The 57496-nt window shown below is 56.9% G+C and carries 52 protein-coding genes (1 of these 52 cut by a window edge); 41 read left to right on the top strand and 11 right to left on the bottom strand.

Annotated elements, in window-relative coordinates; all coding sequences use genetic code 11:
* The 5 genes in view from ACFSE1_RS05580 to ACFSE1_RS05560 are tightly spaced (at most 22 nt apart) and all read left to right on the top strand, a layout consistent with a single transcriptional unit that may run on beyond the window.
* Positions 1–203 carry the 3' portion of a carboxyl transferase domain-containing protein gene (locus ACFSE1_RS05580; RefSeq protein ID WP_377397605.1) on the top strand. It extends 1402 nt beyond the left edge of the window, so the window shows 203 of its 1605 coding nt (coding positions 1403–1605); its start codon lies beyond the left edge, outside the window; the stop codon is at positions 201–203.
* 22 nt (positions 204–225) lie between these two features.
* Positions 226–2178: an acetyl/propionyl/methylcrotonyl-CoA carboxylase subunit alpha gene (locus tag ACFSE1_RS05575; protein WP_377397602.1), complete on the top strand. Its 1953-nt coding sequence runs from the start codon at positions 226–228 to the stop codon at positions 2176–2178.
* Positions 2171–3028: a hydroxymethylglutaryl-CoA lyase gene (locus ACFSE1_RS05570; protein WP_377397599.1), complete on the top strand. Its 858-nt coding sequence runs from the start codon at positions 2171–2173 to the stop codon at positions 3026–3028. The genes ACFSE1_RS05575 and ACFSE1_RS05570 overlap by 8 nt, the downstream gene beginning before the upstream one ends.
* Positions 3025–3819 (top strand): crotonase/enoyl-CoA hydratase family protein, encoded by a 795-nt coding sequence (locus ACFSE1_RS05565; RefSeq protein ID WP_377397596.1) that lies wholly within the window; start codon positions 3025–3027, stop codon positions 3817–3819. The genes ACFSE1_RS05570 and ACFSE1_RS05565 overlap by 4 nt, the downstream gene beginning before the upstream one ends.
* 13 nt (positions 3820–3832) lie before the next feature.
* Positions 3833–4861: an enoyl-CoA hydratase/isomerase family protein gene (locus ACFSE1_RS05560; RefSeq protein ID WP_377397593.1), complete on the top strand. Its 1029-nt coding sequence runs from the start codon at positions 3833–3835 to the stop codon at positions 4859–4861.
* Between the two features lie 31 nt (positions 4862–4892).
* Here the strand turns inward: ACFSE1_RS05560 and ACFSE1_RS05555 are convergent, their stop codons facing one another.
* On the bottom strand, positions 4893–5861 hold the full coding sequence (locus tag ACFSE1_RS05555; RefSeq protein WP_377397590.1) for a GntR family transcriptional regulator: 969 nt from the start codon (positions 5859–5861) through the stop codon (positions 4893–4895).
* Between the two features lie 112 nt (positions 5862–5973).
* On the opposite strand from ACFSE1_RS05555, the gene ACFSE1_RS05550 reads away from it, so the two are divergent.
* The 8 genes from ACFSE1_RS05550 to ACFSE1_RS05515 all read left to right on the top strand — a co-directional run bounded on the left by ACFSE1_RS05550 (position 5974) and on the right by ACFSE1_RS05515 (position 14649).
* A complete protein-coding gene (locus ACFSE1_RS05550) occupies positions 5974–7074 on the top strand; it encodes an Ldh family oxidoreductase (RefSeq protein WP_377397587.1) in 1101 nt (366 codons plus the stop codon).
* Between the two features lie 95 nt (positions 7075–7169).
* On the top strand, positions 7170–7883 hold the full coding sequence (locus ACFSE1_RS05545) for a FadR/GntR family transcriptional regulator (RefSeq protein ID WP_377397584.1): 714 nt from the start codon (positions 7170–7172) through the stop codon (positions 7881–7883).
* A 58-nt stretch (positions 7884–7941) separates the two neighbouring features.
* On the top strand, positions 7942–8916 hold the full coding sequence (locus ACFSE1_RS05540; RefSeq protein ID WP_377397580.1) for a sialic acid TRAP transporter substrate-binding protein SiaP: 975 nt from the start codon (positions 7942–7944) through the stop codon (positions 8914–8916).
* A 64-nt stretch (positions 8917–8980) separates the two neighbouring features.
* Complete coding sequence (locus tag ACFSE1_RS05535) at positions 8981–9556, top strand: TRAP transporter small permease (protein ID WP_377397577.1); 576 nt, start codon at positions 8981–8983, stop codon at positions 9554–9556.
* Between the two features lie 2 nt (positions 9557–9558).
* Entirely contained in the window at positions 9559–10965 is a 1407-nt protein-coding gene (locus ACFSE1_RS05530) for a TRAP transporter large permease (protein WP_377397574.1), read from the top strand.
* Positions 10966–10978: 13 nt separating this feature from the next.
* Positions 10979–12022 carry an L-idonate 5-dehydrogenase gene (locus ACFSE1_RS05525; RefSeq protein WP_377397571.1) on the top strand — a complete coding sequence of 348 codons (1044 nt, stop codon included), beginning with the start codon at positions 10979–10981 and terminating at the stop codon, positions 12020–12022.
* 22 nt (positions 12023–12044) lie between these two features.
* Positions 12045–13244, top strand: coding sequence for a mannonate dehydratase (gene uxuA / locus ACFSE1_RS05520; RefSeq protein ID WP_377397568.1), 1200 nt, complete (start codon positions 12045–12047; stop codon positions 13242–13244).
* 1 nt (position 13245) lies between these two features.
* Positions 13246–14649, top strand: coding sequence for a mannitol dehydrogenase family protein (locus ACFSE1_RS05515; RefSeq protein ID WP_377397565.1), 1404 nt, complete (start codon positions 13246–13248; stop codon positions 14647–14649).
* 2 nt (positions 14650–14651) lie between these two features.
* Here ACFSE1_RS05515 and ACFSE1_RS05510 read toward each other — a convergent pair whose 3' ends face one another.
* Complete coding sequence (locus ACFSE1_RS05510) at positions 14652–15590, bottom strand: LysR family transcriptional regulator (RefSeq protein WP_377397562.1); 939 nt, start codon at positions 15588–15590, stop codon at positions 14652–14654.
* 180 nt (positions 15591–15770) lie between these two features.
* On the opposite strand from ACFSE1_RS05510, the gene ACFSE1_RS05505 reads away from it, so the two are divergent.
* From ACFSE1_RS05505 to mmsB, 7 genes are read left to right on the top strand one after another with little or no spacing between them, the layout of a single operon-like run.
* Complete coding sequence (locus ACFSE1_RS05505; RefSeq protein WP_377397559.1) at positions 15771–16976, top strand: ABC transporter substrate-binding protein; 1206 nt, start codon at positions 15771–15773, stop codon at positions 16974–16976.
* 12 nt (positions 16977–16988) lie between these two features.
* Entirely contained in the window at positions 16989–17765 is a 777-nt protein-coding gene (locus tag ACFSE1_RS05500) for an ABC transporter ATP-binding protein (RefSeq protein ID WP_377397556.1), read from the top strand.
* A gap of 1 nt (position 17766) precedes the next feature.
* Positions 17767–18468: an ABC transporter ATP-binding protein gene (locus ACFSE1_RS05495; RefSeq protein WP_377397554.1), complete on the top strand. Its 702-nt coding sequence runs from the start codon at positions 17767–17769 to the stop codon at positions 18466–18468.
* A gap of 3 nt (positions 18469–18471) precedes the next feature.
* Entirely contained in the window at positions 18472–19356 is an 885-nt protein-coding gene (locus tag ACFSE1_RS05490; protein ID WP_377397551.1) for a branched-chain amino acid ABC transporter permease, read from the top strand.
* A gap of 58 nt (positions 19357–19414) precedes the next feature.
* Entirely contained in the window at positions 19415–20371 is a 957-nt protein-coding gene (locus ACFSE1_RS05485; protein WP_377397875.1) for a branched-chain amino acid ABC transporter permease, read from the top strand.
* A 31-nt stretch (positions 20372–20402) separates the two neighbouring features.
* Complete coding sequence (locus tag ACFSE1_RS05480) at positions 20403–21998, top strand: GMC family oxidoreductase (protein WP_377397548.1); 1596 nt, start codon at positions 20403–20405, stop codon at positions 21996–21998.
* Between the two features lie 26 nt (positions 21999–22024).
* Positions 22025–22903, top strand: a complete 879-nt coding sequence (gene mmsB, locus ACFSE1_RS05475; protein WP_377397545.1) for a 3-hydroxyisobutyrate dehydrogenase — start codon at positions 22025–22027, stop codon at positions 22901–22903.
* A 1-nt stretch (position 22904) separates the two neighbouring features.
* On the opposite strand, the gene ACFSE1_RS05470 is transcribed toward mmsB, so the two are convergent.
* The 4 genes from ACFSE1_RS05470 to ACFSE1_RS05455 form a co-directional block, all read right to left on the bottom strand.
* Positions 22905–24161 (bottom strand): arsenic transporter, encoded by a 1257-nt coding sequence (locus ACFSE1_RS05470; RefSeq protein WP_377397542.1) that lies wholly within the window; start codon positions 24159–24161, stop codon positions 22905–22907.
* A 27-nt stretch (positions 24162–24188) separates the two neighbouring features.
* A complete protein-coding gene (locus ACFSE1_RS05465; RefSeq protein ID WP_377397539.1) occupies positions 24189–24824 on the bottom strand; it encodes a nucleoside/nucleotide kinase family protein in 636 nt (211 codons plus the stop codon).
* A gap of 275 nt (positions 24825–25099) precedes the next feature.
* Positions 25100–25633 carry a DUF992 domain-containing protein gene (locus ACFSE1_RS05460; protein ID WP_377397536.1) on the bottom strand — a complete coding sequence of 178 codons (534 nt, stop codon included), beginning with the start codon at positions 25631–25633 and terminating at the stop codon, positions 25100–25102.
* A 190-nt stretch (positions 25634–25823) separates the two neighbouring features.
* Positions 25824–26735, bottom strand: coding sequence for a helix-turn-helix domain-containing protein (locus tag ACFSE1_RS05455; RefSeq protein ID WP_377397533.1), 912 nt, complete (start codon positions 26733–26735; stop codon positions 25824–25826).
* A gap of 155 nt (positions 26736–26890) precedes the next feature.
* On the opposite strand from ACFSE1_RS05455, the gene ACFSE1_RS05450 reads away from it, so the two are divergent.
* The 12 genes from ACFSE1_RS05450 to ACFSE1_RS05395 all read left to right on the top strand — a co-directional run bounded on the left by ACFSE1_RS05450 (position 26891) and on the right by ACFSE1_RS05395 (position 42235).
* Complete coding sequence (locus ACFSE1_RS05450; protein WP_377397530.1) at positions 26891–28120, top strand: ABC transporter substrate-binding protein; 1230 nt, start codon at positions 26891–26893, stop codon at positions 28118–28120.
* A gap of 179 nt (positions 28121–28299) precedes the next feature.
* Complete coding sequence (locus tag ACFSE1_RS05445) at positions 28300–29118, top strand: carbohydrate ABC transporter permease (RefSeq protein WP_465269758.1); 819 nt, start codon at positions 28300–28302, stop codon at positions 29116–29118.
* The gene (locus ACFSE1_RS05440; RefSeq protein WP_377397524.1) at positions 29118–29969 is read left to right on the top strand and encodes a carbohydrate ABC transporter permease; all 852 of its coding nucleotides are present in this window, start codon (positions 29118–29120) and stop codon (positions 29967–29969) included. The genes ACFSE1_RS05445 and ACFSE1_RS05440 overlap by 1 nt, the downstream gene beginning before the upstream one ends.
* Positions 29966–32071, top strand: a complete 2106-nt coding sequence (locus ACFSE1_RS05435) for an alpha-galactosidase (RefSeq protein WP_377397521.1) — start codon at positions 29966–29968, stop codon at positions 32069–32071. The genes ACFSE1_RS05440 and ACFSE1_RS05435 overlap by 4 nt, the downstream gene beginning before the upstream one ends.
* Positions 32064–33158, top strand: coding sequence for an ABC transporter ATP-binding protein (locus ACFSE1_RS05430; protein ID WP_377397517.1), 1095 nt, complete (start codon positions 32064–32066; stop codon positions 33156–33158). Before ACFSE1_RS05435 ends, ACFSE1_RS05430 begins: the two co-directional genes overlap by 8 nt.
* Complete coding sequence (locus tag ACFSE1_RS05425) at positions 33158–35092, top strand: beta-galactosidase (protein WP_377397514.1); 1935 nt, start codon at positions 33158–33160, stop codon at positions 35090–35092. The genes ACFSE1_RS05430 and ACFSE1_RS05425 overlap by 1 nt, the downstream gene beginning before the upstream one ends.
* Positions 35093–35542: 450 nt before the next feature.
* Positions 35543–37138 (top strand): ABC transporter substrate-binding protein, encoded by a 1596-nt coding sequence (locus tag ACFSE1_RS05420; RefSeq protein WP_377397511.1) that lies wholly within the window; start codon positions 35543–35545, stop codon positions 37136–37138.
* 158 nt (positions 37139–37296) lie between these two features.
* On the top strand, positions 37297–38301 hold the full coding sequence (locus ACFSE1_RS05415; RefSeq protein WP_377397508.1) for an ABC transporter permease subunit: 1005 nt from the start codon (positions 37297–37299) through the stop codon (positions 38299–38301).
* A gap of 15 nt (positions 38302–38316) precedes the next feature.
* Entirely contained in the window at positions 38317–39225 is a 909-nt protein-coding gene (locus ACFSE1_RS05410) for an ABC transporter permease subunit (protein WP_377397505.1), read from the top strand.
* Positions 39226–39227: 2 nt separating this feature from the next.
* On the top strand, positions 39228–40079 hold the full coding sequence (locus tag ACFSE1_RS05405; RefSeq protein ID WP_377397502.1) for an ABC transporter ATP-binding protein: 852 nt from the start codon (positions 39228–39230) through the stop codon (positions 40077–40079).
* The gene (locus ACFSE1_RS05400; RefSeq protein WP_377397499.1) at positions 40076–40927 is read left to right on the top strand and encodes a dipeptide ABC transporter ATP-binding protein; all 852 of its coding nucleotides are present in this window, start codon (positions 40076–40078) and stop codon (positions 40925–40927) included. Before ACFSE1_RS05405 ends, ACFSE1_RS05400 begins: the two co-directional genes overlap by 4 nt.
* A gap of 207 nt (positions 40928–41134) precedes the next feature.
* Positions 41135–42235, top strand: coding sequence for an ROK family transcriptional regulator (locus ACFSE1_RS05395; RefSeq protein ID WP_377397496.1), 1101 nt, complete (start codon positions 41135–41137; stop codon positions 42233–42235).
* 217 nt (positions 42236–42452) lie between these two features.
* Here the strand turns inward: ACFSE1_RS05395 and hutX are convergent, their stop codons facing one another.
* Together hutX and hmuQ are read right to left on the bottom strand one after the other, a co-directional pair.
* Entirely contained in the window at positions 42453–42992 is a 540-nt protein-coding gene (gene hutX / locus ACFSE1_RS05390) for a heme utilization cystosolic carrier protein HutX (RefSeq protein WP_377397493.1), read from the bottom strand.
* Entirely contained in the window at positions 42989–43333 is a 345-nt protein-coding gene (hmuQ, locus tag ACFSE1_RS05385) for a heme-degrading protein HmuQ (RefSeq protein ID WP_377397490.1), read from the bottom strand. The genes hutX and hmuQ overlap by 4 nt, the downstream gene beginning before the upstream one ends.
* Before the next feature lie 137 nt (positions 43334–43470).
* Here hmuQ and ACFSE1_RS05380 point away from each other — a divergent pair, with 137 nt between their 5' ends.
* The 3 genes from ACFSE1_RS05380 to ACFSE1_RS05370 are packed head-to-tail and all read left to right on the top strand — an operon-like array spanning position 43471 to position 46228.
* A complete protein-coding gene (locus ACFSE1_RS05380) occupies positions 43471–44355 on the top strand; it encodes a heme/hemin ABC transporter substrate-binding protein (RefSeq protein WP_377397487.1) in 885 nt (294 codons plus the stop codon).
* 2 nt (positions 44356–44357) lie between these two features.
* On the top strand, positions 44358–45449 hold the full coding sequence (locus ACFSE1_RS05375) for a FecCD family ABC transporter permease (protein WP_377397484.1): 1092 nt from the start codon (positions 44358–44360) through the stop codon (positions 45447–45449).
* A complete protein-coding gene (locus ACFSE1_RS05370) occupies positions 45446–46228 on the top strand; it encodes a heme ABC transporter ATP-binding protein (RefSeq protein WP_377397481.1) in 783 nt (260 codons plus the stop codon). Before ACFSE1_RS05375 ends, ACFSE1_RS05370 begins: the two co-directional genes overlap by 4 nt.
* A 94-nt stretch (positions 46229–46322) precedes the next feature.
* On the opposite strand, the gene ACFSE1_RS05365 is transcribed toward ACFSE1_RS05370, so the two are convergent.
* From ACFSE1_RS05365 to denD, 3 genes are all read right to left on the bottom strand, one after another.
* Entirely contained in the window at positions 46323–48569 is a 2247-nt protein-coding gene (locus tag ACFSE1_RS05365; protein ID WP_377397478.1) for a TonB-dependent hemoglobin/transferrin/lactoferrin family receptor, read from the bottom strand.
* Between the two features lie 352 nt (positions 48570–48921).
* Positions 48922–49824, bottom strand: coding sequence for an NAD(P)-dependent oxidoreductase (locus ACFSE1_RS05360; protein ID WP_377397475.1), 903 nt, complete (start codon positions 49822–49824; stop codon positions 48922–48924).
* Positions 49821–50804 carry a D-erythronate dehydrogenase gene (gene denD / locus ACFSE1_RS05355; RefSeq protein WP_377397472.1) on the bottom strand — a complete coding sequence of 328 codons (984 nt, stop codon included), beginning with the start codon at positions 50802–50804 and terminating at the stop codon, positions 49821–49823. Before denD ends, ACFSE1_RS05360 begins: the two co-directional genes overlap by 4 nt.
* Before the next feature lie 157 nt (positions 50805–50961).
* Here denD and ACFSE1_RS05350 point away from each other — a divergent pair, with 157 nt between their 5' ends.
* The 6 genes from ACFSE1_RS05350 to ACFSE1_RS05325 all read left to right on the top strand — a co-directional run bounded on the left by ACFSE1_RS05350 (position 50962) and on the right by ACFSE1_RS05325 (position 57398).
* Positions 50962–52419, top strand: a complete 1458-nt coding sequence (locus tag ACFSE1_RS05350) for an FAD-binding oxidoreductase (RefSeq protein WP_377397469.1) — start codon at positions 50962–50964, stop codon at positions 52417–52419.
* Between the two features lie 39 nt (positions 52420–52458).
* Positions 52459–53181 carry a FadR/GntR family transcriptional regulator gene (locus tag ACFSE1_RS05345; RefSeq protein ID WP_377397466.1) on the top strand — a complete coding sequence of 241 codons (723 nt, stop codon included), beginning with the start codon at positions 52459–52461 and terminating at the stop codon, positions 53179–53181.
* A gap of 180 nt (positions 53182–53361) precedes the next feature.
* Positions 53362–54531 (top strand): fumarylacetoacetate hydrolase family protein, encoded by a 1170-nt coding sequence (locus ACFSE1_RS05340; RefSeq protein ID WP_377397463.1) that lies wholly within the window; start codon positions 53362–53364, stop codon positions 54529–54531.
* Between the two features lie 4 nt (positions 54532–54535).
* Positions 54536–55069 carry a TRAP transporter small permease gene (locus ACFSE1_RS05335; protein ID WP_377397460.1) on the top strand — a complete coding sequence of 178 codons (534 nt, stop codon included), beginning with the start codon at positions 54536–54538 and terminating at the stop codon, positions 55067–55069.
* Entirely contained in the window at positions 55069–56346 is a 1278-nt protein-coding gene (locus ACFSE1_RS05330) for a TRAP transporter large permease (RefSeq protein WP_377397457.1), read from the top strand. The genes ACFSE1_RS05335 and ACFSE1_RS05330 overlap by 1 nt, the downstream gene beginning before the upstream one ends.
* Before the next feature lie 47 nt (positions 56347–56393).
* Positions 56394–57398 carry a TRAP transporter substrate-binding protein gene (locus tag ACFSE1_RS05325; protein ID WP_377397454.1) on the top strand — a complete coding sequence of 335 codons (1005 nt, stop codon included), beginning with the start codon at positions 56394–56396 and terminating at the stop codon, positions 57396–57398.
* Positions 57399–57496 lie beyond the last annotated feature (98 nt).

Raw genomic sequence — 57496 nt, 5'->3', positions numbered from 1 at the left:
GGACTGCCGATGAGGAGGCGGCGTTCAAGAAGCCGACACTCGACATGTTCGAGGAGCAAAGCCATCCGCTCTATGCCTCTGCCCGGCTCTGGGATGACGGCATTATCGATCCACGTCGCACGCGTGACGTGCTGGCGCTTTCCCTTTCCGCCAGCCTGAACGCGCCGATTGAAGAGACGCGTTTCGGCCTTTTCAGAATGTAACGCGCGTGCGGGAGAGCTTCAGATGTTTCGCAAGATCCTGATTGCCAATCGCGGTGAAATTGCCTGCCGCATCATCAAGACGGCGCGTCACTTGGGCGTGGCAACTGTTGCCGTCTATTCGGATGCCGACCGAGATGCGATGCACGTTGCAGCGGCGGATGAGGCGGTTCATATCGGTGGTTCGGCTCCGAAGGACAGCTACCTCAATGTCCAGACCATCATTGACGCCGCATTGAAAACCGGGGCAGAGGCTATTCATCCAGGTTACGGCTTCCTCTCGGAAAATCCAGATTTCGTTGACGCTCTGACCGCGGCAGGCCTCATTTTCATCGGTCCATCTGCCTCGGCAATTCGCGCCATGGGGCTTAAGGATGCGGCCAAGGCATTGATGGAACAGGCGGGTGTGCCTGTCGTTCCCGGCTATCATGGCGAGCGTCAGGATGCAGATTTCCTGCACATGCGGGCGGAAAGTATAGGCTATCCGGTTTTGATCAAGGCAGTAGCGGGCGGCGGCGGCAAAGGCATGCGCCGCGTGGATGCGCCTTCCACATTCATGGAGGGGCTGCGTGCAGCGAAGGCCGAAGCGGCGAATGCCTTTGGCAATGATGCCGTGCTGATTGAGAAATATGTCGCGTCACCGCGACACATCGAGGTTCAAGTCTTCGGTGATGGGACGGATGCCGTCCATCTCTTCGAGCGCGATTGTTCGCTGCAACGACGCCACCAAAAGGTCATTGAGGAAGCGCCAGCTCCCGGCATGACAGCTGAAATGCGCGAAGCGATGGGGTCTGCTGCTGTCCGTGCGGCCAAGACCATCGGCTACTCTGGCGCCGGAACTGTCGAATTCATTGTCGATGGTTCGGAAGGGCTGCGGCCAGACCGCTTCTGGTTCATGGAAATGAACACGCGCCTGCAGGTGGAGCACCCGGTGACCGAAGCCATTACCGGCCTCGATCTTGTGGAATGGCAGTTACGTGTGGCCAGCGGCGAGCCTTTACCCCTGAAGCAGGAGCAGATTGAACTTAGAGGTCATGCTTTTGAAGCACGTCTTTATGCTGAAGATGTTCCAGCGGGCTTTCTGCCAGCAACTGGCACTCTTGCGCATTTGCAGTTCCCATCGAACTGCCGGGCAGATACAGGCGTGAGCACAGGCGATATGATCTCCCCTTGGTACGATCCGATGATCGCGAAGATCATCACCCATGGCCCGACGCGGGATATTGCACTGGCAAAGCTCACTCGCGCTTTGGAGGAAACTGAGGTCGCGGGCACCGTCACGAACCTTACCTTCCTCACGGCACTGTCGCGCCATAGCGGCTTTCGTGCAGGCGAGGTCGATACCGGACTTATTCCAAGAGATCTCGCTTCACTTCTGGCCGACAGCTCACACAATGGGTTGGAGCACGCCATGATCGCCAGGGCGGCGCTTCATGCGGCGAGATTGCCAAAAGATCCGCTGGCAGGCTTTTCTCTCTGGCAGCCGCTGAGGCAGACCGTCATGCTGGAAAAGGATGGGGACGTCGTAACGGTCGCTTTCGCTTTCCGAGGGGCAAACCAATGCCGTATCGACATTAGCGAGCACAGTTATACGGCGACACAAACTGGAGGTTGTTGGCGGATCGAAGGGCAGCCTGAGATGCGCGTGGTTGAAGCCAACGGCATACATGTTTTCGCGGCTGGTCGCAGCATTACGCTTCGCCTGCATGACCTTTTGCAGAGGGAGACAGCCGGTGGACAGGGCAGCGATGTGACCCTTGCTCCTATGCCGGGGCTGGTGCGGGCCATGCTGGTTCAGGCAGGGCAAGACGTAGAACTTGGCGAGCCGCTCTGCATATTGGAGGCGATGAAAATGGAGCATACGTTGCGCGCATCGCGTGACGGTAGGGTCGCGGAAGTTTTCGCCCACGAAGGTGCGCAGATTTCAGCAGGCGATCCACTCGTTCGGCTGGAAGCGGGAAATGTTGCGCATGGCTGAAAGGGTTGAGGTCTACGAGGTTGGCCCTCGCGACGGGCTGCAAAATGAGCCGGGGCAGATTGCGACAGACGTTAAGCTCGAGCTGATCCGAAAACTGGCAGAATGCGGTTTCCGTCGGATCGAGGCGACAAGCTTCGTTAGCCCGAAATGGGTGCCGCAAATGGGAGATGCGGCGCAGGTCATGGCGGGTGTGCCGCGTCGCGAGGGTTTGACCTACGCAGTTCTTGCACCGAACATCAAGGGATATCAGGCCGCCAAATTGGCCAGAGCAGATGAGATTGCCATTTTCGTATCAGCGTCTGAAGGCTTCAGCCGTGCCAATCTCAATGCCACGATTGCTGAGAGCCTGGACAGGTTGAAACCGGTGGCTGAAGCCGCCATCGCCGATGGCATCAAGCTGCGCGGCTATGTATCTGTCGTCGTGGATTGCCCCTTCGATGGCCCTGTTTCGCCGCAGCAAGTTGCAGGGGTGGTCGAACAACTCCTTGCTCTAGGCTGTCATGAAATCTCGCTTGGTGAGACCTTGGGACGCGCAAAGCCGGAGGCGGTGAAAGCGATGCTGGAGGCCGTTCTTGGTTCCGCACCGCCGCATCTGCTGGCCGGTCATTTTCACGATACAGGCGGCATGGCTCTGGCAAACATGGATGTCGCGCTTGATGCGGGTCTTCGGGTGTTTGATGCTTCCATCGGTGGGCTGGGCGGATGTCCCTATGCTCCGGGTGCCGCCGGTAATGTGGCAACAGAAGCCGTGGCGCGGCATTTGCAATCCCTGGGGTTTGAGACGGGACTGGATCTCGACCTTTTGGATGATGCCGCTCGCTATGCACAGAGCCTGCGGAGGACGCCATGACGAACACCATTAAGGTTGAGGTCGATGCCCGTGGCATCGTATCGCTCGTTCTCAATCGTCCTGAGAAGCGCAACGCGCTTTCCGCCGAAATGATTGCTGAACTTTCAGAGTTTGCGGCCCGGGCCAGAGAAGAGCGGGATTGGCGGGCCATCATTCTCTCTGGTGCGGGCGAGGTGTTCTGCGCCGGTGGTGATCTGGAGTGGATGCGCCAGCAGATGAATGCGGATCGCCAGACGCGCATGGTGGAGGCGCGAAAGCTGGCAACCATGTTGAACCTGTTGAACAGCCTGCCGCTGCCTTTGATCGGGGGCATCCATGGCAGCGCATTTGGCGGCGGGGTGGGCATGGCGTCAGTTTGTGACGTGGCATTTGCCACGCCGGAGTGCCTTTTCGGCTTGACCGAGACCCGGCTGGGCATCATTCCCGCAACCATTGGCCCCTATGTGATCGCCCGTATGGGTGAAGGACGCGCCCGCCGCATCTTCATGTCGGCAAGACGGTTTGACAGTGCTGAGGCGGTCGATCTGGGGCTCGTGTCGCAGGTCGTCGAGAGGTCAGCCCTTATGGAAGCTGCAACGCAGGAGGCGGAGCGCTATCTCGCAACGGCACCGGGGGCCGTGGCTTCGGCCAAGGCGCTGGCACGCTCGCTTTCCCGCTCTCTTGATCCGGAACGAATCGAGGAAAGCATCACTGCTCTCGCGGATATATGGGAACAACCGGAAGCGCAGGAAGGTATTGCAGCTTTCTTCGAAAAGCGGAAACCGGCCTGGGATCGAACAGGCAAGTCATGATGAGGACGTGGAAATGAGCAATTCCGATCTGACAGTGCGCGTCGAGGGACGCGTCGGCTACATCACGCTGACCCGCGCAAAGGTGCTGAATGCGGTCAACCACACCATCGTCTCCGTGATGACGGAAGCTCTGGCGCGCTGGGCAAACGACCCGCAGATCGCCATGGTTCTGGTCGATTCCGATAGTGAGCGTGCCTTTTCAGCGGGTGGCGATCTGAGTGCCATGTACCACTACGGCAAAACGGGTGAGTATGAGGCGGGGAATGCTTTCTGGCGGGAAGAGTATCGCCTCAATGCCATGATCTCTCGCTATCCAAAGCCCTATGTCGCTTTCATGGATGGCATCGTCATGGGCGGTGGTGTGGGCCTTTCCGCCCATGGCTCGCACCGCATCGTAACTGAACATTCCGTGGTTGCCATGCCGGAGGCGAGCATTGGTCTCATCACAGATGTGGGCGGAACATACCTCTTACATCAGGCTCCCGGCCATCTCGGTGAATATCTTGGCCTCACCGCAACCCGTATGAACGGCGCGGATGCAATTTACGCCCGTATGGCCGATTATCTCGTGCCACGGGAGCGGTTGGGCGAACTCAAGGCACAACTGATTGCCACAGGCGATGTGCGGGAGATCGAGAAGGTTACAGCGACGGATATTGTCTCACCGCTGGCAGCGCTTCAGCCGCAGGTGGATGCATGCTTTTCTGCGCCGAGCATTCAAGATATTCGCAGCCGCCTAAGCGGCATTGCGGAAGAATGGGCTCACAAGGCGGAGGAGGCCATAAGCAGGGCCTCTCCCATTTCCTTGCTTGCCATTCTGGCCGCCGTGCGCAAGGCCAACACACTGGAAGCAGCCCTTCGGCACGAATATCGGTTTGTCTCACGTGTATTGGAGCATGGGGATTTCGTCGAAGGCATCCGGGCGGTCATCATCGATAAGGATAAAAACCCGCAGTGGCGCTACAAGCGCGTCGAGGATGTTCCGCAAAGCCTCCTTGAACTATTCGCCAGGGAGGCCGAGGGCGGCGATCCGGCCTTTTGATGGCCAAGGGGCGTCTTTGCCAACCGCCTGTTCAAAGTCTCTCCAGATAGGGCAGGGGCTGGAGGTCGATTGTTGCGGCAACGGCCTCGATCCGCTGCATGGCACGTTGCCGGGACACCTGAAGATGATTGACCAGATGTGCCTGGGCCGTTTCGATGCTGCCGGATTGCAATGCATCCAGCACAAGGAGATGCTCGGGCAGAAAGGGCTCGCTGGCAAAGAGATCGGATGTTTGGCGATAAAGGAAATGATGCGCAACGAGCAGAGCCTGAGGGAGGCGGATCGCTCTCAAGAGTGCTCCATTCCGGCAATGATCCAGCAGCTCTACGTGAAGTTCCTGTTCAAGAAGGTCCAGCCTGTCGCTGGATAAAACCTTTGCCTGCATTGCGGCTTCCAGATTGCCGCGCATCTTGGCCAGCAGCCCTTCCGGCAGGTTGGATGCAGCTTTTTCCAGGGCGACAGGTTCTAGAAGCCAGCGCAGCTCATAAAGCTCATCAATATGTTTGCGAGTCAGTGCCGGGGCATACCAGCGCCCGCTGGCATCCTTGCTGATAATACCGCGCTCCTGTAGCCGTGCAACAACTTCTCTGGCAACAGTGCGGCTGACGCCATAGTGGCGGGCAAGAACCGCTTCGTTGAGGCGCCAAGCCGCCAAGGTTGTTCGGGAAACGACCTCCAGTTCGATCTGAGGATAGATGACCTGCCAACTGTATGCGGTGCGAATATCCGCTCCGCCTGACACCCCCGCGGAAGCTTGAAGCGGATGGGTGGTTCCGATGACATCAAAGCCACGCCCGGATGATCTGGCCAGCAGACCCAATTGTTCCAGTTCGCCCAGAGCCTGTCGCGCGGGGGCGCGGCTTATGCGAAATCGGGCCGCCACACCAGACTCCGAAAGGCGTGTTCCGGCGCGCAACATTCCGGTTTCAATCTCATGCATCAACACGTCCCGCACTCTAATATAGAGCTTGGGCGCGAGAGGCGGAGATTGTGGAGACATCAGAACGGAGTCCGCAAGTGGTGTTTACGCCTCTCATTAGCGATTGCGCATCGATTCCGCAATGTCTAGTGTATGCATTGGACATTCGGGAAATGTGCTGTGGGAGGCGCAGTTGGAGCAAGGCGGAGAGAGTCTGAGATATGCACTGGCGGAACTCGAACGGTTTTCGCGCGATGCGTTCCTCGCCTGCGGCGCAGACCAGCCGACCGCCGATTGTGCAACGCGATCGATGATGCATGGCACCCGGCATGGGGTGGATAGCCATGGGATTCGCTTGCTGCCACATTACATCCAGGCCCTCGAAGGCGGGCGCATCAACAAAAATCCCAAGTTGAGTGTTGCGCGCAGTTTTGGCGCGGTTGAAACGCTGGATGGCGACCATGCTCAGGGAGCCTTGGCGACCTACACGGCGATGGATCATGCAATCTCGCTTGCCGATCATTTCGGCATCGGTGCTGTGGCCATCCGCAACAGTTCTCATTTCGGGCCTGCGGGCGCCTATTCCTATGCGGCGGCAAGACGAGGGTTCATTGGTGTGACCTTTGCCAATTCCGATAGCTTCGTACGTCTGCACGACGGGGCGGAACGGTTTCATGGCACCAACCCCATATCCGTTGGCGTGCCTACCTATCGTGAAAATCCCTGGCTTCTGGATATGGCAACGAGCGCCGTACCCTATAACCGCGTGCTTCTTTATCGCAGCCTCGGGCTTGCGCTGCCGGAAGCGGTCGCATCCGACAAGGATGGCAGGGATACCACCCACCCAGATGAGGTGGAAATGCTGGCGCCGCTTGGTGCCGTTTTTGGCTTCAAGGGCGCTGCGTTGGCGGGTGTTGCCGAGATCTTTAGCGCGGTTCTCACCGGAATGCGGCTTTCATTCGATATCGCGCCCATGGGAGGGCCGGATTTTGAAAAGCCACGGGAGTTGGGTGCCTTTGTCATCGCTCTCAAGCCTGAGGCCTTCCTCGAGCGACATCAATTTATCGACGGAATGGATCGCTATCTCGGCCAATTGCGTAACTCGCGGCCGCGGCAAGGCGGTTCCGTGATGGCGCCGGGGGATCGGGAATGGGCTGTGGCACGTCAGCGGGAATGCGAAGGTGTTTCACTCGATCCGGCGACCGCGCATGCCTTCGCTGCCCTTTCGACCCGCTATCGGATAATGCCTCCGTCTGCGTCCGCCACTGCAGGTGAGGATATTACAAAAAGGTGATTGACAGCAGATCGTGATGCTCCATACTGAAATTGGTCAGACAATCTGACCAACTGCCTTCGAGGCAGATGCCCGAGAGGCGGGGGAGGATCCGAATGTTTGTGGCATTGGAGCCGCGTCGCCTCTATCGGCAGGTCGCGGAACAGATCCGTGGGTTGATTGAGGCCGGCGAGCTGAAGCCGGGGACAAGGCTTCCGCCCGAAAGGGAGCTGGCGGAGAGATTTGCCGTTTCACGCCCGACTGTTCGCGAGGCGCTGATTGTGCTTGAAGTGGAAGGCCATATCCAGATCCGCATGGGTTCCGGCGTGTATGTGAGCTTGCGGCCTACAGCCACTACAGAACCGCAGACCAGCGACGACACGGAAGGACCATTCGAGGTTCTTCAGGCGCGGTGCCTGATCGAAAGCGGCATTGCGGAAGAGGCCGCACGGCTGGCCACTCCGGAGGCAATAGCCAGGATTGACGCAATCCTGCTGCGAATGGAGCAATCACTGGACGATCCTTCGGTCGCTCTGGCCTGTGACCGCGATTTTCATACAGCTGTTGCAGACATTCTGGGGAATTCGGCCCTGCACCGTTTTACCGGGCTGATCTACGATTCGCGCATGTCGCCGTTTTTCAAGAAGCTTGCGAGCTATTTCGAAGGGCCGCACACCTGGAAACTGGCGCTTGAGGAGCATCGCCTCATCCGTGATGCCATTGCCGCCCGCGATCCGGCGGCCGCGCGCGAAGCCATGCGTTCGCACCTGACGCTGGCGCAAAAGAGATTCTCTGAAAGCTTCGGGGAGGAGCCTCAAAGAGAAGAGTAAGGCCCGCAATGAGTGCGGTGCCTTTGCACATCAGTTCACGTTTCACTGGGAGGAAAACATGAAACTCAGACTGAAGACCCTGCTGGGAGCGGCCGCCATTATCGCGGCCACAACACTTTCAGCCCATGCGGAAACCGCTCTCAAGTGGGCGCATGTTTATGAAACCTCCGAGCCGTTTCATACGGACTCTGTCTGGGCCGCACAGGAAATCGCCAAGCGCACAGAGGGACGCTACAAGATCGATGTGTTTCCTGCCTCACAGCTCGGCAAAGAGGCCGATATCAACCAGGGGCTCAAGCTCGGTACGGTCGATATTATCATCTCCGGTTCCAGCTTTGCAGCGCGCGATTACAAGCCGATCGGCGTAACCTACTATCCCTATATCTTCCGCAATCCGAGCCATCTGCTGGCTTACACCAAAAGCGATATCTTCAAGCGCCTGAGCAAAGGCTATGAAGACAAAACAGGCAATCACATCGTCGCAGTCAGCTATTACGGAACGCGTCATACCACGGCAAACAAGCCGATCGGCAAATGCGCCGACATGGCGGGCTTGAAGATGCGCGTGCCAGACGTTCCGGCCTATCTTGCAATGCCCCGCGCCTGTGGTGCCAACACTGCACCTATTGCCTTTGCCGAGGTTTATCTCGCCTTGCAAAACGGAACGGTTGAAGCCCAGGAAAATCCGCTGACCACGATCGAGGCGAAGAAGTTCTACGAGGTTCAGAAGAATATCGTGCTGACGGGTCACATTGTTGACCATCTCAATACGGTGATCTCGAAGAGCCGTTGGGCAAGCCTTTCCGATGAGGACAAGAAGATCTTCACGGAAGTCATGCTGGAGGCCGCAGCCCGCACAACGAAGACAATCGAGCAAAAAGAGAAAGCCCTTGTCGAAGAGTTCAAAAAGAAAGGGCTGAGCGTGACGGAAGTGGACACGGCTGACTTCGAGAAGAACGTGCTGGAAAAGGCAAAATTCGAGGATTTCGGCTACGAAAAGGCAGACTGGGAAGCGATCCGCGCGATCCGTTAAGCCTTTCGGCCCCGGCGTCCCATCGCCGCCGGGGCCTCAATCCGGACATTATGGAGTGGATGCCATGTCAGAGCATCATAACACGCCCCTCAGCGTGGAGGAGATGGCGCATGCCTTTGAGGAGGAAGCCGCGCCTGTCGACCTGTCGCCCTATGCCGTCGAAGACTGGGTTACGCTGCTTGTTTTCTGGGCCATGGGCCTGGCTGTCTTCCTCCAATTCTTCACACGCTACGTGATCAACAACAGCCTGGCATGGACGGAGGAGATTGCCGCCAATTGCCTGGTCGTGGTGGTGTTTCTGGGTTCTGTCATGTGCACGCGAATGATGCGGCACATCACCGTCGATCTCCTCTGTCGATTTCTTCCGAAAGCAGCCGGGCGTGCCCTGGAGTTCCTCGTGGATGTGATCAACATTTCCTTCTTTGCCTACATCACATGGCTGATGTGGCGCTACCTCGACATTGTGGGCGAGGAGCGCATGGTTACGGTCGATCTGCCACGTGGCATTGTTTTCTATACGGTATTCGCCGCTTTCGCGCTGATGTTCCTGCGGTCGGTGCAGAACTTCATCGGCGACATGACGGGTGCCCGCACGGCACGCGAACGCGCGCAGGATGCCATCGGTTCGGGAGGCATCTGAGCATGCTCCTGCTGATCGGTTCATTTCTCATTCTTCTGATCATCGGAACGCCGGTAGCGGTCTCGATGGCTGTTGCTTCGCTGCTCTACCTTGTCATCTATGATGTCGCGCCGGACATCATTGCCGCCCAGCGAATGATCGCGGGCGTTGAAAGCTTTCCACTGATTGCGGTTCCCTTCTTCATTCTTGCCGGAAACCTGATGAATATCGCGGGTGTGACGGGCCGCATTTACAAGTTCGCCCTGGCGCTTGTGGGCTGGATGAAAGGCGGCCTTGCACAGGTCAATATCATCGGCTCGGTGGTCTTTTCCGGCATGTCGGGAACGGCGTTGGCCGATGCGGCTGGAATTGGCACCATTGAGATCAAGGCCATGAAGGATCATGGCTATCCGGTGGAGGCTGCGGTGGGTGTGACAGCGGCGTCTGCTACGCTTGGTCCGATTTTCCCGCCATCCCTGCCTTTCGTGATCTACGGCATGATGGCCAATGCATCCATCGGTGCGCTCTTCATGGCAGGCATCATTCCGGGTGTCGTCATGACGGCACTCATGATGTTGACGGTCTATATTTTCGCACGGCGAAAGGGCTGGGGATCGGATACGCCTTTTGAACTGCGCCAATTGCTGGCCGCCTCCTTTGAGGTTTTCATCGTGCTCGCTTTCCCAGCGGCCATTTACCTGCTGATCCTGGCAGGATTGTCCGTCAATGTGGCCGTTCTGATCGGATTGGCCGTGCTGATTGCGCTCGACTGGTACTTCGATTTTTCCGCCGTCATGGCGCTCATGACGCCGGTTCTGCTGATTGGCGGCATGACCATGGGCTGGTTCACTCCAACGGAAGCAGCGGTGGCTGCCGTGCTCTGGTCTCTTTTCCTCGGTCTGGTGCGCTACCGCACGATGACATGGCGCACGCTTGCCAAGGCCTCTTTCGATACAATTGAAACAACCGCATCCGTGCTGTTCATCGTTACCGCTGCCTCAATCTTCGCATGGTTGCTCACGGTCAGTCAGGCAGCGCAATTGTTCTCCGATTTTCTGTTCGGGTTGACGGATCAATGGTGGACCTTCCTCATCATCGTGAATGTGTTGCTGCTGATTGTCGGCGCGTTTCTCGACACGATTGCTGCAATCAGCATTCTCGTTCCCATTCTGATGCCAGTGGCGGCACGCTACGGCATCGATCCAGTTCATCTGGGTTTGATTATCACGCTTAACCTGATGATTGGTTTGCTGACACCTCCGGTCGGGATGGTGCTTTTTGTGCTGTCGCGAATATCGAAACTCTCCGTGGAGAGAACGACACTCGCCATCCTGCCCTGGATGATCCCGCTCCTGATGGCGCTGTTGCTGATCACTTTCGTCCCGGCCATTACTCTATGGCTGCCAACCCAGCTCGGATTGATCCGATGAAAGGAGGCTTCAGATGCTCTCAGAGATAGTGCGCCTGCATGGTCAAGGCGATGCGAGGATCGAGGCGGAGACCGTTCAAAAACCGCGCGCCGGGGAAGTTCTGCTTGCCATGCAGGTGGGCGGCATCTGTGGCTCCGACCTTCACTATTATCAGGATGGCGGCTTTGGCCCGGTGCGGGTGCGAGAGCCGATCATCGTAGGTCACGAAGCCTCCGGTTGTGTCGCAGCACTTGGAGAGGGGGTCGATAATCTTGCTATCGGGCAACTCGTTGCCGTGAACCCAAGCCAGCCCTGCAGCCAATGTGAATATTGCCGCTCACAGCTTCCCATACACTGCCTGAACATGCGGTTCATGGGGTCTGCCATGCGCATGCCGCATGAAAACGGGTTGTTTCGTCGGTATCTGATTGTTGGTGCTCCCCAATGCCATCCGATAGACGGCGATGTCACTGCAGCAGAGGCGGCCTGTGCTGAACCCCTCGCGGTTTGCCTGCACGCGGTCAGGCAGGCAGGTGACCTCGGTGGGAAAACAGTGCTTGTCTCCGGCGCAGGTCCGATTGGATTGCTGACGATTGCCGCTGCACGGCACGCCGGTGCGGCGACCATGATTGTGACGGACCTATCCGATACTGCACTGTCGCGCGCAGCTGCGATGGGCGCGAACAGGACCGTCAATGTTGCCAGCAATCCTGACGGTCTTGCTGAGTGGCAGCGGGACAAAGGGCAGGTGGACGTGGTTTTTGATTGTTCCGCAGCTGCACCGGCATTGAGATCTGCTTTTGCCGCGATCCGGCCGCGGGGTACCATCGTGCAGGTCGGCGTGACCGGTGACGTAACCATTCCCCTGAACGCGCTTGTGGGCAAGGAGGTCGTATGGCGGGGCTCGCAGCGCTTTCATGCGGAGTTTGCGGAAGCCGTGGCGTTGATCGGTTCGCGCCAGATCGACGTCAGACCCATTATCTCACACAGTTTCCCGTTGCAGCACGCCGTTGAGGCATTCGAGCAGGCGGGAGATCGCAGCGTCGCTTGCAAGGTCCAGATTTTACTGGACCGCTGATAGTCATGGCCGAGGATAAAAGATGAGACATACATGGCGTTGGTTCGGACCCATCGACAGGGTGAGTGTGCGCGATGCCGCGCAAGCGGGTGCGGAGGGTATCGTCAGCGCGCTGCATCACATTGCCACCGGTGAAGTGTGGCCCATCGAGGATATTGCCTGCAGACATGCGGAAATCCAACAGGGCGGCCTCGTTTGGGATGTGGTGGAAAGTGTGCCGGTCTCCGAAGAGATCAAGACGCAAACTGCGGATTGGCGGCGTCATGTGCAGAACTGGCAGGAAACGCTACGGCGGCTTTCCGACACAGGCATCAAAACCGTCTGCTATAATTTCATGCCCGTGCTGGATTGGACACGCACCGATCTGCGCTGGGATACGCGCCATGGGGCCAAGGCCATGCGCTTCGATCTGGCGGAGTTTGTTGCCTTTGACCTCTTTATCCTAAAACGTCCGGGTGCTGAGGAGGATTATCCCGAGCCACTGCGGGAAGACGCGGCTCGATCATTCTCGACGATGTCGGATGCCAAAATTGCAGCCTTGGGCAAAAACATAGGGGCGGGCCTGCCCGGCTCTGCGGATGGTTACACGCTGGATCAGCTCCTGGAAAAACTCCGCGCCTATCGGGGCATCGGGAGGGAGCGCCTTCAACAGCATCTCGTGGACTTCCTATCTGAAGTCACGCCTGTTGCGGAAGAGGTTGGTATCAACATTTGCGCCCATCCGGACGATCCGCCGTGGCCGCTGCTCGGCCTGCCGCGCATCCTGTCTACGGCAGAGGATTATGCACATATGCTGAAGCAGGTGGATAGCCGCGCCAATGGCATGACCTTCTGCACCGGCTCGCTTGGGGCGCGTGGAGATAATGATCTGCCCGCTATGGCGCGCCGTTTCGCCGACCGCATCCATTTTGTCCACCTTCGGAATGTGACACGCGATACGGACGATTTGCCCTGTTCCTTTTTCGAGGACGAACATCTGGAAGGCGGGACAGATATGGTGGCCGTCATTGCCGAATTGCTGGCCGAAGAGGCGCGGCGACGAGCAGCCGGTCGTGTCGATCACCGCATCCCCATGCGCCCGGATCACGGGCAGGAGATTCTCGATGATTTGGTGCGTCAGGCTCAACCCGGCTATCCGGCCATTGGGCGTCTGAAGGGACTTGCCGAACTGCGCGGTATCGAACGAACGCTGGCGCATCCGCATTATGGACTGAGGAATTGAAATGGAAAGATTGTCTGATGCGGCTGTTGTTTCTCCGCAGGTCCGCCAACCGGGTTTCGATCGCAAGCAGCTGACACCCGGGATCGTCCATATCGGGCTTGGTGCGTTTCATCGTGCCCATCAGGCTGTCTATACACAGCGGGCACTGGAAGCCGCTTTCGGGCCGTGGGGCATCGTTGCTGTCAACTTGCGCTCACCGGAACCCGTGGAGGCGCTGCAAGCGCAGGACGGGCTCTATTCCATCACTGTGCGCAGCGAAGCGGGAGACAGCTCGGAAGTGATCGGATCCACGGTCGAATGGATGTGCGCGGCCAATGACAGGCAAGCTGTTCTGCATGCTCTGGCAAGACCGGAAATCCGTGTGGTGACGTTGACGGTGTCGGAAAAGGCCTACGGCCTCGACCCTGTCACTGGCGGGCTTGATCGCGCTCACCCGGCGGTCTCTGCGGATCTTTCGTCGCCGCATTCGCCGATTGGCGCGCTCGGCTTCCTTGTTGAAGGTCTCGCCCGGCGCAAACAGGCGGGTCTTCCTCCCTATACGGTCCTCTGCTGCGATAACCTGCCCTCCAATGGCAAGGTTATCCGCCGTCTGGTCGTGGAAATGGCAAGCGAGCGAGACCCGGAATTGGCGAAGTGGATTGAAGCGGAAGGGGCCTTTCCCAGCTCGATGGTGGATCGGATCGTGCCTGCCGCGACGCAAGAGACCCGAGAGCGGGCCGAGAGGCTTCTGGGTGTTTCCGATGCCCTGGCGCTCGACACCGAGCCCTTCCTGCAATGGGTGATCGAGGATCATTTCGTTGACGGGCGACCGGCATGGGAAGCGGGTGGCGCACTCTTCACCGGCAATGTTGAACCCTATGAAAAAATGAAGCTGCGCTTGCTGAACGGCTCGCACACATTGCTTGCGCATCTGGGCATCCTGGCCGGCCTCGAGTACATCCGCGATGTCATGGCAGTGCCGGACCTGGCGCAGAAGGCCAGGCAGCATATGCAGGGCGTGGTGAGCACTTTGGATCCGGTGCCAGGCATTGATCTGCCCGCCTATATCGAAGAGCTTCTGGCGCGCTTTTCCAACCCGACCATTGCCCATCGCAATCTCCAGATTTCGCTGGATACAACGCAGAAACTGCCGCAACGCCTGTTGTTACCCGCAGTGGATGCCTTAGCGCAGGGCGGGGATGGAGCGGCAACGGCCTATGCGGTCGGGGTCTGGATGGCGGCGGTGCGCAAGCGTGGCGATCTGGACGATCCGCGCCGCACTGAGGTGTTGGAGGCGGTATCGCGAATGGATGCAGCCGATGCTTCCGCCCCCTTCTTTGACATTGCAGGACTGTTTCCAAACGCGCTCACGAAGGCTCGCCCCTGGAGAGACAAGGTCAATCAGGCCATTCTCGAAAACTGGTGAGATCAGCCCGTTCCTCTGCGACGGCTTTGCGTGAGGCCGTTGGAGAGGAACTGCTCCTGATCGGCGGCGACGATATCCCGCAGGAAAGCGATCATCGAACGAATGCGGCCAGACTGAACCAGATCATTATGGCAGACCAGCCAATAGTGACGGTCGAGCTTCATCTGGTTCAATACCGGCTGCAAATCTGCATACTGGCGGGCAATGAAAAAGGGCAGAACGCAGAGCCCGAGCCCGTTCCGGGTGGCGGTCAATTGAGCGAAGATGCTGGAACTTTGCAGGCCCGGCTGGATCTTGGGGTGAATGTCGCCGAGATAGTCGAGGCCCGGTGCGAAGATCATGTCCTGAATATAGCCGATGAACTTGTGATTTAGCAGTTCATCCCGGCTCTGCGGTGCGCCGTATCGCGCCACATAGTCGTGGCTGGCATAGATCTGAAGCGCGTAATCGGTCAGTTTTTCCACGTGATATGGCCCCGCCTTCGGCGGATCGAGCACCACTGCCAGATCCGCTTCCTTTTTTGATAGAGCCATAATCTGCTGGATCGTGACCAGTTCGAGAGACATGTTCGGATGGCGCTCTGACAACTTGCTGAAATGTCGGGCCAGGAAGAAGTTGGAGAAACCTTCCGGGGCGGAAAGGCGCACCACACCCTGTTGCGCCGGACCACTGCCAGCCAGCTCTGCCTGCAAGCGCTCCGTTTCCTGTTCCACGCGCTCGGCTGTTTCCACGAATCGCTGCCCTACCTGCGTCAGCACATAGCCGCGCGGGTTACGTTCAAAGAGTTTGACCCTCAGCGCAAATTCCAGCCGATCAATGCGACGGGAAACCGTTGCATGGCTTGTCCGCAGTTTCTTTGCGGCCGTCGATAGCTGGCCGGAGCGTGCAACAGCCAGAAAGAATTGCAGATCATCCCAGGTGAAATGGGGCTTGCTCATCACTCCTCCTCAAGTTCTGTGCAAAAATGAACAGAGCCTGTTTGAAATTATCCCGCTCAATCGCTTGCGCAAGCGTATTTTTAAGAGAAACATGGCACCCGGCGTGCGGACTTTGAGGAGGGTCTGCTGCCAGTTTTTGCACAGGCTTGTAAGAGCTTCGCGTTATCTTGGGAGGATAATGAAATGCGCGGTACAATCATCGCATCCATGGCGGCGCTATTCGCCAGCACGTCCATTGCGCTTGCTGCATCTGCCAGTGATGGCAAAGTCAAGATCGGCATCTTGAATGACCAGTCCGGCGTCTATGCAGATTTTGGCGGGAAGGGCTCGGTCGAGGCGGCCAAAATGGCTGTCGAGGATTTCGGCGGCAAGGTGTTGGATTCGCCCATTGAGATTGTGGATGCCGATCACCAGAACAAGCCCGATATCGCGTCCAATATCGCGCGTCAGTGGTTCGATACGAACCAGGTTGATGCGATCATGGAGCTCACCACTTCCTCCGTTGCGCTGGCTGTTCAGGCCATTGCCAAGGAAAAGAAGAAAATTGATATTGTCACCGGTGCTGCAACGACGGAACTGACCGGAAAACAGTGCAGCCCTTACGGCTTCCATTGGGCTTACGATACCCACGCTCTGGCAGTTGGCACGGGTGGGGCACTCGTCAAGCAGGGCGGCAAGAAATGGTTTTTCCTGACGGCCGACTATGCCTTCGGTTACTCGCTCGAGCAACAGACTTCTGATTTCGTAAAGGCAAATGGCGGTGAAGTGGTGGGGTCGGTGCGTCACCCGCTCAGCAACGCCGATTACTCTTCCTTCCTGTTGCAGGCCCAGTCCTCCGGAGCTAATGTCGTAGGTCTCGCCAATGCCGGTGCTGATACCCAGAACGCCATCAAGCAGGCGGCGGAATTCGGTATTACGCAGAGTGGACAGCGCCTCGCGGCCCTGCTTTTCACCCTGGCGGAAGTGCATGGTCTGGGGCTTGAAGCAGCCCAGGGGCTGACGTTGACGGAAGGCTTCTACTGGGATCGTGACGACAAGAGCCGCGAGTTTGGCGAACGCTACATGAAACGCACAGGCAAGATGCCTAACATGATCCAGGCGGGGACCTATTCGGCGGTTCTCCAGTACCTGAAGGCCGTTCAGAAGGCGGGTACGGACGAAACGGAAGCGGTGGCCAAGCAATTGCATGAGATGCCGGTGAACGACGCCTTTACCGCGAATGGTACGGTTGGGCCGAATGGCCGCATGTTCAACGACATGTATCTGCTGGAAGTGAAGAAGCCCGGCGATAGCAAGAAGCCGTGGGATTACTTCAACGTGCTGGCCACGATCCCCGGCAAGCAAGCCTATCTCGATCCCGCCAAGAGCGGCTGCAATCTCGTCAAGTAAACGAGATCGATCATGCTTGCATCAGCCTCTCCTGTGACGGCGCACGCGGTTCTTTCCGCGCGCGGCCTCACCCGTCGCTTCGGTGGATTTCTAGCGGTCAACAATGTCGATATCGACGTGTACCAGGGTGAAATTCACGCTCTTATCGGCCCAAACGGGGCCGGTAAAACCACGGTGTTCAACCTGCTGACCAAGTTCTTGCAGCCCACCTCAGGCCGCATTAGCCTGATGAGACAGGACATCACCGCCACCCCGGCGGATCGTGTGGCGCGCATGGGGCTGGTGCGATCTTTTCAGATTTCGGCCGTTTTTCCGCATCTGACTGTTCTCGACAATGTTCGCGTTGCCTTGCAACGCCCGAACGGCTTGGCTCACCAGTTCTGGCGGCCAATGTCCGCGCTCGACCAATTGACGGGCAAAGCTGAAGGTCTTCTTGCAACCGTTGGCCTTACGCGGGAACGAGATGCACTCGCTGCGGATCTTTCCTACGGGCGAAAGCGTGTGCTGGAAATCGCCACCACACTGGCCCTGGATCCCAAGGTTCTGCTGTTGGATGAACCACTGGCCGGCATGGGTCAGGAGGATATTGCCACCATTGCAGGCCTGATCCGCAACGTCGCCAGAACGCGCGCCGTTTTGATGGTGGAGCACAATCTTTCTGTCGTGGCAGACATTTGCGACCGTGTGACGGTTCTCCAGCGTGGCGAAATTCTGGCCGCTGGCGATTACGAAACCGTAAGCCGCGACCCGCAGGTGCGCACTGCCTATATGGGCCGGGAGGAGGATTAGGATGGCGGCATTACTGGATATCCGCGATCTGAACGCCTGGTATGGCGAAAGCCACGTTCTGCACGGCGTCAACATGCAGATTCGAGAAGGCGAGACGGTGACGTTGCTAGGCCGCAATGGCGTTGGAAAAACCACGACGCTTCGCACCATCATGGGCATCATCCGTCAGAGAAAGGGAACGCTTCGCTTCGCGGATCGGGATATGCTTCCTGTTCCCTTGCACAAGACGGCGCGTCACGGGCTGGGCTTCGTGCCGGAAGAGCGCGGCATTTTCGCAAGCCTGAGTGTGATGGAAAATCTGCTCTTGCCGCCACAGATTGCCAAGAACGGCATGAGTGTCGACGAGATCTTCGAACTCTTCCCAAACCTGCATGAACGGCGCAACAGCAGCGGCACAAAGCTTTCCGGTGGTGAGCAACAGATGCTGGCGATTGCCCGCATCTTGAGAACCGGCGTTCGAATGCTGCTGTTGGATGAGCCGACGGAAGGACTTGCGCCGGTGATCGTACAGCGTATCGGCGATGTGCTGATCCGCTTGAAGGAGAGGGGGATCACCGTGCTTCTGGTGGAGCAGAACTTCCGGTTTGCCAGCCGCGTCGCAGATCGGTTCTACCTGATGGATCACGGGCAGATTCAATCGGAGTTTCCTGTGTCTGAACTTGGCCAGCGCATGGATGAACTTCATAAAGTTCTGGGGGTCTGAGCCATGACGATGGTGTTTGGTGTACCGCTTCCCGCACTTTTGGGACAGTTGTTGATCGGCTTGATCAATGGTTCCTTCTATGCGCTGCTATCGCTTGGGCTTGCTATTATTTTCGGCCTGCTGCGCATGATTAATTTCGCCCATGGTGCCCAGTACATGCTGGGCGCATTCACCGCCTATCTGCTGCTGCATTTTGCAGGCATCGGTTACTGGCCAGCACTTGTTCTGACACCGCTCATCGTCGGCGTATTCGGTGCGGTGGTGGAACGCTTCTTTCTGCGCAGGCTTTATGGCCTTGATCCGCTCTATGGCCTGCTTTTCACCTTCGGTCTGGCGCTGACGCTGGAAGGTATCTTCCGATACTATTATGGCGCATCCGGACAACCTTATGCCACGCCACCATCCTTGGCAGGCGGCACAAATCTCGGCTTCATGTTTCTTCCCAATTATCGCGGCTGGGTGGTGGTTGCCTCGCTGGTTGTGTGCATCGGCACGTGGCTTGCGATCGAGAAAACCAAGCTTGGTGCTTACCTGAGAGCGGCAACGGAAAATTCCACCCTGGTTCAGGCTTTCGGCGTCAATGTGCCGGTGCTGTTGACACTGACTTACGGGCTGGGCGTGGCTCTTGCCGCCTTTGCTGGCGTTCTGGCCGCACCGATCTATCAGGTCTCGCCATTAATGGGGTCCAACATCATCATTGTTGTCTTCGCGGTGGTCGTCGTGGGCGGGATGGGATCGATCCTTGGGGCGATCGTCACCGGTTACCTTCTGGGTATCACGGAAGGGCTGACCAAAGTCTTCTATCCGGAAGCATCCAACACGGTGATCTTCGTAATCATGGCCCTTGTACTGCTTGTCCGGCCAGCCGGACTGTTCGGGCGGGAGTGAACACATGACCGGCATTCATACAACGACTGTTCCTTCGGATGGACCCGCACAGCAAGGCATGACCAGAAGCGAAATCAATGCCCGCCGCCTGGCCATAGCGCTTGGTTTCGCCGCACTTCTTGCCGCACCGCTTTTCTTCTACCCGGTGTTCGTCATGAAGGTGCTGTGCTTTGCCTTGTTCGCAGCCGCTTTCAACCTGTTGATCGGCTATACGGGTCTTCTCTCTTTCGGCCACGCTGCCTTCTTTGGAGGTGCCGCCTATTTTACCGCCCATGCGGTGAAGGAATGGGGTTTTTCGCCGGAGCTGGGCATATTCGTCGGCGTCGCGGGCGGTGCCTTTCTCGGCCTCGTGATGGGCTTCTTCGCCATTCGCCGCCAAGGGATCTATTTCTCGATGATCACCCTGTCGCTGGCGCAGATGTTCTTCTTTTTCTGCCTGCAGGCTGAGTTCACGCATGGAGAGGATGGCATTCAGTCCGTTCCGCGTGGTCATCTGTTCGGCTTGATCGATCTTAGCGATCCACTGGCTATGTACTACACCGTGGTGGCGATCTTTCTGATCGGCGTTTTCATGGTCTGGCGTTTCGTTCATTCGCCCTTTGGGATGATCCTGAAATCCATCCGTGAGAACGAGTTGCGGGCCACATCGCTGGGCTATTCTGTGGCCCGCTACAAGCTGGGCGCCTTTGTGATGTCTGCAGCGCTTGCCGGATTGGCGGGAGCCACAAAGGCGCTTGTCTTCCAGTTTGCCACCTTGACGGATGTTTCCTGGCAAACATCCGGGGAGGTGATCCTCATGACCCTGCTCGGCGGCATCGGCACAATGGTCGGACCGGTCATCGGTGCGGGTATCGTCGTCATGCTCGGCAACTATCTTGCGACCACAGGTTTTCCAGTCACGATCATTACCGGCGTCGTCTTCATGGTCTGCGTTCTTCTCTTCCGGCGGGGCCTGATTGGCGAACTGGCAGCTTCACGCTTCGGCCGGAAATTCGGCCTCTCGCGCTGGCTTTGAGGCCAGCGCCTGATTTCAAACGAGCCAAGTCATGGACAATTTTGATTATATTATAGTGGGCGCCGGTACCGCCGGATGCGTTCTCGCCAATCGTCTTTCCGCAGATGGCAGGAATAAGGTGCTCCTGCTGGAAGCGGGGGGGAACGATAACTACCACTGGATCCACATTCCGGTGGGCTACCTCTATTGCATCAACAATCCGCGCACCGACTGGTGCTTCATGACGGAGCCCGAAGAAGGACTGAACGGACGATCCCTCAATTACCCGCGAGGTAAGGTTCTGGGCGGATGTTCTTCCATCAACGGCATGATCTATATGCGCGGCCAGGCTCGCGATTACGATCAGTGGCGGCAGATGGGTTGCACCGGATGGGGATGGGATGACGTGCTGCCGCTCTTCCGTAAATCCGAAGATTTTTACCGTGGCAAGGATGAAATGCACGGCGAGGGCGGTGAATGGCGTGTCGAGAAGGCGCGCGTTCGCTGGGCGGTGCTGGATGCCTTTCAGCAGGCGGCGCTCGAAGCAGGTATTCCCACCACGGAAGATTTCAACCGTGGTACGAATGAGGGCTCTGGCTACTTCGACGTCAATCAGCGTTCCGGTATCCGCTGGAACACCGTGAAGGCTTTTCTGCGCCCTGCCATGCGGCGAGGCAATTTGAGGGTCTTGACCAAAGCGCAGGCGAAGAAACTCATCATCGAGAATGGCGAGGTTCAAGGGGTTGAGGTTCTGGTCAATGGGCAGAGCCAAAGGTTTCTTGCGCGGCGTGAAACTGTTCTTGCCGCTGGCGCAATCGGCTCCCCCCAGTTGCTGGAACTCTCCGGGATAGGGCGTGCCGAAGTGCTGAAGCAAGCCGGTGTCGAGGTGGTGAAAGAGGTGGATCAGGTGGGGGAGAACCTGCAGGATCACCTGCAATTGCGACTGACATTCAAGGTCACAGGCGTGCCGACTTTGAACGAAAAGGCTTCGTCATTGTTCGGCAAAATGGCGATCGGCCTCGAATATCTGACAAAACGGTCAGGGCCTATGGCTATGGCGCCCAGCCAGCTCGGAATTTTCACCAGATCCGGTCCGGAAAAGGAAACGCCAGATCTGCAATATCATGTGCAGCCCGTCTCACTCGACAAGTTTGGCGATCCGGTCCACCGCTTTCCGGCCATTACTGCCAGTGTTTGCAATTTGAGGCCGGATAGTCGTGGAAGCGTTCATCTGCGGAGCCCCGATTTTGCTCAGCAACCAGCTATTCAGCCCCGCTATCTTTCGACGCAGAGCGACAGGGCGGTTGCCGCATCGGCAATACGGCTGACCCGAAACATTGTGAAGCAGCCATCCTTTGCGCGCTATCACCCGGAGGAATACAAGCCCGGTCCTGACTTTCAGACAGAGGCGGAACTGGTGAAGGCCGCCGGTAATATCGGCACGACGATCTTTCACCCGGTCGGCACCTGCCGGATGGGCGTCGATGCCCAAAGCGTGGTGGATCCCCGTTTGCGGATGCGTGCACTCGGGAAATTAAGGATTGCGGATGCCTCCATCATGCCGACTATTACCTCAGGAAACACAAATTCGCCGACGGTCATGATTGCGGAGAAGGCGGCGAGCATGATCCTGGAAGACAATCGCTAGCCAGAGTCGGTATCGGAGGAGAAGACATGACGGATATTGCATTTATCGGCTTGGGGAATATGGGCGGGCCGATGGCCGCTAATCTGGTGAAGGCTGGCCATAAGGTGCGTGGCTTTGACCTGTCGGAGCAAAGCAGGCAGGCGGCAGAAGCAACCGGGGTTTCATGTCCTGCAGATCTTGCCGCGGCAGTTGCAGGGGCGAGTGTCGTCATCACTATGCTGCCGAAAGGGGAGCACGTTCTCTCTGTCTGGGGCGATTTGAAGCCCATGCTTGAGGCCGGAACGCTGCTGATAGACTGCTCCACCATTGATGTTGATTCTGCCCGAAAGGCCCATGAGATTGCCGCCGATGCCAAATGCCACTCTCTTGATGCACCGGTTTCGGGTGGCATCTCCGGTGCGTCACAGGCAACATTGACCTTTATGGCTGGCGGTGAGCAGAAGGCTTACGACGCAGCTAACCCGATTTTGCAGGCGATGGGTCGGCGCATTGTACATTGCGGCGGTCCGGGTGCCGGTCAGGCCGCCAAGATCTGCAACAATATGTTGCTCGGTATTTCCATGATCGGAGCGTGTGAAGCCTTTGCCCTGGGCGAAAAGCTGGGACTGACCCACCAGGCCCTCTTCGATGTAATCTCAACATCATCGGGTCAATGCTGGTCCGTCAACACCTACTGCCCGGTACCGGGCCCTGTTGCGACCTCTCCTGCAAATCGCGATTACCAGCCGGGCTTTGCGGCTGCCCTGATGCTGAAAGATCTCCTTCTTTCGCAGGATGCTGCAAGCAGCGTCAGCGTGCAGACGCCGCTGGGGCAGGCAGCGGCCGATCTGTATCGCCAGTTCGAACAGTCCGGAAACGGCATGAAGGACTTCTCCGGCATCATAGAGATGCTCCGCAAGGCCTGAATTATTGCAAGGCAAGCGTTGCGAGTGACAGGATCAGCGCCGGGAACATGACAACGAAACCCAGCTTGAGGAAGCTCCACGCACCCATGTGGAGGCCCTCCCGGCGCAGCGCGGAAAGCCAGAGTATAGTGGCAAGCGATCCCGTGACCGATAGATTTGGCCCAAGATCCACTCCAATCAGAACAGCACCGGCGACGGCGTCGGAGACCTGAGCAGCCTGGACTGCGCTGCCCGCGAAGAGACCAGCTGGGAGATTGTTCACGAGGTTCGAGACAATGGCCACGCCGAGGCCGGAAACAGCAATCGCGGCAGGTTCGGACTGCGCGGCAAGAAGCGCCAGACGATCTGACAGCATTGCCGTGAGGCCGGTTTTATTGACCGCCTCCACAACAACAAAAAGGCCGGCCACCAGCGGCAAAACGCTCCAGCTTATGCCGCGAACTACCTCCATCGGCCCCCGCCTCGTGAGGATTAGCACGCCCGCCGTGGTCATACAGCCGGCAATGAATGTGGGAATGCCAAGATCCATGTGCAAAGCGGAGGCGGCAACGAGTACACCGGCAGTGAGACTGAGACCGATTCCAGCAAGTCGTGCCGCATGGGTCAGTTCCGGACGCTCGACATGTGTCGCGAGTTGATCTTCTGCCAGAGCTTTCCGCTGCGTCCAATAGAGACAGACGAAGGTTGCCAGGATCGCGACGATCGATGGCAGCAGGAAAGTTGCAAGCCAGCGGGTAAGCGGCGGCATTTCTCCACCGGCAAAAATGACCAGATTGGCCGGATTTGAGATGGGAAGAACAAAACTTGCGGCATTGGCGATAAAGGCGCAGATCAGCAGGTAGGGCAGGGGATCCTTCACCTTTGCGGCTCGGCAGGCGGCATAAACGGCAGGGGTTAGCACAACCGCTGTCGCATCGTTCGACAGGAAGACGGTGACGACAACGCCGACTGCGTAGATCAAAACAAACAGCCGCTTGGCAGATCCCTTGGCCTGCGCCGTCGCAAGCGCCGCCACCCAATCAAACAATCCTTCGCGGCGTGCGAGTTCTGAGAGAAGCATCATGCCGATGAGAAACAGATAAACGTCGAAACCCTTGGCGATGCCTGTCCAAACCTCGCCAGAATTGATCACCCCAAGGCAGAACAGCAATAGCGCCCCGGCGACGGCCCAGACCGCTTCCGGCCAACGGAAAGGACGCGTTACCACGCCAAGTGCCGTCAATCCTGCAATCCCCCAGGTCAAAGCGGTAGCAGTCATAAGTCTGTCTTTCAATTCTATTTGGGGTTAGTTCTGAACGCGGATATCGGGTTCGACGCTTCCTTCAATAATGGCAAGGCCGTTTGGAATGTCGTTCGCGTCCAGCTTCCGGCGAATGCCTTCTTCATCCAGGCCGTAGAAGAACCAACGCTCTCTCAGGCGGCGGCGAAGCTCCTCAACTGGCACATCCACGAAGATCTTGAGGTCGAAGCATGCGTGCAAGCGGTCCCAGGGAGCCTGCCGCATGAGAAGGTAATTGCCTTCGCAAACGATGATTCCGGTATCGTGGCTGATCAGGCGTCCTCCCGCGCGAGCAATCTCGATAGACCTATCGAACACGGGTACCGCTACGGTGTCGTCTTCATTTGCTTTCAGGCGCTGGAGCATATGGCGCAAGCCATGAACATCGAAGGTGTCGATTGCGCCCTTGTTCGCCAGCCGCCCCATTTGCTGCAGTACGGCATCATCGTAATGAAAGCCATCCATGGGGAATACGGCTGCGAGTTCCGGACGCTTGCGGTTGATTTCCTCAACAATAGCCTCCGCCAGGGTGGACTTGCCTGATCCCGGTGCGCCCGCGACCGCGGCCATGATGCGCTTTCCAGAATAGAGTTCGATCAGGTTGGCAGCCAGTTTACGGGCATTCTCGGCAAGCACTGTCATGACTAGTCCTTCGGGTCGAATCAGGCCGGCTTCCTTGGGGAGCCGTCGCTTCTGGATGCAAAGCCGAGCTTGCCGGTTAAATCAAGCAATTTAGAGCATGTTCAGCAAAACTATGTTCGTGGCTCTGCGAGTACGAGATCGATGAAGCAATGACTAGACGTGAGCAGGGCGAAACTGTGCAATCGCGCCGATCTTAAAGCGCAACGCAGTCATGAAAAAAGCGCCCGCAGATACGGGCGCTTGCTGTTGTGCATATCGCTGCGAAAAACCGCAGTTTAGGTGGCAGGCGTCAACGTCATGGAGGTCCCGGTTGCCGCGAGGTTCAGGCCCAGCTGTCCCTGAACGCTGACCGTCTGTAGATGGATGGAGCCGGACGTTCCGCCAATGAGAATATTGGTGCCGATGCCAGCCGCGACGGTCACCTCTGCCGTTGCACCCTGGTAAAGGCCCGCAAGTGAACCATGATGGTAACCTGCTGTTGGTGCGAAAACCGCCCAGATCATGCGTCCGCGGGTGGTGAAACCAATATCCACACCCATTTTACGGACAACGCCGGTGTAACGGTCCAGTGGTTCACTGCCCATGGCAGATCGGAACACGCAATCTGCTTCCTTGGCCGACCCCAGGACGTAACCGACGCCACCGCCAATGGTGCAATCGAGATACCCGATTCGCACGCCCCCTCGCTGATCCGGTTCCTGATAGGCAGGAGCGCGGTCGTAACGGGAAACTGCATCGGCGGAGAAAGCCGTGCCAGTGCTTGCGATGATGGGCAGTGCAGATATTACGACTGCGAGGGTCTTTTTCATTGCGGTCACTCCTTGGGTAGTTCAGCCGCGATTATCGCGGTTATTTCGAATCCATGGGTAGATGTGTTCGTTAACGCAGATGGCAAAAAAATGATCCGAACAGTGGAGTTCACATTCAGTGTCTTCCCGTAACTTTCCCAAGAGTGGCGCCGATGCCGATGGGGCGAGGGAAGCCGGAAATCCTTTGTCATCAAGCAGGGCGTAATCTGCGACGATACTGCACGGGCTTTTCCTTGAAGCGGCGCTGAAAGGCTTCGTAGAATGTGGAGAGGGAGCCAAAGCCGGATTCATAGGCGACCTCCGTGATTGGAAGGTCGGTCGCAATCAGTAGAGACTGGGCCGTATCCAGCCTGTGACGAATGATGGCCTGGTTGATGGTCATGCCGACAGCTTTGCGAAACAATGTCATGGCGTAGTTTGGGTGCAAACCTGCGGCCTTGCCAACGTCCTCAACGGAAATATTGTCAAGCGCGCCTTCGCCGATAAAGCGAAGCATTTTTTCCACATGCACCACCCAGTCAGCATCGCGCTGGCCAAGGCTTGCTATGGCGTCACCCTGCTCACGAAGGTCACGCCAGCCTTCTCGCTCGATGCGCATAACGCGCGCCGTCAATTCAGAACGCACGATTTCCATCAGCTCTGCATCGCCCGACAACAATTCGTTGCGCCAGCGCTGGAAAACTTCGCTTTCCCAACTCTGCATGACCATTGCTTCAATCACTGCGCCACGAAACACGGCATTGCGAAACCGGCTGAGACTGGGAAAGCCAAGCAAAACCGACATTGGTATATAGAGACAAACGAACTGAGTACCTTCTGCCCTATCGATCACCTGATGCGGGATCATGCCCCAGAACAGGCAAAGGCGGTTTTCATCGATTGTTAGTTGTCGACCATCGAACCAGTAGTCCATGCGCCCTCGAAGCACAAAATTGAGCTCGATCTGGCTGTGCATGTGCGGCCCGGACATGCGCCGCACATCCATGAGGTTGCCTGCACAAAACTGGTGGTCGCCGAACACCACTAGAGGGTGTGAGGGATCATGTTCCGGGTGAGCAGGTGTTGCTCCAAGATGGTTAACATTGGCAGCGCGTTTCGACACTGTATGGCTCCATTCTTAGGATTTCGGAATTTTAAGCCGGAATTTCGGAGGAAAGTTGCGGCTTCCTGCATCAATGTCAACACGCGTCTGCGGGAGAGGCGGACGCAGACGCATGAAGTGGCATGCATTTAGCATTTGCCCAATGGGAGGACTCGATGAAATCTCTGAAAGTCATGACCGGCCTAGCCCTTGGTTATGCCATGACGCTGTCCACGGCCTTTGCCGGTGAACTCGTTATCAATTCCGACCAATCGGACCCAACCCCGAAGAAGGCCATGGAGGCCCTCATCGCAGATTTCCAGACCGCGCATCCGGATATCAAGGTCAAGTGGAACAATTTCGATCACGAGGGCTACAAGTCCGCGATCCGCAACTTTCTGACCGCCGATCCGCCGGATGTTGTGTCCTGGTATTCCGGCAACCGCATGGCCCCGTTTGTCAAAGCCGGGCTGTTTGCGGATGTCAGCGATATCTGGGCTCAAGGCGATCTCAGCAATCAGTTGAAATCGGCGACCAAATCGATGGAAATCGACGGTAAGAAATGGGGCATTCCCTATTCGACCTACCAATGGGGCATCTACTACCGCAAAGATATCTTTGCGCAGCAGGGCATTACGCCGCCGAAGACTTGGGCGGAATTGATCGCGGCCTGCGAAAAGCTGAAGGCTGCTGGGATAACACCGTTTACAATCGGCACGAAAGCGCTCTGGCCTGCGGCGGGGTGGTTTGATTATCTCAACCTTCGCGTCAACGGCTATGAATTTCATATGGAGCTGACGGATGGCAAGGTGCCATACACCGATCCGCGGGTGAAAGCTGTTTTCGAAAAATGGGCTGAACTGGTCAAGCCTGGTTACTTCAATGCAAACCACGCTGCCATCGATTGGCAGGATGCGGTTCCGCTGATGGTTCAGGGCAGGGCTGCCATGTATCTCATGGGCAACTTTGCAGTTGCTACCATGAAGGATGGTGGTTTGAAGGAAGAACAAATCGGCTTCCTGCAGTTCCCGAAGATCAACGATGTGCCAATGGCGGAAGATGCACCTACGGAATCATTCCACATTCCAGCCGGTGCAAAGAACAAAGAAGACGCCAGGAAATTCCTGACCTACCTGGCGCAACCCGAAACCCAAACGAAGATGAACGCAATTCTTGGACAGTTGCCGATCAATAACAAGGCAACAAAATCCAACGATCCGTTTCTTGCCGCTGGTTTCGACATGCTGACCAATGCTTACGCCTTGGCCCAGTTCTATGACCGTGACGCCCCAGCCGATATGGCAAAGGCGGGAATGGAAGGTTTCCAGGAATTCATGGTCAAGCCGGATAAGGCCGACGCCATTCTCGCTCGCCTCGATAAGATCCGCCAGCGCGTCTACAAATAATATCAAATCCTCCCGGAAGAGGGCAGTCGCGGCTGAAAAAGCTGCGGCTGTCCCATCCTTCATCGTGCTTAAAAGACTGAGGTACTGCCGTGGCCGAGGCTGTCTCTTCATCCTCCGGATACTGGAAACGGAACCAGCGGAAGTTTGCGCCCTGGCTGTTTCTTGCGCCGGGCATGTTGATGTTCGTGATCTACGTTCTCATGCCGATTTTTGAGTCTATCTGGATCAGTTTCCATGATTGGGACGGTCTGGGGGAAAAGGTCTGGATCGGCATTGGCAACTACACCGAGTTGCTGGGCGACGAGTCCTTTTATGTCTCGCTTAAGAATAATGTTCTCTGGCTTGTCCTTTACCTGCTGTCGATCCCGGCTGGATTGATGGTGGCGCTGTTTTTGAACCAGACGGTGACGGGAATACGCCTCTATAAATCTCTTTTCTTCTTTCCCTTCGTGCTGAGCCAGGTTGTGGTTGGCTTGATCTTCACCTGGTTTTACGCGCCAGATTTTGGCTTGTTTTCAAAGCTGATCGAAACGTTGACGGGCCAGCAGATCGCTATTCTGGCCGACGAGCGCTATGTGACATACGGCATCATTGCCGCAGGTCTTTGGCCACAGACAGCCTATTGCATGATCCTTTACCTGACGGGCTTGAACAACATCAATCCAGAGCAGGTTGAAGCTGCGCGCATGGATGGGGCCAAGGGTGTCAAGCTTCTGTGGTATGTCATCCTGCCGCAACTTGCCCCTGCGACCTTCATTGCCATGGTTGTCACGGTCATCGGTTCGCTGCGCTCCTTCGATCTGGTCTCCATCATGACCGCTGGCGGACCCTACGGTTCCAGCCAGGTGCTCTCCTACTTCATGTATGAACAAGCGCTTTCGGAGTACGGTTACCGCATGGGCTACGGTGCGGCCATCGCCGTGGTTCTGTTCCTTATTATGATGATTTTCATCACCATGTTCATCGTTCGCATGCTGATGCAGGAAAGGAACAACTGATGTTTCCGACTCCGATTCAGAAAGCTTCCCCTCTGGTGCAGACCGGCTACAAGGTGATCCTCCCGATCGCCCTTATCGTCTGGCTTCTACCGCTCATCGGCGTAGCCATTACGTCCGTTCGTCCAGCGAGTGATTTGGCCGCTGGTAACTATTTCGGCATTCCTTCCGGTTTCGCCGGTGTCGAAAATTATTCGGCGGTCTTTCGCGACAGCCCAATTGGGATTTACATCCTGAATTCGTTCAAGGTGACGATCCCGACTGTCGTCGGTGCAGTGGCGCTCTCCTGCCTCACCGGCTTTGCGCTGGCGGTCTATAATTTTCGCGCCAATCTGTTCCTGTTCTTTCTTTTCGTAGCGGGCAACTTCATTCCCTTCCAGATCCTCATGGTCCCGGTGCGCGATCTCACTCTGCAGGCCGGGCTCTATGATACGACGCTGGGTCTCGTACTCTTTCATGTGGCGTTTCAGACAGGGTTCTGCACGCTCTTCATGCGCAACTTCATCAAGGGTCTACCATTTGCGTTGATTGAATCTGCGCGTGTCGAAGGTGTCTCCGAATGGCGGATTTTCCGCTACATCGTGCTGCCTTTGATGCGTCCCGCCATTGCCGCACTTTCCGTGCTCGTCTTTACCTTCGTCTGGAACGATTACTTCTGGGCAACAGTGCTTGTGCAAGGCCAGCACGCCATGCCGGTAACAGCGGGTCTGTATGCTTTGAACGGTCAGTGGGTTGCCGCCTGGCACCTCGTCTCTGCCGGTTCCATAATCGCGGCACTGCCGCCGGTGGCCATGTTCTTCCTTATGCAAAAGCATTTCATTGCTGGGCTAACCCTCGGAGCGACTAAGGGATGAGTCAGATTGTAAACCTGGAGTTCGAGACATTCGGTCTCACCTTGCGGCTGCCGGAACTTGGCATGCCGGAAATCGTAAGCTTCGGTCAGGCGGGCCTCACGGCTGATCCCTTGTTCGAAATTGAACGTTCCAGCCGTATCAATGGCATGGATGAGGCGGTGTCGTCGGCGGTCCTGCTGCCCACCGGCGGCATGGGCTTCTTTGGCTGGCCGGCAATTGCGGGCCATCGCCAGGGCAGGGATTTCATAGCCCAATTTGGTGACTGGACAGCCGTCACTTCGGGTGAAACAAGCACGCTCTCTGGAACGGACCCGGTTGCGAAACTCTCGCTGACCATTCATTTGAAGGTCCATTCTTCTGGTTTGATCTCCATGTCGACCCGGTTGACCAATGACGGCGATGCGGATTATCAGCTCGACCGCTGCATGGCAGGGACCTTCCTGATTGATGCAGCCGATGTCGCGTTGACAACCTTCACAGGCATGTGGGGGCGTGAGTTCCAAACGCGCACTGAGATGCTCGCAAACGGCATCTGGTCGCAGGAAAGCCGGCGCGGTCGCACATCCCACGATCGTTTGCCGATGCTCTTTGTCGAGGGGGCGGACCAACGCTTCGGCGTTACCCTCGGCTGGAGCGGAGGCCATCAAATCGTTATCGACCGATTGGATGATGGCAGACGCCTGATCCATATCGGCGAGTTGTTCGAGCCCGGCGAAGTCATTCTGAAGAGGGGCGAAAGCTACGAAAGCCCGGTGGCTTATGCCGGTGCGGACAGCGCTGATTTTCACGCATTTGTTCGGCAAGAACTTACCAGCTGGCCCAAGGGCAAGATGTCACCGCGTCCCGTGACCTTGAATACCTGGGAAGGCAATTACTTCGATCACCAGATGGATTCGTTGAAAGCGCAGGCCAGTGCGGCGGCGGAACTGGGTATCGAACGTTTTGTGCTGGACGATGGCTGGTTTGGAAAGCGCGACGACGACACGACCAGTTTGGGTGACTGGGATATCGACGTTCGAAAGTATCCTGATGGGCTGAAACCTCTCGTCGATCATGTAACCGGCCTCGGGATGCAGTTTGGTATCTGGTTCGAGCCGGAAATGATCAACCCGGAATCCGATCTCTTTCGCGCGCACCCCGATTGGGCCTTGCAGGTTGAAGGCAGGCCGCTGCTCCTCTCCCGCAACCAGCTGGTCCTTGATCTCACCCGCCCCGAAGTGTCGGATCATATTTTTGGTAAGATAGATGCGGTTCTCGCCAATCATGCCATCTCCTACATCAAATGGGATATGAACCGCGATCTGACCCATGCGGGTGGACGTGACGGCAAAGCCACCATCGCGCGCCAGACGCGTGCCGTTTATGCGTTGATGGATCGCGTGCGTGCCAAGCACCCTGATGTGGAAATCGAAAGCTGCGCTTCGGGCGGCGGTCGCATCGATTATGGCGCTCTTGCACGAACCCATCGTGTCTGGACATCCGATTGCACGGATGCGCTGGAGCGGCTGGAAATCCAGCGCGGGGCTTCGCTATTCGTCCCGCCAGAGATTTTGGGAAGCCACATATCGGCAAGCCCCAATCATCAGACAGGGCGGCGTCACTCGCTGTCGTTCCGTGCGCTCGTTGCGATGGCCTATCACATGGGCGTGGAGCTGAACCCTCTGGAGCTGAGTGACGATGAGCGCCGGGAGCTGAAGATCTATATCGAGGCATACAAGCGCTTCCGCCATTTGTTGCATGCGCCAAATGCCAGTTTCCAGTTCGACCCCGTTGACGGCCGCTATGTCTGGGGTGCGACGAAGGAGGACCATGTTCTTCTTTTCGTGGCCCAAGGACCGCAAATGGTTGCCGAGCAACCCATGCCGCTCAAGCTGCCGGAGACCCTGTTGCAACAGGGCGGTAAGTGGCAGGTGAAGACCGTTTTGCCTGCGGAGCCTGATTTCATTCGCATTTCAGATGGACAGAAAAAACTCCTAGCAGGCGAGGTGGCTTTCGATCTGGTCAGCGCCGTTCATGCGGGCTTGCCCTTGCCCATGTTGCGCCCCGAAAGCGCACTGCTGCTGGAAATCGTACCCATGGAAGGAGGCGAAAGCCATGGCTGATGTCAGCCTTCGTAACGTCAAAAAACAATTCGGTGCACTCAGTGTCATCAAAGGCGTGGACCTAGACGTCAAGGATGGTGAGTTCTGCGTGTTCGTCGGTCCCTCCGGCTGTGGAAAATCCACGCTGCTACGCATGATTGCGGGACTTGAGGATATCACCTCCGGCTCGCTTGCCATCGGCGGCAAGGACATGACAAATGTCGGTCCGTCTGAGCGCGGCGTGGCTATGGTGTTTCAATCCTATGCGCTCTATCCGCATATGACGGTGGCGGAAAATATCGGCTTTGGCCTGAAGATGACGGGTCATCCGAAAAGCCTGATTGCTGAGCGCACGGCCATGGCAGCCAAGATGCTGCAACTGGATGCGCTTCTTCAGCGCAAGCCAGGCCAGCTTTCGGGCGGCCAGCGCCAGCGTGTGGCCATTGGCCGTGCGATTGTCCGTAACCCGGAAGTATTCCTTTTCGATGAGCCGCTTTCGAACCTGGATGCAGCATTACGCGTGCAGATGCGGTCGGAACTTTCCAAGCTGCATCAGGACTTGAAAGCAACCATGATCTACGTGACCCACGATCAGGTGGAAGCCATGACCATGGCCGATAAGATCGTTGTTCTTTCCGCCGGCAAGATTGAGCAGGTGGGCTCGCCGCTGGAGCTTTATCATCGGCCCAACAACCTTTTCGTCGCAGGCTTCATCGGCTCGCCGAAAATGAACTTTCTTCAGGTTGATGTCTCTGCGGGTGAGAAGGGAACTGTCGTAGTCAAGCTGCCGGGGGGGCAGGCTACGCTTGATGCGCAAGGCAAATCAATCGCTCCCGGCACCATGACGCTCGGTCTGAGGCCAGAGCACATTGATGCAAATGGCAGCGGAGAAACCACGATTGAAGGCACGGTGCGCTTGGCGGAGTATTTGGGGTCAGAAACTCTGTTCTTCCTGACATTGGCGGATGGCAGCGAGATCGCAGTCAAAGCTGACGGTCTTGCCGGAGCAAAACCGGGCGAGACCTTGAAAATCGGCATCAACGCCAGGGCTTGCCATCTGTTCAACAAGGACGGCCAGGCCGTCATCAATGGGGATCTGACACGATAATGCTGGGCGTATGCTATTACCCTGAACATTGGGATGAATCGCGCTGGGAAACAGATGCCCGGCGCATGCGGGAACTCGGCATTACTTTCGTCCGCATTGGCGAATTTGCATGGTCGCGACTTGAACCGAAGCGCGGTGAGTTCCAGTTCGAGTGGCTGGACCGCGCCATGGATGTGCTGGCCAAGGCCGGTCTGAAGATCGTGCTGGGCACCCCCACTGCCACACCGCCGAAATGGCTGGTAGATGAGTGTCCGGATATCATCCCCTATGACAAGGATGGCAATCCGCGCGGCTTTGGCTCGCGCCGCCATTATACCTTTTCCTCGCAGACCTGGTGGCAGGAAAGTGCGCGTATCGTCGAGATCGTTGCGAAGCGCTACGGAAAACATCCGGGCCTCGTGGGATGGCAGACCGATAACGAATACGGCTGCCATGATACAATCCGATCCTGGGGGCCAGAGGATCTGAAGGCATTCAAGCAGTGGCTGCGCCTCCGTTACCAGACACCCGACAAATTGAACGAAGCCTGGGGCTCGGTTTTCTGGTCCATGGAGCTTGGCAGTTTCGATGAGGTTGCCCTGCCGAACCTGACGGTGACAGAGCCTAACCCTGCGGCACGGCTGGATTTCTGGCGCTTCCAGTCCGATCAGGTGGCCGCCTACGATAAAATGCAGTGCGATATCATTCGCAAGCACTCGCCAGACCGCTGGATCACCCATAATTTCATGGGCTTCATCCTGGATTTCGATCATTTCAAGGTGGCAGACAACCTCGATCTTGCCTCCTGGGATAGTTATCCGATCGGCTTCGTCGAGAAATTCCCGTTCTCCGAAGCAGAGCGCAATCGCTGGGCCGAGACATCGCATCCGGATATCGCCCCCTTCCATCATGATCTTTATCGCGGTGTTGGCCGTGGTCGTTTCTGGGTCATGGAGCAGCAACCCGGGCCGGTGAACTGGGCGCCCTGGAACCCTGTTCCCAAACCGGGAATGGTGCGGCTCTGGACCTGGGAAGCGCTCGCACATGGTGCGGAGGTCGTGAGTTATTTCCGTTGGCGCCAGGCAATGTTTGCCCAGGAGCAGATGCATGCGGGCCTGAATCTCGCTGGGCTGGACGAGCTTTCCCCGGGCGGCTTGGAAGCAAAGCAGGTGGCCGAAGAACTGGCGGCACTCGGCAGCCTGCCCGAAACGGGCAAGGCGCAAGTCGCACTCGTCTTCGATTACCAGAGCTACTGGACAACGAACATTCAGCCACAGGCAAAGGACTTCCGTTATGAGGAACTCTGCTTCCGCTGGTATGAGGCAGCGCGCCGGCTTGGTCTTGATGTTGATTTCGTCAGACCCGGTGGTTCTGTGGAAGGCTACCCCCTCGTACTTGTTCCGTGCATGACCGAAATTGACGGACCTGCACAGGACGCACTTGATAAGGCGGATGGCGTCGTTCTCATTGGCGCAAGAAGCGGTTCCCGCGACCGGAACTTCAAGCTGCCCGAAAACCTGCCGCCTGGCCCGATTGCAGAGATGACCGGCAATCGCGTCTACCAGGTTTCCACATTGCGCCCGGGCGTTACGCATTCCGTATCAGGTCAGGTTACAGGTGAGGGGACCCGCTGGCGGGAATATCTCCAGACCTCAGCCGAGATCGTTGCGACATTTGACAATGGCGATGCTGCATTGACGCGAAAAGGCAAGGTGCACTACCTCGCCTGCTGGCCGGACGAGGCCTTGCTGACAGCGACCATGAAGCTGGCTGCACTTGAAGCCTGCCTTGCCATGACCGAAGTGCCGGATCATATCCGCCTGCGCCGGAGAGGCGACATTGTCTTCGTGTTCAACTATGGCTCGGAAGATTGGGAGGCACCACAGGGCGTTGACTTTCTCTTGGGTGAGCGCACGGTTAAACCACAGGCTGTGGCAGCCTGGCGGGCTCAGTGAAAATTGCAATTCCCTAATGGAAATGCGACTCGAGAAGCCGATCCAAGTGATCGGCTTTTTACGTTCAAGGAAGGGGTGTGGAAAACAATTCTTCCTCCTGTCGGAGTTGCGCTACTTTTTTGCTGCACCGCATGCATCGCGCAATAAAATTTCCCATAGAGAGGATAAGCTTTTCAAATATGAGCGAGTTTACAAAATATGGCGCTTTAGCGGCTTTGTGATGGCCGGGCCATCTTTACAAGGGTGGACTAATGGATATGACAGGTATCCGTACCGCAATGGCGAAAACGGTTCCCCCGCTTTAAGGTGGGGTAGACGCGAAGAATTGCGGTATAGGTCACTCTTGTCAGGGATTGCGCGACAAAACAATAAGTTGAACAGCGGGCGCGTATTCAGGTTCACAAAAACGGCAATAGCATAACGTCCTGTTGCCGATGGGAGATATCATCGATGAGATCCAAACTCGGTTTTGCTGCGGCCTTGCTCGCGGCGTCTTTCCTTTCCACCGCTGCAAGCGCGAAGACCTTCGTCTTCTGCTCGGAAGGCTCACCAGAAGGCTTCGACCCGGGGCTCTACACTGCCGGCACGACCTTTGACGCATCTGCGCACCCGGTCTACAGCCGTCTTCTCGAGTTCGAACCTGGCACCACCAAGCCGGTCGCGGGTTTGGCAGAGAGCTGGACTGTTTCCGAAGATGGCAAGGAATACGTTTTCAAGCTCCGTCCGAACGTGAAGTTCCATACAACGGAATTCTTCATCCCAACGCGCACGCTGACGGCTGACGACGTGGTGTTTTCCATCGATCGCCAGATCAACAAGGAAAATCCGTGGAACCAGTATGTTGCTGGCGCTTCCTGGGAATATGCAGCCGGCATGGGCTTTCCGGAACTGATCAAATCCATCGAAAAGGTGGATGACCTGACCGTCAAGATTACGCTGAACCGTCCTGAAGCACCGTTCCTGGCAAACCTTGCCATGCCTTTCGCTTCAATCGTGTCCAAGGAATATGCCGACAAGCTGAAGGCAGACGGCAACATGGCACAGCTGAACCAGATGCCGGTTGGCACGGGTCCGTTCACCTTCATCGGTTATCAGCAGGACGCGGTCATTCGTTATCAGAAGAACGCTGACTACTGGGGTGGAGCGCCGAAGATCGACGATCTGGTATTCGCCATCACCACAGATGCAGCCGTGCGTTATCAGAAGCTCAAGGCTGGCGAATGCCATCTGATGCCGTATCCGAATGCTGCTGATGTTGCTTCCATGAAGGCGGATAAGAACCTGAAGGTCATGGAGCAGGAAGGCCTGAACATCGCCTACCTCGCTTACAACACGACCCAGGCTCCGTTCGACAAGCCGGAAGTTCGCAAGGCGCTGAACAAGGCCATCAACAAGAAGGCCATCGTTGAAGCAGTGTTCCAGGGCATGGCTACGCCTGCCAAGAACCCGATCCCGCCGACCATGTGGTCCTACAACAAGAGCATTGAGGACGACACATACGATCTGGAAGCCGCAAAGAAGATGCTGGCCGATGCAGGCGTGAAGGACCTTTCCATGAAGGTCTGGGCAATGCCGGTTTCGCGTCCTTACATGCTGAACGCACGCCGCGCCGCTGAAATCATCCAGGATGATTTCTCCAAGATCGGCGTCAAGGTTGAGATCGTCTCCTACGAATGGGCAGAATATCTCGATCGTTCCAAGGCCAAGGACCGTGACGGTGCTGCCATGCTGGGCTGGACAGGCGACAATGGTGATCCGGACAACTTCCTGGATACGCTGCTGGGCTGCGATGCCGTTGGCGGCAACAACCGTGCACAGTGGTGCAACCAGGAATTCAACGATCTGGTGAAGAAGGCGAAGGTGACCTCCGATCAGGCAGAGCGCACCAAGCTCTACGAACAGGCGCAGGTTGTTTTCAAGCGCGAAGCGCCTTGGGCAACGCTTGATCACTCGCTCTCCGTCGTGCCGATGCGCAAGGAAGTCAGCGGCTTCGTTCAGAGCCCGCTGGGTGACTTCACGTTCGAAAACGTCGACATCGCTGAATAATTCAGCTAAGTCTTAATCATTGAGCCGTGGGGTGGTGTCATCCCGCGGCTTTTTACCAGGATAGACGGCGGATGGGCCGTCAGACGAGGAATGGCATTCCCGACGGCCGACTCCGCGGACCGCCAGACCAAACTCCAAAATAATAAGCAGGTCTATCCATGTTTGGCTTTCTACTGCGGCGGCTTGCCGTCCTGATCCCGACATTTATCGGGGTTTCGATCATCGCCTTTGCCTTCATTCGCTTTCTCCCGGGGGATCCCGTGGCGCTGCTTTCGGGCGAACGCGTCATGTCACCGGAGCGGCACGCGCAAATCAGCGCGCAGCTGGGCCTCGATCGCCCCATGGTGATGCAATATCTGGACTATCTGGGTAGCGTTCTCACCGGAGATTTCGGCACGTCAATCGTTTCCAAATCGCCTATTCTGAAACAGTTCCTGGCGCTTTTCCCGGCGACGGTGGAGTTGTCCTTCTGCGCAATTTTGATTGCCGTTGCCCTGGGTATTCCGGCAGGTGTGATTGCTGCCATCAAGCGTGGGTCGGCTGTCGATCAATCCATGATGGGTGTCGCACTGGTTGGCTACTCAATGCCGATCTTCTGGTGGGGGCTGCTGCTCATCATTCTCTTCTCTGGCATCCTGCAATGGACGCCAGTCTCGGGCCGGATTTCGCTGATGTATTTCGTCAAGCCGGTTACCGGTTTCATGCTGATCGACTCGCTGCTTTCAAACCAGAAGGGCGCTTTCGCGTCTGCCGTCAGCCATCTCATTCTGCCCTCGATTGTTCTGGCGACAATCCCGCTGGCTGTCATTGCGCGTCAGACGCGCTCGGCCATGCTGGAGGTTTTGTCTGAAGATTACATTCGCACGGCGCGGGCGAAGGGTCTTTCCCCCTTCCGTGTCGTCGGTCTTCATGCGCTCCGCAATGCAATGATCCCTGTCATTACGACAATTGGTCTTCAGATCGGCGTGATGCTGGCGGGCGCGATCCTGACGGAAACCATCTTCTCCTGGCCAGGTATCGGCAAATGGATGGTCGATAGCGTCTTCCGCCGCGACTATCCGGTCATCCAGGGTGGTCTGCTCTTGATTGCGGGTATCATCATGGTCGTCAATCTGATTGTTGATCTGCTGTATGGCCTGGTCAACCCGCGTATCCGCCACTAAGAAGGAGCAAATCCCATGGCAGAAACAGCTCAGACACAGCCTGTGAGCAGTGCGGCCCTTCGCCGCCAGATGCTCAAGGAGTTCTGGTTCTACTTCTCTGAAAATCGCGGCGCAGTGCTTGGCCTGATCGTCTTCGTGGCCCTCGTTTTCGTTGCAGTCTTCGCCTCGTTCATCGCCCCGCACTCGCCCTTTGAGCAGTATCGCGACGCCATCCTCATTCCGCCGGTTTGGCTTGAAGGTGGACGCACGACCTACCTGCTCGGCACGGATGCAGTGGGGCGCGATATCTTGTCCCGTCTGATTTACGGCGCGCAATACTCGCTGTTCATCGGGCTCTTTGTCACGACGCTGTCCCTGGTTGGCGGGATTTTGGTGGGGCTGATCGCAGGCTTTTATCGCGGCTGGGTCGATACGGTCATCATGCGACTGATGGACATCATCCTGGCGTTTCCCTCTCTGCTTCTGGCTCTCGTGCTGGTGGCTATTCTGGGGCCGAGCCTGACCAATGGCATGATTGCCATCGCGCTGACCCTGCAGCCACATTTCGTGCGGCTCACACGTGCGGCAGTGATGGCTGAAAAGTCTCGCGACTACGTGACGGCTGCACGGATTTCCGGTGCGAGCCCGTTGCGCCTGATGTTCCGCACCATCCTGCCGAACTGCACCGCACCGCTCATCGTGCAGGCCACGCTTTCCTTTTCGAATGCGATTTTGGATGCCGCAGCACTCGGCTTCCTCGGCATGGGCGCACAGCCGCCTGCGCCGGAATGGGGTACAATGCTTGCCGAAGCACGCGAGTTCATCCTGCGTGCCTGGTGGGTTGTCACATTTCCCGGCCTTGCCATTCTCATCACTGTTCTTGCCATCAACCTCATGGGCGATGGATTGCGTGATGCGCTCGATCCCAAGATGAAGAGGTCCTGACCATGGCGCTTCTTGAAATTGAAAATCTGACCGTTCAGTTCGAGACATCGACGGGCTGGTTTAAAGCTGTTGATGGTGTCTCACTGTCGGTCGATGAGCGTGAGGTTCTTGCCATCGTCGGTGAGAGCGGCTCGGGTAAATCCGTTTCCATGCTTGCCGTGATGGGTCTTTTGCCGTGGACCGCGAATATCACCGCTGACAAGATAGAGTTTCGCGGGCGCGACATCCGCAATATCCCGGATGCGGAGCGGCGCAAGCTGATCGGCAAGGATATGGCGATGATCTTTCAGGAGCCTATCGCCAGCCTCAACCCGTGCTTCACGGTGGGCTTTCAGATCGAAGAGGTGCTGCGCATCCATATGGGGCTCGGCAAAAAGGAACGCCGCGCACGTGCCGTCGAGCTTTTTGAACTGGTTGGACTTCCCAACCCGGTGGAGCGCCTCAACCACTTTCCGCACCAGATGTCTGGCGGCCAGTGCCAGCGCGTTATGATCGCCATGGCGATTGCCTGCAATCCGAAGCTTCTGATTGCGGATGAGCCGACAACAGCGCTGGATGTGACCATCCAGAAGCAGATCCTCGATCTGTTGATGAAGCTCCAGGCCGAGCACGGTATGGGCCTGATTATGATCACCCATGACATGGGCGTGGTGGCAGAGACAGCCGATCGAGTCATCGTTCAGTATAAGGGTCGCAAGATGGAAGAAGCCGACGTTCTTTCCCTCTTTGAAGCTCCCAAAAACGCTTATACCCGCGCTTTGCTAGCCGCACTGCCGGAAAATGCGACCGGAGACCGTCTTAGCACCGTGTCGGACTTCATGTCCGCCGCAGAACTTTCTGGAGGTGCGCGATGAGCGAACTCAACTCCGCTACCACTCCAATGCTTGAAATCCGGAATATCAGGCAGGAATATCGGGTGTCACAGGGTCTCTTCAAACCGGAGAAGGTGATCCATGCGGTCAAAGGTGTCTCGTTCAGGCTTGATCCGGGCAAGACGCTGGCTATCGTCGGCGAGAGCGGTTGTGGCAAGTCCACATTGGCCCGTATTCTCACATTCATCGACGAGCCAACGGCGGGTGAACTCTTCATCGATGGCGACAAGATCGATACGCGCCCGGGTCATCTCACCGCAGACATGCGCCGGAAGGTGCAGATCGTCTTCCAGAATCCCTATGGTTCATTGAACCCGCGCCAGAAGATCGGTGATGTGCTGGGGGAACCGCTGGCTATCAACACCAATATGTCCGCCTCAGAAAGGCGAGACCGCGCCACAGAGATGCTGATCAAGGTTGGCTTGGGTGCGGAGCACTATAACCGCTATCCGCACATGTTCTCCGGTGGTCAGCGTCAGAGAATTGCCATCGCGCGTGCTTTGATGCTGAATCCAAAGCTGTTGGTGTTGGATGAGCCGGTATCCGCACTCGATCTTTCCGTACAGGCGCAGGTTCTCAATCTGTTGGCGGATTTGCAGGAAGAATTTGGCCTGACCTACGTTTTCATCAGCCACGACCTGTCAGTCGTGAAATACATCGCCGACGAAGTGATGGTTATGTATTTCGGCGAGGCGGTTGAGTACGGCACGCGGGACGAGGTTTTCTCAAACCCGCGCCACGAGTATACCCGCACGCTCTTTGCGGCTACGCCGAAAGCAGACGTGGAATCGATTCGCGCGCGCGTCGCACGCAAAGCCGCTCAAGCTTAACAAGTCAGATGCAGGCGCCAGAGAGTTTCCAGGCGCCTGCAACTGACCAGGAACTCTCTTTCCATCTCTTTGTTCGTAGACAACTTCAGCTTCTTCTTTGGGTAACGCGTGTTCGGTTCGATGGCGGACCATGCTTTTTAGCAAACAGTGTTATACAAGCGAATAGGGAGCTCGCGCTTCAGGCGCGTGAATGTGAATGTTGTCAGCATGCTGAGCAAGTTACTGGAAATGCAGAGATTAAGTTACAATCAGCGCAGGCTGCTTGAACTTTTGCGCCGTCATCAACCCATTGCGCGTGCGAATGTCACGGAGCTTACGGATTTGACGCAGCAATCGGTGCATCGATTGATCGAGGGTCTGATCTCGGACGGATTGGTGACCACCGTTCGTGGAAAGCCCCACGGAAGGGGCAAACCCAGCCCCTTGCTGTCGCTAACAGGAAGCGCCGTTCATTCGCTCGGGATCAGCGTTGATGCTGACGCGACCATCCTGACGCTGACCGATTTCAATTGCCAGGTCATTGCGCGCCGCAGCCTGACGGCGGTTGATGAGGTGTCGAGACGTTCGCTTGCGCAAATAAGGTCTGCCTGCGACCAGATGCTGGATGGGGCAGGGGTCATGCGCGAAAGCCTTTGTGGACTTGGCTTTGCATTGCCACGTGGCTTTCCTGGTACCACAGACAAGGCTTGGTCCGCCGTTGATCTCATACCACAATTGGAGGCTCAGTTTGGCTTGCCGATTATCTTGCAAAATGATGCAACGGCCACAGCAATTGCTGAGAGCCTGGTTGGCGTGGGACAAAAATATCGGAGCTTTGCGCTGATCGCCTTCAACGACGAGATTAGCGGCGGGCTAATCATCGATGGAAAGCCGTATTTCGGTCATTTCGGCAATGCAGGAGAGCTGACCAGGATATTCTCCGCAAGCGAGCAGGATAGGCGTCCTGCACTCTCTAACCTTCTGGTAGATCTTCAGGCGGCAGGCATTGAAGTCCGTGGAACCGGCGATCTTTACGAGCGCTTCGATCCCGCGTGGCCTGGCGTCGCACCCTGGATCGACAAAGTCATGCCGCAGGTTTATCGCTTGATTGATGCACTGGGTGCTGTACTGGATCCGCAAGCGATAGTGCTGGGGGGCGCGCTTCCCACCAAACTGGCGCATCTGCTTCTCGAACGTTTTGAAACTCGCACTCCGCTCAGTTCTGAGGCCGTAGGTTATCGGGCACAGCTTGAGGTATGCGGCCTTGGGCGTGATGGTGCAGCTATCGGCGCAGCTCTATTGCCTCTGAAATTCAATTACTTCCAGTAGGTCACCGCAAACTTGCTCACACCACATTAAGTTCCATAACATGACTTACGTGATTTCATTGTGGAGCTGGGTGGGTACATGTCGTCTTCAGTACACTGAGGTCAGTGAGATCCTACTGCCGAGATAACGCGTGTCACGCTCCCCCGCTCCAGTTTGCCTGCAGCTGGTGATCGTCAAACATTTATCTCAGGCGTCGAAAGGCGTGCCAGCTACGCCGTTACGATTGGCGAGCGCCATATCGCTTCATCATTGCTTCAAATTGCAGCAATGGTTCCTGTTTAAGGTCTCGCTTCTCGTCACGAGGCACAAAAATCTTGAACATTGCGCGTCCTGCCGCGGTCATGAACCAGACGGAGCAGGAACGGCGGCCATGGAAAGGCCGATCCACGAATGCGATGCTGGCACAGCTGGTTTTGCGGATATGCCCGCCAATCGGACTGTCGCCATGAATGTTGAACCATCCCCGCCCCTCCGTTCCCTGCGGCAAACGGCCGGTTACCTCCAGAACAACGTCTTCCGTCTGAATGATCGCGAGAACCTCATTCCACAGTGTGAGTTCGGCCCATATGGCGTCGAACGTATCTGCTTCGACCGTCACAACAGAGGCGTTGGGCAAAACCGTCAGTATTTCTGATGGGCTGACGTCAGCCTCGGCAGCCAATGCTTCCACAACACCATCGGGATTGACGGCCACTGCGTTTCTTGCCCGTTGAAGCCGGTGTTCGGCCTCGACCGTCGTTGATAGCGGCCTGGTCATGCAGCTTCCGCCCTGTTGCCGCTGCGGTCTTCGTGAATAATGACTTCAAAGCCCTCGAAATGTGGCCCCGATTGATACTGCACCTGCCGATTATTTTGGCCAGCACGGGCATGGGCTGCCCGAAACTGCTCTGACTTGGTCCAGGCGACAAAATGGTCTTCGCTTTCCCATACAGTGTGGGACAGGTATAGTGTGTGCCCCTCCTGTTTTTTGCCGCGCAGCATATGGAACTCCAGATATCCTGGCATAGAGGACAGATGGCGCTCGCGTGTTCGCCACATGTCTTCAAAAGCCTCCTCGAAGCCGGAAACGACGCGGAAACGGTTCATCGCGATATACATTATCGATTGCCCTAAAGTGGTATTCTTGACTCATGATATATATTGCCATTCCGTTTGGAAAGCCATAAAAGATGACATTGATAATCATGTTTGTCAGGTGCCAAAAAGCCCTGCTGGTTTGGTAAAGGATTGAGTGCATGCCTCGCTTTGAACTGAAACGGTTGTTTGGCATTGCGGCGCTCATGATATGTACCTTGTGTCAGGGAGCAGTTCATGCGGATGATGTGCAGCAATATCCGCAAAGCAGCCGTATCGTTTCCGTGGGCGGTACGATAACAGAAATCCTTTATGCCCTTGATGCGCAGGATCGGATTGTGGCCGTGGATGCCACCAGCATTTATCCGGCCTCGGCACGAGAAAAGCCTGATATCGGATACATTCGTGCACTGTCTCCTGAGGGGATCATTGCCCAGAATCCAGATCTGATTTTGCTACAGGAGGGCGCTGGCCCTGCCGATGCGTTGGCGGTTCTGCGCACCAGCGGAATTCCCATCATCACGATCAAGTCCGAGGCTGAGGCAGATTCCATTTCTCGCCGAATTCGCGACGTAGGTCTGGCGGTTGGCTTGAAGGATAAGGCGGATAGCCTGGCCACGCAGGTGGCAAGGGACATTACCTCTCTTCTTTCCAAGACGTCCAACACCGTTCATCCGCGCAAACGTGTTCTTTTTGTCCTCTCCCTTGCCAATGGACGTGTCATGGTCGGCGGACATGGTACAGAAGCCGGCGCATTGATTGAAATGGCTGGCGGCGTGAACGCAGCGGACCAGATAAATGGCTACAAGCCGATGACCGATGAGGCTGTCATCGCGGCAAAACCAGACTTCGTGCTTGTCATGCAAAGTGGCAATCATCACCTGACGCCAGAGCAGGTTTTCCAGGTCCCAGCTCTCGCTTCCTCACCAGCGGCAACCAACAAGGCATTGCTGAGCATGGACGCGCTGCTCTTGACGGGTTTTGGACCGCGTACACCTGAGGCAATCAGGCTTTTGCACGCCAAACTGTATGGTGGGAGCCAATAAACGTGGTTCCGGCCGCATTTCGTCTTTGGCGCGTTGACGTGGGCGGAGACAGGTCTCGTATCGCCGCACATTGCCTTTTGGCGCTCGTATTGTTGTTGGCCATTGCTATTGCAGTTTCGCTTGCGGTCGGCGCAACAGGTGTAAGCCTACCGCATTTATGGCTTTACCTGACTGGTCACGGGCAAACACTCAGCCTGCAGGACCGGGTTGTCCTAGAGGCCGTGCGCCTGCCGAGAACCGCTCTTGCCATACTGGTTGGCGCAGGTCTGGCGCTGTCGGGTGCCATGATGCAGAGCCTTTTTCGCAATCCTCTTGCCGATCCCGGAATTGTTGGTGTCACTTCCGGGGCCGCGCTTTTCGCAATCATCGCTATTGTTCTTGGCTCTGGGCCGCTTGCAGCGCTATCGCTCCTCTTCGGCAATCAGTTCGTGCCTCTCATGGCGTTTACCGGTAGCCTGCTCAATACGTGGCTTTTGTACAGAATTGCTACTGTGGGCGGGCAAACGCATGCAAGCACGCTGATTTTAGCAGGAATCGCTGTGGGTGCCATGAGCGCAGCCGTCATGGGCCTTTTGATCTACATCGCCGATGATAGGCAATTGAGGGATATTACGTTCTGGTCGCTTGGTTCCCTAAGTGGAGCTACGTGGCCACGCGTTCTCTCCGTTGCACCACTGGTTTTGCTTGTAGTGGGCATCATTCCTACCATTGCAAGGGGACTCGACGCTCTTGTGCTGGGCGATGCCGCCGCCTTTCACATGGGTATCCGGGTGCAAAGGTTGAAACGACTGGTGATAGTTGCCATTGCAGCCGCATGCGGAGCAACCGTTGCTGCTGCGGGATCAATCGGCTTTGTTGGCATCGTCGTACCTCACCTTCTCCGTTTGGTAATGGGCCCCTCCCACCGCTTCCTCCTCCCCGCTTCTGCCATGGGAGGCGCAGCACTTCTCCTCTTTGCCGATAGTATTGCCCGCGTGATGGTTGCGCCCGCTGAACTCCCCATCGGCATCATCACGGCACTGCTTGGTGCCCCAGTATTCCTCGCATTGATATTCGGCAGGCGACGGACATTGAATGCCGGAGTGGGTCCATGATAGCGGCACGATCGGTGACCATTCAACGATCTGGCCGATCCTTGCTCCACCAGATCGATCTTGAGCTTCCGCCGGCAAGTTTTACCGCCATTATAGGCCCGAATGGCGCTGGCAAATCGACACTGCTCAAGGCCCTGACCGGCGAGCTTCGGCTGACGCGTGGTATTGTCACCTATCACGGTGACAATATCGCGGATCTGGATGCCAGAACCTTGGCCCAGCAGAGAGCGGTGCTGCCGCAATCGTTGGAACTGTCTTTCCCCTTCTCGGTGCTGGAAATTGTTCGAATGGGTGCGGTGGCGCGTGGTGCGACGGCACCCGAAGCGGACGCCAGGAAGGCCTTGATGAAGGTCGGACTTGCAGGGTTTGAAGGCCGCAGCTACTCCACCTTATCCGGTGGAGAGCAGCAACGTGTTCATCTTGCAAGGGCGCTGGCACAGGTGCCAAACCCAATCAGCAATGGAAAACCTGAGGCACTTTTCCTGGATGAGCCGACGGCAAGCCTCGATTTACGCCATCAGATATCTGTGTTGGAGCTTGCCAAGCAGTTCAGCAATGATGGAGGGATCTTGCTGGCAATCCTTCATGATCTCAATCTGGCAGCGGAATTTGCGGATCAGATCATTGTCCTCGATGAAGGACATATACGCGCGCGGGGAGCCCCCTGCTCTACGCTAACCGATGCAGTTTTGGCTCAAGTCTACGGAATCTCTGGAATCGTGGGGAGGATACCCCGCGGCGAGGTCCCCTTCATCCTGCCTCAAGCCCGGCATAGCTGATATTGCTGATGGCGGAGCATTGCTGCTCCGCCTTTCGTTGCGCAAGTAACAATGGGATGGCGAGGACTTGCGAGCCTCGCCTGCTCTTCAATGATCAAAAGCGCTGCGTCAGAGATATCTTGAAGCTGCGGCCCGGCTCCGAATAAAATTCTCGGGCCTGGACGTTTGAGTTGGTGCGGACGGAGGCGTAGTCGTAATAGGTCTTGTCGAAGACGTTATAGATGCCCGCATTGATCCTCAGCCCCTTGGCCTGCTCTGGCTCCCACCATGCCGTCAGGTCAACCAGTCCGTAACCGCTTGTGGGAAAATAGGTGCCACCCTTGCCATCATCACGCTTGGATGCGCCAACGCCGATCAAATCCAGACCTACGCCCCAGCTTTCCGTGTCATAGCCGAAACTTGCCACTGCCTTCATAGGCGCGACAGAGCGGATAAATGTATCGTTATCCAGGTCTTTGCTGCCCAGCGCTGAGAGACTTGCCGCGATCCGGAAGCCATTATCGAATATACGCTGGCCGGAAACTTCGAGGCCGTAAATCTCTGCATCCGAGATATTGCGATATTGCGTGATGCCACCCTGGCGGTAGTCAGACAGCCTATAGCCGCTGGCTGCTGCTTCCGCGGCTGTGAGACTGCGTTGATCGATGAAATTCTTATACTTGTTGTAGAAGAGATTCACTCGCCCGCCGAAACGGTCGTCGCCCAGATTGGCACCAAGCTCGAAGCCATCGCTCGTTTCCGATTTCAAGTTTGCATTACCAATGCGCAGATAGGTGCCCGTGGCGCCGAAACGGCTGTAAAGCTCGCCGGAGTTTGGAGCACGGAAGCCCATTGCCCATTGCGCAAACAGTTCCGCGTTTGGTGCCAAATCGTAGGTCAGGCGCAGTTTCGGCGAAATAGCCGTATCTTCGAATGATGCCGGGAGAGACAGCCTTGATGCGTTACGGGCGAAAGCATCTGTCATTTGTGGTTCATAGCTCACCCAATCAAAGCGGACGCCTGGAGTGAGATGCAAACCGGAATGACCCAGCGCAATCTCGTCATCGATGTAGAGACCTATCCGGTTGCCATCGATTTTGGGCGTATCGGCCTGATTAGTATGGAGGTTGTTGCATGCAGAAGCAGCGCCGGTGAAGATACCCGTGGCAGGCTTTGGAGGGCACGCATCATAGCCGGCTGAATACTGCTCGCTTGTCAGCGTGGCGAGATCGAAGCCGAATGTGAAGCGATGTTCCAGTGCCCCGATGGTGACTGTCTTTTGCGCCGCTCCGATGAGGCCGAAGTTTCTTTCGTCCGTTGTGTTTTCACGGCCGATCGGACCGACAACGCTTGAGGATCGAATGCCGGTATAGCCATCCATCATGCCCAGCTTCTGTAAATAGAGCGAGGCCCACATGCTATCGATCAGACCGTCTTTGCCCTCGCCTTCAAATCGGTAATCGAGCGAAATGCGGTTTCGGTCGTTATCTTTATCCGCCGTATAGTTGCCGGGTCTGTAATTCCCGTTCACCGCCTGCAATGTGCGCATGTCTGTATCGCGCGTCTTGCGGTAACGTTCAAACGTCAGGCCGATGTTATGGCCGTCCACCAGATCCTGACGAAGCTTGAAAAGCAGATTGTTGTCATCGAACTCGGCGGGGTTGGCTTCGGTTCGGGCCGCTCCATAAGCATCCCGGTTGCCATTGCTGCGAATTTCATCGCCACGGCGATAGCTGGCCTGGAAGAGTGCGGAGGTGCCTTCAACCCGTCCTGCCACCGCTGCGGCACCCTGCCAGCTCCTGTCGGAACTATCATAGGTGGTTTTTGCCATGCCGCGCCATTGGCGCCCTTCACCAATAAGATCTTCAGGTTCAAGGGTGCGATAGGCAAGCACGCCACCCAAGGCACCTGCGCCAGCGCGACTGGAATCTGCACCTCGCATGACATCAACAGCCGACAGGGCGGCAAAATTCATCGTGTCGCTTCCACCAGATGCGTTGCGCGTCGCATCGCTAATGTAAGGTAGCGGAATGCCGTCGATGGTTGTCAGAACGCGGCTGCCCTCCAAGCCGCGAATGTTTACCGAGCCATTGCTGCGGTTGAAATTGACGCCAGGTTCGGTCGCCCGCCCAAGGTCCGATAGGCTGTTGATCTGTCTCGCTTCGAGTGTTTCCCGCCGAATCTCGCGGGTCAGCGGTGTATCTGTCGCGCTTCCTTTGGGCGCACCCAGCCTGTTCCCTTTCACGCTGACGCGCTGAAGCACGACAGAGTCACTGCTGGCATCCTGCGCAGCAACCTGATCCGCCATGGTCAGGGCCAAGAGACTTGTGCAAGCGAGCAGACGGAAGGTTAGGCTAGGCATGATTGACCTTTCACAACAAAGGGTACGGGCGCGAAGACGCGACCGCATTGATGATGCGTTGAACGTAGAAACCGGGATCGACTGAAGTGCCCTTCTTCAGCCAATAAAAAACATGATAAAAACTGTCAAGATAAAATCGTAACGGTAGCGTATCGGCTCGAGGCCGCACGAGAACGAAGTCGTGGCTAGGCCCCTTACGGCAGACGAGCTATTACCCGTAGGTCAGGAAATGGATGTGGAAACCGTTGGGTTCAAAGCGCAGAGCGCGATGTATTCATGCTGACAGATACTTGCATACAAGGCAGGATGCCCGCCCGAATCGCGGGGCATGCAATCCTGCCTGAGTTATGGTTCAGTTTGCTGAACCGCCAGCTTGGCGATTGATCTTCTCCAGATGAAGAAGCAGACCGCTATGGTCGGTTTCGCTATGGCCGTCTGCGACGAAGGCCTCGAAGGCCGTCCGAACTTCGTTGGTCAGAGGCAATGTCAGCGAAAGATCACGTGCCATCTGCGCCACCGCGTTGAGATCCTTCAACTGCAAGCGTGATGGACCGCCAGGCTCGAATTGTCGCTCCACCATGCGTGCACCATGAAGTTCGAGAATACGGCTTTCAGCAAAACCGCCGCGAATGGCCTCCCGGAATTTTTCGCGAGAGGCTCCGCCTGCTTCCACCAGCATCATGGCTTCGGCAAGAGCGCCGATGGTAATCGCCACGATCTGCTGGTTTGCCAGTTTGCAAATCTGCCCAGCGCCGGACGGTCCGACGTGGGTGACACGCCCAAGCGGGGCGAAGATCGCCTTCAGTTTGCCGATCACCTCTGAATTGCCACCAGCCATTATCGCCAGCGTGCCGGCCTGCGCTCCAACGACGCCCCCGGAGACGGGCGCATCGACGTGGGATACTCCGCGTTCCTCCAGACGGCGGGCATGGTCTTGTGCCACGGGTGGCGCAATTGAGGAGCAATCAATAACCGTTGCCCCCCGACGAAGATTGCTGGCAACACCTGTTTTGAAGAGCACGTCTTCAACAGCTTGACCATCTGAAAGCATGGTGAAGACAATCTCGGCATCGCGAACAGCATCGCCTGGATCAGCCGCCAGCATTGCCCCCTGCCCCACAAGCACCTGCGCCTTCCGTGCATCCCTGTTCCAGACGGTTACAGGATAACCAGCACCGAGAAGTCTGGAGGCCATGGGCGCACCCATAAGCCCCGTGCCGAGAAACGCGATTTTCGGTGTCTGTCCTTCGCTCATAGCGTCCCTCCCAGTTCATCCTCGATATGAATACGGATTATCTCGTCGAATGAACTTTCTGCGGTAAAGCCCAGTGCGCGGGCGCGGGTGGCCTCGAATCCTGGCGCCCAACCGGCACACATCCGCATGATCATTTCATCCGGCTCGCGACGGATCAGCTTTACAGCCTTTTCGCCAGCAATTCTGCGAAGGGCTTCGATCTGTTCACCCACGGTCGCGCTCAAACCAGGCATGGAGAGGTTTCGCCTCGGGCCGACCTCTTGCAGATCGATCGTGGCACCATGAATTAGAAAGCCAACTGCTGACCGTGGCGAGGCGTGCCAATGGCGAATATCCTCACCGACTGGAAGGATGGCCTCCTGCCCCACCAACGGCTCCCGGAGGATGTTGGAAAAAAAGCCTGAAGCCGCCTTGTTGGGCTTGCCGGGGCGAATGCAGATGGTTGGGAGCCGAATGCCTATTCCGTCGAAAAAGCCTTTGCGCGAATAATCGGAGAGAAGAAGTTCGCAGATCGCCTTCTGCGTTCCGTAGCTGGTGAGGGGTGTGCTGTGGAAATCGTCCGGAATGGGAAAGGGAAGCGGTGCGCCGACAACTGCAATGGATGAGGTGAAGACCAGGCGTGGTCGATAGCCATCTGTCTCGTTTGCCTTGCGAATGGCATCGAAAAGGTATCGGGTTCCATCCAGGTTGATGCGGTAGCCTTTCTCGAAATCCAGTTCGGCCTCTCCAGACACGATAGCTGCAAGGTGGAAAATGACATCCGGCCGGCTTTGAACCAGTCGTTCGGCTGTTCCCGGCGCTGAAAGATCCGCCAACTCGCAGTTCACGCTGCCGGGGAAATCATCCGGCGCTTCCGGTGTAACGACATCGACAAGCGTCAGGGTTTCAACGCCCCTCCCTCTCAGGGAGCCGTCGCGCACAAGGCGTTGCGTCAGTTTACGCCCGACCATTCCAGCTGCACCGATGATGAGAATATGCATCGATTTTTCTCCTCCACTGCATGAGGTGCGCCACAAACGAACCTCTCGTAAAAATTCAATTGTAAGGTTGTCTGATAACCTTATATCATGGAGATGAAAACCGATTTTTGACGCGCAGAGCCAGGTCGATCCGCGATGGCTGCTGCAAGGAGATGACATGACCTTGGGTCCAAGCAATCACAGCTCCACTTCAATTGCCGCCGCAGCCTTGTCTGCCCTGTGTGAGCGTCTCGGAGATGATCTGGTGCTACACGGCCCTGAAGTGGAACGCTATTGCCGCGATTGGCATGGAGATATTACCTCTGGTGCAATCGCCGTCATCCGGCCCCGTAGCACGAAGGATGTGTCCGAGGCCGTCAAAGCGGTGCGGGATCTTGGCCTGTCGATTGTGCCGCAAGGTGGAAACACCGGCTTGGTGCTGGGGGCAACGCCGGACGAACCGGAGCGGCAGGTGGTGATCAGTCTCGAGCGCATGAGCGCGATCCGGCGGATAGATGCCGATGATTTCTCCGCTGTTGTGGAAGCAGGCGCAATCCTTGCGGAATTCAAGGATAAGGTTGAGCAGGCAGGTTTGTATTTCCCGCTCTCCCTCGGCGCTCAGGGCTCTTGCCGCATTGGCGGCAATGTCTCCACCAATGCTGGCGGGATCAACGTGCTGCGCTATGGCATGACGCGGGAGCTTGTTCTTGGCCTTGAGGTGGTGCTGCCCGATGGGTCGGTGTTTGACGGCCTCTCAACCCTGCGCAAGGATAATCGTGGCATCGATCTGAAGCAGCTGTTCATCGGCGCCGAGGGCACGCTCGGCATTGTAACGGCAGTTGCCGTGAAGCTCATGCCGCCAGCTGAACAGGTGGCGACGGCCTTGCTGGGGCTTCCGGCCCTTGAGGACGCCATTCGCCTCTATCGCCGTGCGCGGCGCGATTGCTGCGATCTGATGTCGGCCTTCGAGTTCATGCCGCCTGTCGCCTTCACGCTGGCACGCGAGGCCATACCGGATTTGCCCATGCCGATCTCCGGCGACTACGAAGCCTATGTGTTGATGGAAATTTCAGGGTCCGGTCTCGTCGATGTTGACGACCTGATGAACAGGTTTCTCGAAGGCGTGATGGTGGATGGGCTCGTTCTCGATGGCGTTGTCGCTGGTTCAAAAGCACAGGCACGCAATCTGTGGCTCTTCCGCGAGGGTATGAATGAAGGGCAGGCGAAGCGTGGGGCGCATCTGCGCACAGATGTATCCGTGCCTCTTTCCAAATTGCCAGCCTTCGTGAGCGAAGCGGAAGCAGCGGTTTACGAAGCTTGCCCTGATTGCCTCTGTGTCTCCTATGGCCATGTCGGAGACGGCAATGTTCATCTGAACGTGCTGCCGCCTTCCGGCCTTTCGAAGGAAGAGATTGCCCAGCGCATCTATACATCCAAAGTAGTCATCAATGATGTGCTCTATCGGTTTGGTGGCTCGATCAGCGCTGAACACGGGATCGGACGACTGAAGAAACCCGAGTTTGCGGCACGCCTGCCAGATGTGCAGCACCGCTTGCTGAAAACGGTCAAACAGGCAATCGATCCGGATCTCATCATGAATCCAGGTTGCCAATTGAATTTCACGCCGGATTCGTGAACATCAGCATTGGCAACTGGTGCCATCAGGGGAAAAGCGATGGATAGCGGGCAGATCAGTATCGGACAGATCAGGCGAAGCGAGCATCTGCCCGCGCGTATTGCGGCGCAGCTCGCGGCTCAGATCACCGAGGGACACCTGAAACCCGGCGAAAGACTTCCCACGGAACACAGCCTGTCGAAGACGCTGGGCGTCAGCCGCTCTGTTGTGCGTGAGGCCATTGCACAGTTGCGCAATGAGGGGCTGGTTGAAACACGACAAGGGGTTGGCGCTTTCGTCAGCGAAAAGTGCGCCCGCCCTATCCGGATCAAGGATGAAGAACTGGGGGATCCGCAGAGCTTCCGTGCCCTTTTTCAGCTACGTGTTCCTCTGGAAATAGAAGCTGCCGGATTGGCGGCCCTGCACCACACGGCCGAAGATCTCGCAAGGATCGATGAGGCTCTTGCCGGGATGACCGGCGCCGAAAAATGGACGCACCAGGGCGTTGAGGCGGATCTGCTGTTCCATCGCGCCGTAGCGGAGGCCACCCAGAACGAATATTTTGCGATGTTCGTCGGCTTCATTGCCGAGCGAATCAGCCACGCCATCGATGCGGCCCGCGCCCGTGCGGTTTTGGAGGAAATCGTCGAAGTGACGATTGCCGAGCATGTGGTGCTGCGGGATGCGATCGCCAGCAGGGATCCGAAACGCGCTCGTCAGGCAATGCGCACGCACCTGTTGGGGGCTGCCAGCCGTATCAATCTCAGCCTTGAAGAGTTTTGAACAGCCAAAGCGGCCTTACCCGTCAGGCTTTCCCCACAAATTGGTCTGCTCCCTTGCCGGGGACTAGACAGGAATGGAAACTGCCCCTAATACTTTAGAAAATACGTTGTCAGACATCCTGACAATATGGCGAGGCGGCAGGAGGTGTCCCTCGCCAGGAGGAAATGGGGGAGGCAAGCCTTGGCGTTACAGCGCAGCCTGAGTGCTATTGAAATTTTGCCGCATGATGCAGACGAAGCCATTCTCGTGGGGCGCGTCTGGTCCAACGAGCTGGGTGGTCCCTGCCCGGTTGTCGTGCGCAATCAGCGTGTTCTTGATCTGACAAGTCTCGCTGCCACAATGAGTTCACTGCTTGAAATTGAGCAGGTGGCGACAAAGGTTCAACTGGCCGAAGACCTGCATGACCTGGGCGAGCTGAATGAATTCCTCTCGGGTCAGGCCGGCAGGCTGCTTGCCCCGGTTGATTTGCAGGCTGTCAAAGCCGCTGGCGTTACTTTTGCCGACAGCATGCTGGAGCGTGTCATCGAAGAACAGGCAAAGGGCGATGCGGGCCGCGCGCAGGAGATACGGGCAAAGCTCGCTCCGGTTCTGGGCGACAGCCTTCGTGGTCTGGTCGCTGGCTCCGAGCAGGCAGCAAAGGTAAAATCGCTGCTGCAGGATATGGGCCTCTGGTCTCAGTACCTCGAAGTGGGCATTGGGCCGGATGCCGAGATCTTTACCAAGGCACAGCCGATGTCGTCGGTCGCTTGCGGTGACATGGTTGGCATTCACCCGATTTCCGAATGGAACAATCCCGAGCCGGAGGTAGTGCTGGCGGTCCGTTCGGACGGAAAAATCCTCGGCGCAACGCTGGGCAATGACGTTAACCTGCGTGACGTCGAGGGACGATCTGCCCTGCTGCTTGGAAAGGCCAAGGATAATAACGCCTCCTGCGCAATCGGGCCCTTTATCCGCCTTTTCGATGAGGGCTTCACCCTCGCTGACCTTGGCAGATTGCGCGTTTCCCTGCTCGTGCAAGGAGAAGACGGCTTCGAGATGACGGGTGAAAGCCCGATGGAAGCAATCAGCCGCACGCCTGAAAATCTGGTCTCGCAATTGCGCAACCGCAACCATCAATATCCGGATGGAGCCGTCCTTTTCCTCGGAACGATGTTTGCGCCTGTCAAGGACCGGCGCGGTGCAGGCCTTGGCTTCACGCACGAAGTGGGCGACCGGGTGGAGATTTCCACTCCGAAATTGGGAAAGCTCGTCAACTTCGTCGATCGCAGCGATGCCTGCCCGGAATGGACGTTCGGCACGCGGGCGCTTTTGCGCAATCTCGCGCAACGCGGCCTGGCGGACAGGGCCTGATCCTATGACGAAGGCTATCAACCTCTTTTACAAGCTACTGGAAATCCTGCTCATTCTGTTGCTTTCGGGCATGGCGATCATGGTGTTCCTCAACGTGATCCTGCGTTACGGCTTCAATTCAGGTCTCACTGTTTCAGACGAAATGGCCCGCTATTTCTTCGTCTGGCTCACCTTCATCGGTGCGGTGGTCGGATTTCGCGAATATGGCCATATGGGCGTGGAGAGTTTCGTCGCCCTGTTTGGCCGCCGTGGGCGAATCGTCTGCATGCTGCTGAGCAACCTCGTCATTCTCGGTGTTTCGCTGCTTTTCTTCTGGGGAACCTGGAAGCAGTTGCCGATCAACAGCAGCATGAAAGCACCGGTTACTGGCCTTTCCATGGGCTGGGTCTATGGCATTGGCTTCTTCACCGGTGGTGGTTGCGCACTCATTGCTTTCGAGCGTCTGCTGCGGATCGTGACAGGTCGCGTTACGGAAAACGAGATTGCGGCCTTTGCGGGCGAAGGTCAGAACATAGAAAAAATGGTGGAGCGCGCCTGATGACACTGCTCGTCTTTATCGCGTCCCTGCTCGGAGCTATGGCCATCGGCGTGCCCGTGGCATTCGCGCTCATGTTCTGCGGCGTTACCCTCATGTGGTACATGGGGATGTTCAACAGCCAGATTATTGCGCAAAACATGATTGCCGGCGCGGATACATTCACGCTGCTGGCCATCCCGTTCTTCGTGCTTGCCGGCGAATTGATGAATTCCGGCGGCTTGTCGCGCCGCATTATCGATTTTGCAATTGCCTGTGTGGGCCATATTCGTGGCGGGCTCGGCATTGTTGCCATCATGGCGGCCGTGATCATGGCAAGCATTTCCGGTTCCGCTGCGGCAGATACCGCTGCACTTGCGGCCATTCTCATCCCCATGATGGCGAAAGCTGGCTACAACGTGCCCCGCTCTGCGGGGCTTATTGCCTCTGGCGGCATTATCGCACCTGTCATCCCGCCATCCATGGCCTTTATTGTCTTTGGCGTGGCAGCGAATGTCTCCATTACTCAGCTCTTCATGGCTGGCATCGTCCCGGGCATCCTGATGGGCCTTGCGCTGGTGGTTGCGTGGCAGATCACGGTTCGCAAGGATAACGTCAAGCCACTTGCCAAGACTTCCGGTGGAGAGCGGCTGCGCGCAACCGGACGAGCGGCGTGGGCGCTTGGAATGCCGATCATCATTCTTGGCGGCATCAAGGCTGGCGTGGTCACGCCAACAGAAGCCGCCGTTATTGCTGCAGCCTATGCCATGTTTGTCGGCATGGTCATTTATCGGGAATTGAAGCCACGGGATCTGCCGCACGTTATTTTACAGGCAGCCAAGACCACGGCGATCATCATGTTCCTCGTTTGCGCTGCCCTGGTTTCCTCATGGCTCATCACCGCTGCAAACATTCCAGGCGAGATTACCCGCTACATCGAGCCTCTTATCGATCGTCCGATGCTTCTGATGTTCGTCATCATGCTGCTTGTCTTGCTGGTGGGAACCGCGCTCGACCTGACGCCGACCATCTTGATCCTGACGCCGGTGCTGATGCCGATCATCAAACAGGCGGGCATCGATCCGGTCTACTTCGGCGTCATGTTCATCATGAACTGCTGTATCGGCCTTATTACACCGCCGGTGGGCGTGGTGTTGAACGTCGTTAGCGGTGTCGGGCGGGTTCCGCTTGGCAAGGTTGTGACAGGTATTACTCCGTTCCTGTTGGCGCAGGTCGCCATCCTGATGCTGCTCGTCATCTTTCCGCAGATCGTCACCGTACCAGCGCAATGGCTGAGGTGACGAAGCGGCAAACGTCTCAACATGAAATCCAAAGGGAGGATAAGATCATGAAGAAACTACTGTTTGCTACGACGGCACTTGCATTTGCCGTTTCCACTGCCGCTCCGGCTTTTGCCGAGTTCAAGGAGCGGACCATCCGTGTCTCCAACGGCATCAACGCCGATCATCCGGTCGGCAACGGCATCAAGGCAATGCAACAGTGCCTGGACGAGAAGTCCGGCGGCAAGATGAAGCTTCAGGCATTCTGGGGTGGAGCTCTTGGCGGCGATCTACAGGCCACGCAGGCTCTTCGCTCCGGTGTTCAGGAAGCGGTCGTCACGTCATCGTCTCCGCTCGTCGGCATTGAGCCTGCTCTTGGCGTGTTCGACCTGCCCTTCCTGTTCGCCAATGCGCAGGAAGCCTACAAGGTTCTCGACGGCAAGTTCGGTGACATGATGACCGAAAAGCTGGCAGCTGTCGGGCTGGTCAATCTGGGTTATTGGGAAAACGGCTTCCGCAATCTCTCCAACTCGGTTCGTCCGGTCAATAAATGGGAAGACTTCGAGGGGATGAAGGTTCGCGTGATGCAGAACAACATCTTCCTGGATACTTTCCAGAACCTGGGAGCCAACGCAACGCCAATGGCCTTTGGCGAAGTCTTCTCTGCACTCGAAACAAAGACCATCGATGCGCAGGAAAACCCCTATGTGACGATCGACACGTCTAAGTTCTTCGAAGTGCAAAAATACGTGACGGAAACCAACCACGCCTACACGCCGTTCCTGTTCCTCTTCTCCAAGGCGATCTTCGACACATACGCTCCGGAAGAACAGGCTGCTCTGCGCGAATGCGCAACGGTGGGCCGTGATGTGGAGCGTGGCGTCATTGCCGACTTGAACAAGAAGTCGCTTGAAAAGATCAAGGCCGCTGGCCTTGAAGTCAACAAGCTCTCCGAGGACGAGCAGAAGCGCATTCGTGAAAAGTCGATGGTGGTTTACGAAAAGCACAAGGCTACGATCGGGGCCGAGGTGGTCGATTCCGTACTCGCTGAACTGGCTGCAATCCGCAAATAGGATCATCGGTCTCTTCGGGGGAAATCCCCCGAAGAGACAAGCGGCAGCAGTGCCATAAACACGCCCTTTGGTTCAAATTGAGCCTTGGATGGTCTACA

Origin of the sequence: Affinirhizobium helianthi (assembly GCF_042680945.1) — a bacterium.
GTDB classification, from domain to species: domain Bacteria; phylum Pseudomonadota; class Alphaproteobacteria; order Rhizobiales; family Rhizobiaceae; genus Neorhizobium; species Neorhizobium helianthi.
The sequence above is the reverse complement of the archived record's forward strand: the minus strand, read 5'-3'. Positions and strand labels throughout refer to the sequence as shown.

Coding starts and splice junctions, on each gene's coding strand:
- ACFSE1_RS05400 (WP_377397499.1), top strand. CDS start 40,076: ATGAGCGAACTCAACTCCGCTACCACTCCAATGCTTGAAATCCGGAAT.
- ACFSE1_RS05500 (WP_377397556.1), top strand. CDS start 16,989: ATGCTTGCATCAGCCTCTCCTGTGACGGCGCACGCGGTTCTTTCCGCG.
- ACFSE1_RS05370 (WP_377397481.1), top strand. CDS start 45,446: ATGATAGCGGCACGATCGGTGACCATTCAACGATCTGGCCGATCCTTG.
- ACFSE1_RS05525 (WP_377397571.1), top strand. CDS start 10,979: ATGCTCTCAGAGATAGTGCGCCTGCATGGTCAAGGCGATGCGAGGATC.
- ACFSE1_RS05425 (WP_377397514.1), top strand. CDS start 33,158: ATGCTGGGCGTATGCTATTACCCTGAACATTGGGATGAATCGCGCTGG.
- ACFSE1_RS05470 (WP_377397542.1), bottom strand. CDS start 24,161: ATGACTGCTACCGCTTTGACCTGGGGGATTGCAGGATTGACGGCACTT.
- ACFSE1_RS05505 (WP_377397559.1), top strand. CDS start 15,771: ATGCGCGGTACAATCATCGCATCCATGGCGGCGCTATTCGCCAGCACG.
- ACFSE1_RS05570 (WP_377397599.1), top strand. CDS start 2,171: ATGGCTGAAAGGGTTGAGGTCTACGAGGTTGGCCCTCGCGACGGGCTG.
- ACFSE1_RS05530 (WP_377397574.1), top strand. CDS start 9,559: ATGCTCCTGCTGATCGGTTCATTTCTCATTCTTCTGATCATCGGAACG.
- ACFSE1_RS05555 (WP_377397590.1), bottom strand. CDS start 5,861: ATGTCTCCACAATCTCCGCCTCTCGCGCCCAAGCTCTATATTAGAGTG.
- ACFSE1_RS05565 (WP_377397596.1), top strand. CDS start 3,025: ATGACGAACACCATTAAGGTTGAGGTCGATGCCCGTGGCATCGTATCG.
- ACFSE1_RS05535 (WP_377397577.1), top strand. CDS start 8,981: ATGTCAGAGCATCATAACACGCCCCTCAGCGTGGAGGAGATGGCGCAT.
- ACFSE1_RS05465 (WP_377397539.1), bottom strand. CDS start 24,824: ATGACAGTGCTTGCCGAGAATGCCCGTAAACTGGCTGCCAACCTGATC.
- mmsB (WP_377397545.1), top strand. CDS start 22,025: ATGACGGATATTGCATTTATCGGCTTGGGGAATATGGGCGGGCCGATG.
- hmuQ (WP_377397490.1), bottom strand. CDS start 43,333: ATGTATATCGCGATGAACCGTTTCCGCGTCGTTTCCGGCTTCGAGGAG.
- ACFSE1_RS05485 (WP_377397875.1), top strand. CDS start 19,415: ATGACCAGAAGCGAAATCAATGCCCGCCGCCTGGCCATAGCGCTTGGT.
- uxuA (WP_377397568.1), top strand. CDS start 12,045: ATGAGACATACATGGCGTTGGTTCGGACCCATCGACAGGGTGAGTGTG.
- ACFSE1_RS05420 (WP_377397511.1), top strand. CDS start 35,543: ATGAGATCCAAACTCGGTTTTGCTGCGGCCTTGCTCGCGGCGTCTTTC.
- ACFSE1_RS05415 (WP_377397508.1), top strand. CDS start 37,297: ATGTTTGGCTTTCTACTGCGGCGGCTTGCCGTCCTGATCCCGACATTT.
- ACFSE1_RS05480 (WP_377397548.1), top strand. CDS start 20,403: ATGGACAATTTTGATTATATTATAGTGGGCGCCGGTACCGCCGGATGC.
- ACFSE1_RS05380 (WP_377397487.1), top strand. CDS start 43,471: ATGCCTCGCTTTGAACTGAAACGGTTGTTTGGCATTGCGGCGCTCATG.
- ACFSE1_RS05560 (WP_377397593.1), top strand. CDS start 3,833: ATGAGCAATTCCGATCTGACAGTGCGCGTCGAGGGACGCGTCGGCTAC.
- hutX (WP_377397493.1), bottom strand. CDS start 42,992: ATGACCAGGCCGCTATCAACGACGGTCGAGGCCGAACACCGGCTTCAA.
- ACFSE1_RS05575 (WP_377397602.1), top strand. CDS start 226: ATGTTTCGCAAGATCCTGATTGCCAATCGCGGTGAAATTGCCTGCCGC.
- ACFSE1_RS05405 (WP_377397502.1), top strand. CDS start 39,228: ATGGCGCTTCTTGAAATTGAAAATCTGACCGTTCAGTTCGAGACATCG.
- ACFSE1_RS05450 (WP_377397530.1), top strand. CDS start 26,891: ATGAAATCTCTGAAAGTCATGACCGGCCTAGCCCTTGGTTATGCCATG.
- ACFSE1_RS05430 (WP_377397517.1), top strand. CDS start 32,064: ATGGCTGATGTCAGCCTTCGTAACGTCAAAAAACAATTCGGTGCACTC.
- ACFSE1_RS05435 (WP_377397521.1), top strand. CDS start 29,966: ATGAGTCAGATTGTAAACCTGGAGTTCGAGACATTCGGTCTCACCTTG.
- ACFSE1_RS05490 (WP_377397551.1), top strand. CDS start 18,472: ATGACGATGGTGTTTGGTGTACCGCTTCCCGCACTTTTGGGACAGTTG.
- ACFSE1_RS05350 (WP_377397469.1), top strand. CDS start 50,962: ATGACCTTGGGTCCAAGCAATCACAGCTCCACTTCAATTGCCGCCGCA.
- ACFSE1_RS05325 (WP_377397454.1), top strand. CDS start 56,394: ATGAAGAAACTACTGTTTGCTACGACGGCACTTGCATTTGCCGTTTCC.
- ACFSE1_RS05330 (WP_377397457.1), top strand. CDS start 55,069: ATGACACTGCTCGTCTTTATCGCGTCCCTGCTCGGAGCTATGGCCATC.
- ACFSE1_RS05360 (WP_377397475.1), bottom strand. CDS start 49,824: ATGAGCGAAGGACAGACACCGAAAATCGCGTTTCTCGGCACGGGGCTT.
- ACFSE1_RS05335 (WP_377397460.1), top strand. CDS start 54,536: ATGACGAAGGCTATCAACCTCTTTTACAAGCTACTGGAAATCCTGCTC.
- ACFSE1_RS05495 (WP_377397554.1), top strand. CDS start 17,767: ATGGCGGCATTACTGGATATCCGCGATCTGAACGCCTGGTATGGCGAA.
- ACFSE1_RS05545 (WP_377397584.1), top strand. CDS start 7,170: ATGTTTGTGGCATTGGAGCCGCGTCGCCTCTATCGGCAGGTCGCGGAA.
- ACFSE1_RS05460 (WP_377397536.1), bottom strand. CDS start 25,633: ATGAAAAAGACCCTCGCAGTCGTAATATCTGCACTGCCCATCATCGCA.
- denD (WP_377397472.1), bottom strand. CDS start 50,804: ATGCATATTCTCATCATCGGTGCAGCTGGAATGGTCGGGCGTAAACTG.
- ACFSE1_RS05440 (WP_377397524.1), top strand. CDS start 29,118: ATGTTTCCGACTCCGATTCAGAAAGCTTCCCCTCTGGTGCAGACCGGC.
- ACFSE1_RS05410 (WP_377397505.1), top strand. CDS start 38,317: ATGGCAGAAACAGCTCAGACACAGCCTGTGAGCAGTGCGGCCCTTCGC.
- ACFSE1_RS05445 (WP_465269758.1), top strand. CDS start 28,300: ATGTTCGTGATCTACGTTCTCATGCCGATTTTTGAGTCTATCTGGATC.
- ACFSE1_RS05345 (WP_377397466.1), top strand. CDS start 52,459: ATGGATAGCGGGCAGATCAGTATCGGACAGATCAGGCGAAGCGAGCAT.
- ACFSE1_RS05365 (WP_377397478.1), bottom strand. CDS start 48,569: ATGCCTAGCCTAACCTTCCGTCTGCTCGCTTGCACAAGTCTCTTGGCC.
- ACFSE1_RS05395 (WP_377397496.1), top strand. CDS start 41,135: ATGCTGAGCAAGTTACTGGAAATGCAGAGATTAAGTTACAATCAGCGC.
- ACFSE1_RS05540 (WP_377397580.1), top strand. CDS start 7,942: ATGAAACTCAGACTGAAGACCCTGCTGGGAGCGGCCGCCATTATCGCG.
- ACFSE1_RS05515 (WP_377397565.1), top strand. CDS start 13,246: ATGGAAAGATTGTCTGATGCGGCTGTTGTTTCTCCGCAGGTCCGCCAA.